Genomic DNA, 55,617 nt, shown 5'->3' with positions numbered 1-55,617 from the left:
AGGGGCAGGCCGCCGGCACCCCGCGCACCTTCGCCATCGATGCGTTCACGGGCGCGGCGATCTCGGCGCCGGTGTTCTGGATGTTCACCCAATTCCTGGCCATCAACCTGCCGGGGCTGACCGGCACCGGCTGGATCTAGCGCCAGGACACTCGCATGGACATCCTGCAATCGCTGCTGCATGGTTTCGCGCTGGCCATCACGCCGGCCAACCTGTTGTGGGCGCTGGTCGGCTGCGCGCTGGGCACAGCGGTGGGCGTGCTGCCCGGCATCGGGCCGGCCGTGGCCGTGGCCATGCTGCTGCCGATCACCGCCAAGGTCGAAGTCACCGCCTCCATGATCTTCTTCGCCGGCATCTACTACGGCGCGATGTACGGCGGCTCGACCACTTCCATCCTGCTGAACACGCCGGGCGAGACCGCCAGCATGGTGACCGCCATGGAAGGCAACAAGATGGCCAAGAGCGGCCGCGCCGGCGCGGCGCTGGCCACCGCGGCCATCGGCTCCTTCGTGGCCGGCACCATCGCCACGGTAATGGTCACGCTGTTCGCGCCCTATGTCGCGGAGTTCGCCGTGCAGCTCGGGCCGCCGGAGTATTTCCTGCTCATGGTGCTGGCCTTCACCACGGTGAGCGCGGTGCTGGGGGCGAGCACCTTGCGCGGCATGACCTCGCTGTTCATCGGCCTGGCGGTGGGCCTGATCGGCCTCGACCAGATCTCGGGCCAGGCGCGTTACACGCTGGGCGTCCCCGAGCTGCTGGACGGCATCGAGATCGTGCTGGTGGCCGTGGGCCTGTTCGCGGTGTCGGAGGTGCTGTACGCCGCGCTCTTCGAAGGCAAGGTCGACGAGTCGCAGAACAAGCTGACCAAGGTCTACATGACCCGGCGCGAGTGGAAGCGCTCGATCCCGGCATGGCTGCGCGCCACCTTCATCGGCGCTCCTTTCGGCTGCATCCCCGCCGGTGGCACCGAGATCCCGACCTTCCTGAGCTATGCCGTCGAGAAAAAGCTGGCCAAGGGCAGCAACCAGGCGGAGTTCGGCACCACCGGCGCGATCGAAGGCGTGGCCGGTCCCGAGGCGGCGAACAACGCCTCGGTGACCGCGGCACTGATCCCGCTGCTGACCCTGGGCATCCCGACCTCCAACACCACCGCCATCCTGCTGGGCGCCTTCCAGAACTACGGCCTGCAGCCCGGGCCGCAGCTGTTCACCACGTCGGCGGCGCTGGTGTGGGCGCTGATCGCCTCGCTCTACATCGGCAACCTGATGCTGCTGGTGCTGAACCTGCCGCTGGTGGGCCTGTGGGTCAAGCTGCTGAAGATCCCGAAGCCGCAGCTGTACGCGGGCATCCTGATCTTCGCGACGGTCGGCGCCTACGGCATGCGCCAGAGCGCGTTCGACCTGGTGCTGCTCTATGGCATCGGCCTCGTCGGCGTGCTGATGCGGCGCTTCGACTTCCCGACGGCGCCGGTGGTGGTGGGCATGATCCTGGGGCCGCTGGCCGAAGCGCAGCTGCGCAACGCGGTGTCGATCGGGGAGGGCAGCGGCATGGTCTTCCTGCAGCGGCCCATGTCGGTCGTGATGATCGTGATCATCCTCGCGGTGCTGATCCTGCCGCGCGTGGTGCGCCTGATGTCGGCCCGGCGGGCGGCGGCGGCCTGAACCGCCAGGGTCGCTTCAGCTCGGAGGAAAACGGGGCCTTTTCGGCCCCGTTGAATTTGAGTTTGTGGACTCGAGCCGCTGGTGCTCAGACCATGCCGGACAGGTACATGATTGCTCGCAGACTCGAGAACTCGTATTCGACGAAGTCCTCGAACTCCTTGCCGGTTGCAACGGCGGGGGTCCAGCCATTTTTGGAAAGCGCCTCGCTCCAGGCTTTGGTCTTTGTCGCCGCCATGACCGCTTGCGTCAGGTTGGAACGGTCGTCGGCGCTAATGCCCGGCGCCGCGTAGACACCGCGCCAGTTGCCCAGGATGACGTCGTAGCCCAACTCCTTCATCGTCGGGATGGCGATGCCGGACAGGCGTTTCTGCGAGGTGACGGCCAGCGGACGCATCTTGCCGGACGCGATATGGTCCGCGAATTCGCTGTAGCCGCTGCCGCCGACGGTGACGTTGCCGCCGAGGATGGCAGCAGTCGCCTCGCCGCCGCCGCGGAAGGCGATGTAGTTGACCTTCCGGGGATCGACGCCGACGTTGCGCGCGAGCATGCAGGCGGCGATGTGCTCGGTGGAGCCGCGCGAGCCGCCACCCCACTTGACGCTGGCCGGGTCGGCCCTGAGTTGCGCCACCACGTCCTTCATGGTCCTGAACGGCGAACTGGACGGCACGACGAACACGTTGTATTCGCTGGTCAGGCGCGCGATCGGCGTGGCCTGGTTCAGTTGCACCGGCGGCTTGCCCGTGATGATGCCGCCCAGCATCACGGCGCCCATCATCATCAGCGCGTTCGGGTCACCCTTGGCCTGGTTCACGAACTGCGCAAGGCCGATGACGCCGGCGGCGCCGCCCTTGTTCTCGTACTGCACGTTGTCAGCCGCCCTGGCGTCCAGCAGCGAGCGCCCGAGCGCGCGCCCGGTCGTGTCCCAGCCGCCGCCGGGGTTGGCGGGGATCATCATCTTGAGGACGCCGGCCGCGTCCGCGGACATCGGCAAGGCGCCGCAGGCCGCGAGGGCGAGGGCGGATTTGAGGAACTGGTCACGGCGCATGAGGTCTCTCCTGAGAGTGGTGACGACAGAGTGGCGGCATGAGCTGTCGAACCGCTGTCAGCCGTCCGGTCTCCTGTCGGGGCAAACCCGGATTCGCGGGAAGGAGGCCGGGTTAGCATTGCCACAATGCCCGCGAATTCCCTGCAGTCCCAGGCGCTGCCGCTCGATGCGCAAAGCATCCTCGAGCTGGCGGCGCGCTCGATGTTCCACCTGTTCTCCAGCACGAGCGAAGGCATGTTCCTGCTGGATCGCACCGGCCGCATCGTCTGGGTGAACGAGGGCTACAAGCGCTTCCTGCCGGCACTCGGCTTCTCCTCGGTCGACCAGTTCGTCGGCCACATGGTCGAAGACGTGGTGCCGAACACGCAGATGCGCCGCGTGCTGGAAACCGGGCAGGCGATCCTGATCGACCTCCTGACCAACAAGGCCGGCACCTTCGTCGTCAGCCGGCTGCCGCTGCGCGACGACCAGGGCGAATTGATCGGCGCCATCGGCATCGTGCTGTTCGACCATCCCGAGACGACGCTCCAACCCCTGATCAGCAAGTTCGCGCACCTGCAGCGCGACCTGGACGACGCCCGGCGCGAACTGGCGACGCAGCGCCGCCACAAGTACACGCTGGCAAGTTTCGTCGGCAGCAGCCCGGCGGCGGTGGAAGTCAAGCGCCAGGCGCGCCGCGCCGCCATGTCGTCCAGCCCGGTGCTGCTGCTGGGCGAAACCGGCACCGGCAAGGAACTGCTGGCGCACGCGATCCACGCGGCCTCGGGCCGAGCCTCCGGCCCGCTGGTCAGCGTGAACATCGCGGCGATTCCCGACACCCTGCTGGAGGCCGAATTCTTCGGCGTCGCGCCCGGGGCCTTCACCGGCGCCGACCGCAAGGGCCGCGACGGCAAGTTCAAGCTTGCCGACGGCGGCACCCTGTTCCTCGACGAAATCGGCGACATGCCGCCGAGCCTGCAGCCCAAGCTGCTGCGCGCGCTGCAGGAAGGCGAGATCGAGCCGCTCGGGTCCAACAAGCTGGTCCCGTTCGATGCGCGCGTGATCGCGGCCACCTCGCGCGACCTGGCGCAGCTGGTGCGCGAGGGCAAGTTCCGCGAGGACCTGTACTACCGGCTCAACGTGCTGCCGATCCGCGTGCCGTCGCTGCGCGAACGCCGCGCCGACATTCCGGCGCTGGTCGAGGTGCTGGCCGAAGACATCGGCCTGCGCAACGCGACGCCGCCGCCGGACCTGAGCCCCGAGGCGATCGCCCTGCTGGCCGCGCAGGCGTGGCGCGGCAACATCCGCGAGTTGCGCAACGTGCTGGAGCAGGCCGCCATGCGCGGCGAGTCGCAGCACATCGACGCCCGCGACGTCGGCGAGGTGCTGCGCGAGTCCGGCATCAAGCAGGTGGCGCCGGCCGCTGCCGTGGCGGCGGCCCCGGGCGCGGCTTCGCCGACTGCGCTGCGGCCGCTGGCCGAGCAGGTCGCGGAAGTGGAGCGCCAGGCGATCGCGGCGGCCCTGGCCGCGACTTCGGGCAACAAGGTCGCGGCGGCGAAGCTGCTCGGCATCTCGCGCGCCAAGCTCTACGAGCGGCTGGAAGCGGCTGTCTGAATTTCATGCATCTGTTCGAAAAGCGAACAGTTTCGACTGTATGAAAAACAGACAAGCACGCCTGGGCGATCAGGATTTTCCAATGAAATCAAAGCTCTTCCGCGTTGGCACGGGCCGTGCTTCGGCTCAACCGTTTTCCGCAGTTCATTATCAGGAGACAACATGAAACGCCGTTCCTGGCTTGCGCTCGCCGCTCTCGCCGCCTCCACGATCACGGCCCCGGTGGCCTTCGCCCAGGCGAAGGACATCAAGATCGCGCATATCTACAGCCGCACCGGCCCGCTCGAGGCCTACGGCAAGCAGACCCAGGCCGGACTGCTGCTGGGCCTGGAGTACGCGACCAACGGCACCATGGCCGTCAATGGCCGCAAGATCGTGATCATCGAGAAGGACGACCAGGGCAAGCCGGACCTGGGCAAGTCGTTGCTGGCCGCTTCCTATGCGGACGACAAGGTCGACCTGGCGATGGGCCCGACGTCTTCCGGCGTGGCGCTGGCGATGCTGCCGGTGGCCGAGGAATACAAGAAGGTACTGCTGGTCGAGCCGGCGGTGGCCGACTCGATCACCGGCGAGAAGTGGAACCGCTACATCTTCCGCACCGGCCGCAGCAGCTCGCAGGACGCGATCTCCAATGCCGTCACGGTGGACCAACCGGGCACGCTGGTGGCGACGCTGGCGCAGGACTACGCCTTCGGACGAGACGGCGTGAGGGCCTTCAAGGATGCGCTCAAGAAGGCCAAGGTCTCCCACGAGGAATACCTGCCGCCGACCACCACGGACTTCACGGCCGGCTTCCAGCGGATCGTCGACAACCTCAAGGACAAGCCCGGCCGCAAGGTGATCTTCGTGATCTGGGCCGGCGCCAACCCGCCGTTCGCCAAGCTGGCCGACCTGGACCTGAAGAAGCGCTACGGCATCGAAGTCGCCACCGGCGGCAACATCCTGCCGGCGATGGTGCCCTACAACAACTTCCCGGGCATGGAAGGCGCGAGCTACTACTACTTCGGCTTCTCGAAGAACCCGGCGAACCTGTGGCTGGTGACCAACCACTACTCGCGCTTCAAGACGCCGCCTGACTTCTTCACGGCCGGCGGCTTCTCCGCCGCCATGGCGATCGTCTCGGCGCTGAAGAAGACCAATGGCGATACCGGCACCGAGAAGCTGATCTCGGCGATGGAGGGCATGAGCTTCGAGACGCCCAAGGGCATGATGACCTTCCGCAAGGAAGACCACCAGGCCATGCAGTCCATGTACCACTTCCGCGTGGCACCGGGCGCGCGCCCCGGGGCCATGGCCGACCTGCATCTCGTGAAGGAAATCAAGCCGAACGAGATGGAAGTTCCGATCCGCAACGGCCGGAAGTAAGTCCCTTTTTCCAAAGGCGCGGCCGCGCCTCTTTTTGTTCGTTGTTCGAGGAACCCCCGGCAACACGGGGGATGGGTAGTTGCATCCCAATCAACACCACAGGAGATCTCGATGACATTCAAGAAGCTGCTCCGCGCCTTCGTCGGCGCCGTGGCCTTCGCCTGCGCGGCCGCCCACGCCGTGCCCCTGCCGGCGCTCAACGTGGACAAGACCAGGATCAGCGTGTCGGGCCTTTCCTCGGGCGGCTTCATGGCCAACCAGCTCGGCTATGCCTACTCCTCGACCTTCATGGGCGTGGGCGTGTTCGCTGCCGGCCCGTACATGTGCGCGGGCCACAACAACTACACGGCGTGCATGTACAACGCCACGATCGGCAGCGCGATGCTGAACACGATGCAGACGGACATCAACAACTGGAGCGGCAACCAGATCGACGCCAAGTCGAACGTCGCCAACCAGAAGATCTACATGTTCGTCGGCACCAGCGACTTCACCGTGGGTCCGAACCCGATGAACGCGGCGCAGACGCAGTACACCAACAACGGCGTGCCCGCCGCGAACCTGAGCTACGTGCAGCGCGCCAGCACGGCGCACGTGTTCCCGACGGACTTCGACGCGACCGGCAACAACGCCTGCAATTCCAGCGCCTCGCCCTACATCAGCAACTGCGGCTATGACGGCGCCGGGCAGATGTTCACCAAGCTGTACGGGGCGCTGAACGCGCGCAACAACGCACCGGCGGCCGGCAACTACATCGAATTCGACCAGACGGCCTTCAGCGCCGGCAATCCCGGCATGGACACCACGGGCTGGGCCTACGTGCCGGCCAACTGCGCGAGCGGCGCGCAGTGCAAGCTGCACGTGGCGCTGCATGGTTGCCAACAGAACTACGACACCATCGGCGACAAGTTCGTCAAGAACACCGGCTACACGCGCTGGGCGGACACCAACAGCATCATCGTGCTGTTCCCGCAGACCAAGGTGGACAGCACCTCGCGCCAGACCGCCGCGAGCGGCTCGCTGGGCAACCCCAATGGCTGCTGGGACTGGATCGGCTGGTACGGCACCAACTTCGCCCAGAAGGCCGGCACCCAGATGGCCGCGATCAAGGCGATGGTCGACAAGGTGGCCTCGGGCACCGGTTCCGGCGGTGGCGGCGGCGGCGAATCGCTGCCCGCGCCCACGGGCCTGGCGGTGTCCGGCGTGACCAGCAGCTCGGCGACCCTCATCTGGAATGCCGTCACCGGTGCGGCCAGCTACAACGTCTTCCGCAACGGCGGCAAGGTGAACGCCAGCCCCGTCACCTCGACCGGCTACACCGACAGCGGCCTGGCCGCGGCCACGACCTATTCCTGGACCGTCGCGGCGGTCGACGCCGGCGGCGTCCAGGGCGCGAGTTCGTCGCCGGTCAGCGGCACCACCACGGGCAGCGCGCCGGTCTGCTACACGGCCAACAACTACAACCACGTCACCGCCGGCCGCGCCCACGTCGGCGGCGGCTACGCGCTGGCCAACGGGTCCAACCAGAACATGGGCCTGTACAACACCTTCGTCACCACCACCCTGAAGCAAACCAGCCCGAACTACTACGTGATCGGCACCTGTCCCTGAAGAATGATTGACCACCTCCCAGGCGCCTTCGGCGCCTCCACTCCGAGATGAGCCTGCTCGCGACCAAGGACCTCACCATCCGCTTCGGCGGCCACGTGGCGGTCAACAGCGTCACCTGCGCCTTCCAGCCAGGAACGCTGACCGCCATCGTCGGGCCGAACGGCGCGGGCAAGACGACCTACTTCAACCTGATCTCCGGGCAGCTCAAGGCGAGCGCCGGACAGGTCACGCTCGATGGGCGCGACCTGTCCGGGCTGTCGGCCGCGCAACGCACGCGGGCCGGACTGGGCCGTGCATTCCAGCTCACCAACCTGTTTCCCAAGCTCACGGTACTGGAGAACGTGCGCCTGGCGGTGCAGGCCGCGCGCGACGGCGATCACCGGCGCGGCTTCAACCTGTGGAGCATCTGGAGCGACCACAAGCAGCTCCTCGAGCGCGCCGACGAGATCCTCGAGACGGTCGCCCTGGGCGACAAGGAAGACGAACTGGTGGCGAACCTGCCGCACGGCGACCAGCGCAAGCTGGAGGTCGCGCTGCTGATGGCGCTGGATGCACAGGTGTTCATGTTCGACGAGCCCACGGCCGGCATGAACGCCGCCGAGGCGCCGGTGATCCTGAACCTGATCCGCAAGCTCAAGGCAGACGCGAGCAAGACCATCCTGCTGGTGGAACACAAGATGGACGTCGTGCGGGAGCTCGCCGACCGCATCATCGTGCTGCACAACGGCACGCTGGTGGCCGACGGCAAGCCGGCGGAGGTGATCGCCTCGCCGATCGTCCAGGAAGCCTACCTGGGCGTGAGCGCCGACCGGACCGGCGAGCGCGAGGTGCCGCTGCCGCGGCCCGAGCTGCGCGTGGTGAACGGGAGCGGCAAATGAACGAGAACATCCTCACGCTCGCCGGCGTGCACACCCACATCGGCGCCTACCACATCCTGCACGGCGTCGACCTGCAGGTGCCGCGCGGCCAGCTCACCCTGCTGCTCGGGCGCAACGGCGCCGGCAAGACCACGACGCTGCGCACCATCATGGGCCTGTGGCGCGCCTCGGCCGGGCGCATCGAGTTCAACGGCCGGGACATCACCGCGATGGCCACGCCGCAGATCTCGCAACTGAACGTCGCCTACGTGCCCGAGAACATGGGCATCTTCGCGGACCTGACCGTGAAGGAGAACATGCTGCTGGCCGCGCGCTGGGCGCGCAACATCGGCCAGATCGACGAGGCGCGGCTGCAGTGGATCTTCTCGCTGTTCCCCGCGGTCGAGAAGTTCTGGAACCATCCGGCGGGCAAGCTTTCCGGCGGGCAGAAGCAGATGCTCGCCGTGTCGCGCGCGATCATCGAGCCGCGCGAACTGCTGATCGTCGACGAGCCCAGCAAGGGGCTGGCGCCCGCGATCATCAACAACATGATCGAGGCCTTCGCGCAGCTGAAGGCCAGTGGCGTGACGATCCTGCTGGTCGAGCAGAACATCAACTTCGCCAAGCGCCTCGGCGACACCGTCGCGGTGATGGACAACGGCCGGATCGTCCATTCCGGCTCGATGAGGGAGATGGCCGAAAACGAGGAATTGCAGCACTCGCTGCTGGGGCTGGCGATATGAGCAGCGCAATCGCAATGAATTTCAAAGATCTGGACTGGAAACCTCTGGCGCTGGTACCGCTGCTGGCGCTGCTGGTGCTGCCCTTCATCGGCTCGGGCGCGACCTGGCTCACGCTCACCGTGGCGGGCCTGGCGATGGGCATGATCATCTTCATCATCGCCTCGGGCCTGACGCTGGTGTTCGGCCTGATGGACGTGCTGAACTTCGGCCACGGCGTGTTCATAGCGCTCGGCGCCTTCGTCGCGACCAGCGTGCTGGGCAGCATGGGCGACTACACCGGCTCGGAAAGCCTGCTGAAGAACCTGCTGGCGGTGCTGCCGGCGATGGTGGTCGCCATGCTGGTGGCCGGCGCCCTGGGCCTGGCGTTCGAGCGCTTCATCGTGCGGCCGGTCTACGGCAACCACCTGAAGCAGATCCTCATCACCATGGGCGGGATGATCATCGGCGAGGAGCTGATCAAGGTCATCTGGGGCCCGCTGCAGATCCCGTTGCCGCTGCCGCAAGCGATGCGCGGCTCGATCTTCGTCGGCGACGCCAACATCGAGAAGTACCGGATCATGGCGGTGATCGTCGGCCTCGTCGTGTTCGCCGTGCTCTGGCTGGTGCTCACGCGCACCAAGATCGGCCTGCTGATCCGCGCCGGCGTGCAGGACCGCGAGATGGTCGAATCGCTCGGCTACCGCATCAAGGTGCTGTTCATCGGCGTGTTCGTCGTCGGCTCCGCGCTCGCGGGCCTGGGCGGCGTGATGTGGGGCCTGTACCAGCAGAACGTGATCCCGCAGATGGGCGCCCAGGTCAACGTCCTGATCTTCATCGTGCTGATCATCGGCGGGCTCGGGTCGACCACCGGCGCGCTGATCGGCGCGCTGCTGGTGGGGCTGATGGCCAACTACACCGGCTTCCTGGTGCCAAAGGCGGCGCTGTTCTCAAACATCGCGCTGATGATGGCCATCCTGTTGTGGCGGCCGCAGGGCGTCTACGCGCTCGGCAAGTAAGGAAGACCTGATGCTGCAACGGATCCTCTCCAACGACCAACCCCGCAGCCGCGTGCTCGCGGTGCTGCTGCTGGCCGTCTTCGTCGCCCTGGCGCTGACGCCCTTCATCGTCCCTGGCGTGAAGGCGCTGAACGTCGCCGCGAAGATCCTGGTCTTCATCGTGCTGGTGGCGAGCTTCGACCTGCTGCTCGGCTACACCGGCATCGTCAGCTTCGCGCACACCATGTTCTTCGGCATCGGCGCCTACGGCGTCGCCATCGCCTCGACCCGCATGGGGCCGGGCTGGTCCTCCATCCTCACGGGCCTGGTCGTCGCGCTGGCGCTGTCCTTCGTGCTGGCGCTGCTGGTGGGCCTGTTCTCGCTGCGCGTGCGCGCGATCTTCTTTTCGATGATCACGCTGGCGGTGGCGGCGGCCTTCCAGACGCTGGCTTCGCAGCTGTCCGACCTCACCGGCGGCGAGGACGGCCTGACCTTCAAGATGCCCGAGATACTCTCGCCGAGCTGGCAGCTGTTCGAGGAGCCGGTCCTGGGCGTCGCCATCGACGGCCGTTTCGTCGCCTACTACCTGCTGTTCGTCGCTGCGCTGGTGCTGTTCCTGGCGATGCTGCGCATCGTCAATTCGCCCTTCGGCCGCGTGCTGCAGGCGATTCGCGAGAACGAGTTCCGAGCCGAAGCGATCGGCTACCGGGTCGTCTATTTCCGCACCATGTCGAGCATCCTCTCGGCGCTGTTCGCGACCCTGGCCGGGGCCATGCTCGCCATCTGGCTGCGCTACAACGGACCGGACACCTCGCTGTCCTTCGAGATCATGCTGGACGTGCTGCTGATCGTGGTGATCGGCGGCATGGGCACGATCTATGGCGCGGCCATCGGCTCGGGCATCTTCGTGGTCGCGCAAAGCTACCTGCAGGACCTGCTCAAGCACGGCAGCGATGCCGCCTCGGGCCTGCCCTGGCTGGCCGCGCTGCTGTCGCCCGACCGCTGGCTGCTGTGGCTGGGCCTGCTGTTCGTCCTGTCCGTCTACTACTTCCCCACCGGCATCGTCGGCCGCCTCCGGGCGGCGCGATCGGCCGCATGAATTCCAACCACCCCTGCAACCACCAAGGAGACTCCATGAAGAAACATCCTCCGGCAAGCAAGATGCGAACGCGTGTCGCGGCCTGGGCAGCGGCCCTCGCGCTGCCGGTGCTCCTGGCCGCCTGCGGCGGCGGTGGCAACGATCCGCTGGTGCGCAAGACCAACCTCGGCGAAGTCCGGGGCGCGGAAGACGCGAGCTCCGGCACCTTCGCCTGGAAGGGCATTCCCTTCGCCAAGCCGCCGGTCGGTGCGCTGCGCTGGCAGCCGCCGCAGGACGCCGAGTCCTGGACCAGCACCCGCAACACCACCGCGTTCGGCAACGCCTGCGCGCAGTACGGCCGCATCTACGGCCCGGGCTCCAACAACCGTTATGACGAAACCATCGGCACCACGCTGAACCAGGCCGTCGGCAGCGAGGATTGCCTGTACCTGAACGTCTGGCGCCCGGCCAGCTTCGAGGAAAACCTGCCGGTCATCGTGTTCTTCCACGGCGGCAGCAACGTGTCGGGCTATACGGCCGACCCGATGTACGACGGCGCAAAGCTCGCCAAGGCAGCCAACGCGATCGTGGTCACCCCGAATTTCCGCCTGGGCATTCTGGGTTTCCTGAACATGCCGCAGCTCAAGACCGGCGACGCCGCCACCGATTCCGGCAACTTCACGATGCTCGACAGCGTCAAGGCGCTGCAATTCGTGCGTGCCAACGCCGCGGCCTTCGGCGGCAATGCGGACAACGTCACCATCGTCGGCCAGTCCGCCGGCGCCATCAACGTGTGGGCGCTGCAGACGTCCCCGGCCATGACGGCGGCGAATCCGAAGCTGTTCCACAAGGTCATGCCGCTCTCCGGCGGCATCTCGATGGCCAGCAACCTGCCCGCCGGCAGCATCCCGACGCTGAGCCCCGCAGCCACCTACCTGGCGCAGGGCAATGCCTTGCTGCAGAACCAGCTGATCGCCGACGGCCTGGCCACTGACACGGCTTCCGCCAATGCCTACATCGCCAGCCATACCAACGCGCAGCTGGCGGACTACATGCGCAGCAAGACGCCGGCGGCGCTGTTCAGCACGCTGCTCACGCGGCTGGCCTTGCTGGGCCTCGCCGGCTCGGGCCCGATCCCCGACGGGGCCGTGGTCGCCGCCGACCCGATCGGGGCGATCAACGCCGGCAACTACGTGAAGGTGCCCGTGCTCGCCGGCAACACGCGCGACGAAGGCAAGCTGTTCCCGTCGTTCCTGCCGCTGGTGGGGGGCACGGGCAATGCGCGCATCGTGACCGACGCGCAGCTGTTCACGAACCACTTCGGCTACAACCCGAACGCCGCGCCGCAGACCACCGTGGAGCAGTGGATCGCCGCCTCCTACCTGCCGGTGAATGCGCCGGTGGCCGGCTTCACCGCGCGCGCCGAGACGCTCAACCGGGTCTTCTTCCTGAACAGCCGCGACAACGTGCTGAACGCGCTGAAGACGCAGCAGGAGAACGTCTACTACTACCGCTTCGACTGGGACAAGCAGCCCGCGCCCTGGAACGACATCTACGGTGCCGTCCACGTGGTCGACCTGCCGTTCCTGTTCGGCAACTTCGGGCCTTCGCTGTTCGGCAAGGTCTGGTTCAGTGATGCCAACCAGGGCGGGCGCGCCGAACTCTCGGCTGCCATGATGCAGACGGTGTCCAGCTTCGCGCGGACCGGCAACCCGAACAACGCCGCGCTGGGCGTGACCTGGGCCACCTGGCCGCACAAGGTGATGTTCAACGCCAGTCCGACGGCGAAGTCCATCACTGCCGACTGACCGGCGAGCTCCGGGCCGGGCGCGCCCCGGCCCGGGCTTGCCACGCATTCACGGTGATCCAGAGCACCGGCAACACGCCGCAAGTCGACGGCGCCGGCGTGCACGCATCAGTAAGGAATCACGCCATGTCATCGAATTCACACTACGCGACCTGCGCCGGCCGCGAGATCCACTTCACCGAGTGGGGCGCGCAGAACGCGCGCACCATCATCGCGTGGCACGGCTTGGCACGCACCGGCCGCGACATGGACGAGCTGGCGGCGCATCTGTCAGCGCGCTATCGCGTGATCTGCCCCGACACGCTGGGGCGCGGCTTCAGCCAATGGAGCCCCGATCCGCACAACGAGTACACCTTGCGCTTCTACGCGAAGCTGGCGGCCGAACTGTTCGACCGCCTGGGCATCGCGCGGGCGCACTGGGTGGGCACCTCGATGGGCGGCGCGATCGGGACGGTGTGCGCCTCGGGCCTGTTCGAGCCCCGCCTGGCGGGCCGCATCGCCAGCCTGGTGCTCAATGACAACGCGCCGCAATTGGCGGAGCCCGCGCTGGCGCGCATCCGCGCTTATGCGGGCAATCCGCCCGCGTTCGCGACCATGGCCGAACTCGAGGCCTTCTTCCGGCAGGTGTACAAGCCTTTCGGCTGGCTGAGCGACGCCCAGTGGCGGCGCCTGGCGGAGACTTCAGCGCGGCGTCTTCCCGACGGGCGGCTGACGCCGCACTACGACCCGGCGATGGTGCGCCAGTTCACCGACCATCCCAATGACTACGAAATCTGGGCGCACTACGACGTCCTGAAGATACCGGTGCTGTGCCTGCGCGGCGTGGAATCGGACCTGGTGCTGCCCGAAACCACGGCCGAGATGATGCGCCGGGGCCCGGGCGCGCGCGGCCAGGCGCGCATCGTGGAAGTGCCCGGCTGCGGCCATGCGCCAGCCCTCAACGTGCCCGAGCAACTGGACCTGGTCACCGCCTTCATCGAGCAGAACGAAGCCGCCCTGGCCGCTTGAGGTTTCTCTATGCGGCGTTGGCCGCTGCTTCCTGCGCGGCGCGCGTCGGCCAGCCTGCGAGATGGCGCTGGGCGAGTTCGCCCAGGGCGGCAATCCACGCGGGATCGTCGTTCAGGCAGGGGATGTAGTGGAAGGTCTTGCCGCCGGCCGTGAGGAAGGCGCGCCGGCCTTCGATCGCGATTTCCTCCAGCGTTTCCAGGCAGTCGCCGGGAAAGCCCGGGCACAGGACATCGACCCGCTCGGTGCCGGCACGGGCGAGCGCCCGCAAGGTCGGCTCGGTGTACGGCTCCAGCCACTTCGCCTTGCCGAAGCGCGACTGGAAGGTGACGCTGAACTGCTTGTCCGGCAGGCCTAGCCGCGCGGCCAGCAGGCGTGCGGTCTCCTGGCACTCGGCGGCGTAGGGGTCGCCCAGCTGCTGCGTGCGCTGCGGCACGCCGTGAAAGCTCATGAGCAGGTGGCCGCCGCGGCCGTGTTCGCGCCAGTGCGCCTCGATGCGGCCGGCCAGCGCGCGGATGTACGGCGCATCGTCATGGAAGCGGTTGACGAAGCGCAGCTCGGGCAGGGCGCGGGTGCCCTCGCACCAGGCGCCCACGGCATCGGACACGCTGGCGGTGGTGGTGCCCGAATACTGCGGATAGGCCGGCAGCACCAGGATGCGGCTCGCGCCCGCCGCCTTCAGCGCATCGAGCTGCGAAGCGATCGAAGGCTGGCCGTAGCGCATCGCGTAGCGCACCATCACCCGGTGCCCGCGCTCGCCCAGCCAGCCTTGCAGCAGCTTGGCCTGCTTGTCGGTCCAGAGCTTCAGCGGCGAGCCTTCCGGCGTCCAGATGCTGGCGTACTTGGCCGCCGACCGCGGGGAGCGCAGGGGCAGGATCACGCCGTGCAGCAGCGGCAGCCAGGCGGCACGCGGGATCTCCACCACGCGCGGGTCGGTGAGGAACTCCTTCAGGTAGCGGCGCACGGCGGCAGGCGTGGCTTCGTCCGGCGTGCCGAGGTTGCAATACAGAATCGCGATGGCGGCGGGGGCGTGCCCATCGCGGGCTTTGGGCTCGGGCCGGTACCGGGGGGTCGAAGGCATGCGGTATTCTCACTGAATGCTCGACATTCCACGGATCAAGGCCATCAGCCTGGACCTTGACGACACCTTGTGGCCGATCTGGCCGACCATCGAGCGGGCTGAGAAGGTGCTGCATGACTGGCTGGTGGAAAACGCCCCGATGACGGCGGCGATGTTCTCCAGTCCGTCGGCGCTGCGCGAGATTCGCGCCTACATGTCCGACAACCGGCCCGACCTCAAGCACGACCTCAGCGCCCTGCGGCGCGAATCGATCCGGCTGGCGCTGTACCGGGCGGGCGAGAACCCGCTGATGGCCGAAAAGGCCTTCGAGGTGTTCTTCGCCGAACGCCAGCGCGTCGAGCTGTTCGAGGACGTGCGGCCGGCGCTCGCATTCCTGGCCGGGCGCTTTCCGCTGGTCTCCGTGTCCAACGGCAATGCCGACCTGGAACGTGTCGGCCTGGCGCCGTTCTTCCGCGCCGCGATTACCGCGCGCGAGTTCGGCGTCGGCAAGCCCGATCCGCGCATCTTCCACGCCGCAGCGGGGGCGCTGGACCTGTTGCCGCAGGACATGCTGCATGTGGGCGACGATGCCACCCTGGATGCCCTGGGCGCGCTCAACGCCGGGATGCAGGCGGCCTGGGTGAACCGTTCGGACGCGATGTGGCCGCATGAAGTGGAGCCGCAGCTGTCGGTGGGCGACCTGACGCAGCTGTGTGACCTGCTTCGCTAGCGGCGGCCTGGCAGGCGGTCAGAGCTTGCCGAGCGCCTGCACCTTCCAGGCCAGCCAGAACTTGCGCAGGGGCGTGAGGCTCACGCGCTGGTGCAGCACCTGGAAGCCGTCACGCTCGATCTCGTCGAGCAGGGTGCGGTAGATGCTGGCCATCATCAGCCCCGGCTTCTGGCTGCGCCGGTCGGCCGGCGGCAGCAGCGCCAGCGCCTCGTCGTACAGTGCGCGGGCGCGATCGGCCTGGAATTTCATCAAGGCGCTGAAGCGCTCCGAGTAGCTGCGATTGAGGATTTCGCTGGCCTTCACCCCGAACTGCTGCAGTTCGCTGACCGGGAGGTAGATGCGGCCGCGCGCCGCGTCTTCGCCGACGTCGCGGATGATGTTGGTGAGCTGGAAGGCCAGGCCCAGCTTGTGCGCGTAGGCGGTGGTGGCGCCCTCGCTCTGCCCGAAGATGCGCGCCGCCACTTCGCCGACGATGCCGGCGACCAGGTGGCAGTAGCGCTGCAGGCCGGCGTAGTCGAGGTAACGTGTCTGCTGCAGGTCCATCTCGCAGCCCTCGATGACGGCCAGGAGCTGGCGCTCCTCGATGCCGAACTCCCGGGCGCAGGGCATGAGCGCCATCATCACCGGGTGCTCGGGCCGGCCCTGGAAGGACTTGACGACCTCGGCCTGCCACCAGGCCAGCTTGGTGCGCGCCACGCCCGGGTCACTCACCTCGTCGACCACGTCGTCCACCTCGCGGCAGAACGCGTAGAAGGCGGTGATGGCGTCGCGCCGCGGCTTGGGCAGGAAGAGGAAGGCGTAATAGAAGCTGCTGCCGGAAGCGGCAGCCTTGTCCTGGACATATTCCTGCGGGGTCATCGGCGCCGATTGTCCCATCAGCTAGTGTCCTGTCCCGCAAATTCCTGGGCTCTCGCTGCCTCATATCGGGCCGCAGGCAAGGCGCGGACGCGGGTCAAGCCTGGGCGGCTTGACCCGTGGACGCAACGCGGCATGCGGCCCGATACGAGGCAGCCCGAAGGGTTCGGCGCCTGCGGGGCGCCCGGCGGTCGTCCAGAGAGGGTCAAGACGCCAGTCTTGACCCTCTCTGGCCAACCACCGCTCATCCCCGCATGCATCCGAACGAGAGCCCAGGAATTTGCGGGACAGGACACTAGGCCGACCTCATCCCCGCAAGCCCTCGAACTGCCGTTGCAGCGCCGACCGGCCCGCCAGCGACAGCATCATCTGCCAGAGCACGCGCCGCACCTGCGCGCGCGGCACCTTGACCTTGCGTTCGAGCGACAGCGCGCCCGCATCGCGCAGCAGCGCCAGGGTGCGCGTGCCCAGCAGGGCCGGCAGCGCCGACGCTGCGCGGATGCGCCGGCTGCGCACGGCGAGCGAGTAGGCGAGGCCATCCTCCAGCCCGGACTGCGCCCGCGCGCGCCAGGGGGCGCACACGGGCTGCAGCCGCCGCGGCTCGGCCAGCAGCGTTGCGGGCGCCAGGCCAGCCGCTGCGAGCTCGTCGGCCGGCAGGTAGCAGCGGCCGCCCGCCAGGTCGGCGCCGAGGTCGCGCAGGATGTTCACCAATTGCAGCGCCATGCCGTAGCGGCGTCCCAGGGCGAGCATGTCCGCCATCGGGCGCTCGGCGTAGCGGGGCAGGTGGCGAAAGCCCAGCCGGGTCCAGAACTCACCGACACAGCCGGCTACGAGGTAGGTGTACTCCTCGAGTTGCGCTGCCGAGGCCAGCGCCACCGGCTGCGCGCCCGTGGCCTGGCCGAAACGCTCGACATCCAGGCGCTGGCCGCGGGTGATGTGCGCCAGCACGGCGCGCACATCGTCCTGGTCCGCCGCGCCGAGCGCGTCCATCCAGGTCCGCCAGCCGGGCAGCGCCAGCAGCAGGGCGCGCTCGCCCTCGTCGTCGACATGGGCCGGCCCGCCGGGATCGAACGGCCGCCCATGGGCGATGGCCTGCGCGTACTCGTCCAGCTGACGGGCCCGCTCGGCGGGTTCGATCCCCGGCGCGTCGGCTAGCGTGTCGCTGGCGCGGGCCAGCAGGTAGCCGACGGCGACCGGGCGCCGCAGGCCGGCAGGCAACAGCCAGACCGAGAGGAAGAAGGAGCGCGACACCCGGCGCAGCAACTCGAGCAGGGCGTCGTCGGCGGAGGAGGCGGGCTGGCCCATGACGGGGTCTTGTGATTCCTTGCAAACTGGATGGAAGCTCCGTGCGGGTCGATGGCACGGAGGCGGCGGGCGCGCCGGGGATGCATCTTACGGTTTGGCATTTCCCGGATCGGGGATGCCCGGGCGCGCAGGCGCTTGGCTTGAGTTCGACACCGGGGCTGTGCTACACAGGACGCCATGACCAAAGCGCATTGGGAACACGTCTACGAAACGAATGCGGCGGATGCCGTCAGCTGGTATGCCCCGCACCTGAACGAGTCGCTGGAATACATCCGCCGTACCGGCTTGCCGGCGGGCGCGGCCATCGTCGACGTCGGCGGCGGCGAGGCCACGCTGGTGGACGACCTGCTGGACGCCGGCTATCGCCGGGTCAGCGTGCTGGACATCTCGGAAACGGCCCTCGAGGTCTGCCGGGCGCGCCTGGGGCATCGCGCTGGCGAGGTGTCCTGGATCGCGGCCGACGTGCTCCAGCATCCGTTCGAGCCGCGCTCGGTCGACATCTGGCACGACCGGGCCGTCTTCCACTTCTTGACCGACCCGCGCGAGCGCATGGCCTACGTCTCACAGGTGCGCAAGGCGCTCAAGCCGGGCGGATTCGCCATCGTGGGAGCCTTCGGCCCGCACGGGCCCTCCCAGTGCAGCGGCTTGCCCGTGGCGCGCTACTCGTCGGACGGTCTGCACGACGAGTTCGGCGGGGAATTCAGGCTGCTCGACCATCGGACCATGCTGCATTCGACGCCCTGGGGTGCGACCCAGCAGTTCGTCTACTGCTATTGCCGGCTCGAGTCCTGAAGCCGCGCGGGTAGCGCGGAGCCCGGCGGTGCCGGGCAGGCGCAGGGGCGCTTGACAAGCCCTGGGCACTGACCTAGATTACTAACCAGTCAGTCAGTAGCTGAGCCCCTAGAGCACTTTCAGGTTCATCATGCCCGCAAGTTTCCCCGGCCGCCCCGCGGCCCGAATCACCCTTTCTCTGGCCTTGGCCTCGGCCGTCTTGCTCGCCGCCTGCGGCAAAGGCGAGCCCGCGCCTGAACCGGTGCGATCGGTGAAGGTCATGGCGGTCGGCGTGGGCAGTTTCAACTCCGACAACGAGTTCGCCGGCGAGGTCAAGGCCCAGGTCGAATCGCGCCTGGGCTTCCGCGTGGCCGGCAAGATCGTGAGTCGCCAGGCCGAGATGGGGCAGCGCGTGAAGGCCGGCCAGGTGCTGGCACAACTCGATGCGCGCGACTACCAGCTCGCGGCCGATGCCGCCCGCGCGCAAGTGGCCGCCGCCCAGACCAACCGCGACCTGGCCGCGGCCGATTTCAAGCGCTACACGGCGCTGCGGGACCAGAATTTCATCAGCGGCGCCGAACTGGAACGCCGCGAGTCGACGCTGAAGGCCGCGCAGGCACAACTGGACCAGGCCCAGGCGCAGCTTGCCGCACAGGGCAACCAGGCGGCGTATGCCAGCCTCGTGGCCGATGCCGCCGGCGTGATCACGGCCATCGAGGCCGAGCCGGGCCAGGTGGTGAGCGCCGGCACGCCGGTCGTGCGCATCGCCCGCGACGGCCCGCGCGACGTGGTGTTCTCCGTCCCGGAGGACAAGGTCGCGGCGATCCGCCCGGGCTCCGAGGTGCGGGTACGCACCTGGTCCGACCAGGGCGAGTTGCCGGGCAAGGTGCGCGAGGTCGCCGCGAGCGCCGATCCGGTGACGCGGACCTTCATGGTCAAGGTGGGGCTCGAGGCGAAGGCGGACCTGCCGCTCGGCGCCACCGTGTCGGTGTCGCCGAAGGCGCTCAGCCTGGCCGGCACGCCGGTGATCAAGCTGCCCACCAGCGCGCTGCGCAAGGACGGGCAGGGCACCGCCGTCTGGGTGCTCGACAAGGCCACCATGACCGTGAAGTCGGTGCCGGTTCAGGTCGCTGCCGCCGACGGCAACGAGGCGGTGATCGCTTCCGGCCTGCAGCCGGGCATGCTGGTCGTCGCCGCCGGCGTCCATGTGCTGTCGCCCGGGCAGAAGGTCGCGATCTACCAGGAGCGCTCCGCCGCGCAGGCGCGTGCCGGGGGCAAGGAGACCGCGGCGGCGACCGGCATGGGCGCCGCCGCGCATGCCGCCACCCCGGCGGCGGCCAAGTGAGGCCGGCGATGAGCGACGCCGCGCAACCGAAGGAGAGCTTCAACCTTTCCAAATGGGCCCTCGACCATCCGGCGCTGACGCGTTACCTGATGGTCGTGCTCATGCTGCTGGGCATTGCCGCCTACTTCCAGCTCGGGCAGGACGAGGACCCGCCGTTCACCTTCCGGGCCATGGTGATTCGCACCAACTGGCCCGGCGCCACCGCGCAGCAAGTGGCCGAGCAGGTCACCGACAAGATCGAGCGGACGCTGCAGGAGGTGCCCTACGCCGACAAGATCCGCAGCTACTCCAAGCCCGGCGAGTCGCAGATCATCTTCCAGATCAAGGACTCGTCCCGGCCGTCCGAGGTGGCGAACGTCTGGTACACGGTGCGCAAGAAGATCGGCGACATGCGCTTCACGCTGCCGCCGGGCATCCAGGGCCCGTTCTTCAACGACGATTTCGGCGACGTCTACGGCGTGATCTTCGCGCTGGAGTCCGATGGCTTCAGCTATGCCGAGCTCAAGCAGTTCGCCGACGACGTGCGCCAGGAGCTCCTGCGCGTGCAGGACGTGGCCAAGGTCGAGCTGTTCGGCGTGCAGGAGGAAAAGCTCTACGTCGAGATCTCGCAGAAGCGCCTGGCCCAGCTCGGGCTGGACCTGAACCAGGTGCTGCAGCAGCTCGGGCAGCAGAACGCCATCGAGTCGGCCGGCGCGGTGCAGACGCCGCTGGACGTGGTGCAGGTGAGGGTGGCCGGCCAGTTCGAGGCGGTGGAGCAGCTTCGGGCCATGCCGATCCGCGGCGCCTCGGGCAACCAGCTGCGGCTGGGCGACATCGCGCAAGTCAAGCGCGGCTACGTCGATCCGCCGGTGGTGAAGGTGCGCCACGACGGCAAGGACGTGATCGGGCTGGGCGTGTCCATGGCCAAGGGCGGCGACATCATCCGGCTCGGTGAATCGCTCAAGAAAACCACCCACCGGATCGAGGACGGCCTGCCCGCGGGCATCCGGCTGGTGAAGGTGCAGGACCAGCCGCGCGCTGTCGCGAACTCGGTCAACGAATTCGTGCGCACCCTGTTCGAGGCCGTGGCCGTGGTGCTGGCGGTGAGCTTCATCGCGCTGGGCCTGCACAAGCGGCCGGAGGCGGCAAGCCTGCCGGTGTGGAAGCGCTGGTACATCGACATGCGTCCGGGCCTGGTGGTGGCGATCACCATTCCGCTGGTGCTGGCGGTGACCTTCCTGGCGATGCAGTACTGGGGCATCGGGCTGCACAAGATCTCGCTCGGCTCGCTGATCATCGCGCTGGGGCTGCTGGTGGACGACGCCATCATCGCGGTGGAAATGATGGTGCGGAAGCTGGAAGAGGGCTACGACAAGGTGCGCGCCGCCACCTTCGCCTACGAGGTCACCGCCATGCCGATGCTCACCGGCACGCTGATCACCGCCGCCGGCTTCCTGCCGATCGGCGTGGCGCGCTCGACGGTGGGCGAGTACACCTTCGCCATCTTCGCCGTCACGGTGGTCGCGCTGGTGCTGAGCTGGCTGGTCTCGGTGTACTTCGTTCCCTACCTGGGGACCCTGCTGCTCAAGCCCAAGCCGGTGTCGTCCGAGCACCACGAGCATTTCGACACGCCGTTCTACCGCCACTTCCGCCGAGCGGTGGACTGGTGCGTGGAGCACCGCTGGATGACGATTGGCGCCACGGTCATGATCTTCGCGCTGGGCATCTTCGGCATGGGCAAGGTGCAGCAGCAGTTCTTCCCGGATTCCAGCCGGCCGGAAATCATGGTGGACATCTGGTTCCCGGAAGGCACGTCCTTCGCCGCCAACGAGGAAACGACGCGCCGCGTCGAACGGCGCCTGCGCGCCGAGCCGGGCGTGACCATGGTGAGCACCTGGGTCGGCTCGGGCGTGCCGCGCTTCTACCTGCCGCTGGACCAGGTCTTCCCGCAGTCCAACGTGTCGCAGTTCATCGTGATGCCGCAGGACCTGAAGGTGCGCGAGCAGCTTCGCGTCAAGTTCCCGGCGCTGCTGGCCGAGGAGTTTCCGGAGGTGCGCGGCCGCGTGAAGCTGCTGCCCAACGGGCCGCCGGTGCCTTACCCGGTGCAGTTCCGCGTGGTCGGGCCGGACCCGGCGCAGCTGCGCGAGCGCGCCGACGAGGTCAAGGCGGCGATGCGGGCCAGCCCGAACACGCGTGGCGTCAACGACAACTGGAACGAGTCGGTCAAGGTGCTGCGGCTCGAAGTGGACCAGACCAAGGCGCGCGCGCTGGGCGTGACCAGCCAGTCGATCGCCCAGGCCTCCAAGACCATCCTGACCGGCACGGCCGTGGGCCAGTACCGCGAGGGCGACAAGCTGATCGAGATCGTGCTGCGCCAGCCGCTGGACGAACGCGACGCGATCACCGATCTCGGCAACGCCTACCTGCCGACCGCCTCGGGCAAGTCGATCCCGATCACGCAGATCGCCAAGCCCGTGTTCGCCTGGGAGCCGGGCGTGATGTGGCGCGAGAACCGCGACTACGCCATCACGGTGCAGGGCGACATCGTCGAGGGCCTGCAGGGCGCGACGGTCACCAACGAGCTGCTGCCCAAGCTGCGGGCACTGGAGGCGAAGTGGCCGCTGGGCTACCGGATCCAGGTGGCCGGCGCCGTGGAGGAAAGTTCCAAGGGCCAGGGCTCGATCGCGGTGGGCGTGCCCGCCATGCTGTTCATCATCTTCACGCTGCTGATGCTCCAGCTGCACAGCTTCAGCCGGTCCATGCTGGTCTTCGTCACCGGCCCGCTGGGCATTGCCGGGGTGGCCGGGGCGCTGCTGCTGCTGGACCGGCCCTTCGGCTTCGTCGCGCTGCTGGGCGTGATTGCCCTCATGGGCATGATCCAGCGCAATTCCGTGATCCTGATCGACCAGATCGAACAGGACCGCGCGCGCGGCGTGCCGGCCTGGGATGCGATCGTCGAATCGGCGGTGCGGCGCCTGCGCCCCATCGTGCTGACCGCCGCCGCGGCGGTGCTGGCAATGATCCCGCTGTCGCGCTCGGTGTTCTGGGGGCCGATGGCGGTGGCCATCATGGGCGGCCTGGTGGTGGCCACGGTGCTGACGCTGCTGGCGCTGCCCGCGATGTACGCCGCCTGGTACCGCGTGAAGCGCGAAGGTCCGGCGGTGGCATGACCCCGAAACGACCTGACGCTCATCTGCCCTAAAATACCGGGTTGACCGGATTCCAGCGGGCCGCCGGGTTTCCCCGGGGGCCCGCTTTCCCTTTCAGGCAAAGCGCGGGTGGCGAAATTGGTAGACGCACCAGGTTTAGGTCCTGACGCCAGCAATGGTGTGGGGGTTCGAGTCCCCCCCCGCGCACCAGGACACATTGATTGACAAGAGAGAACACCATGGCCGTGACCGTTGAAACCCTCGAGAAGCTGGAACGCAAGATCACGCTGACGCTGCCTGCCGACGCGATCAAGTCGGAAGTCGACACCCGCCTGAAGCGCCTGGCGCGCACCGTGCGCATGGATGGCTTCCGTCCGGGCAAGGTCCCGATGACGGTCGTGGCCCAGCGCTACGGCTACTCGGTGCACTACGAGGTGATGAACGACAAGGTCGGCGAGGCCTTCGCGCAGGCGGCCAACGAGGCCAAGCTGCGCGTGGCGGGCCAGCCGCGCATCACCGAGAAGGAAGAGGCGCCCGAAGGCCAGCTGGCCTTCGACGCCGTCTTCGAGGTGTATCCGGAAGTCAAGATCGGCGACCTCGCCGAGGCAGAAGTCGAGAAGATCAGCGCCGAGGTGAGCGATGCCGCCATCGACAAGACGCTGGACATCCTGCGCAAGCAGCGCCGTACCTTCGCCCAGCGCGCGCAGGACGCCGCAGCGCAGGATGGCGACCGCGTGACCGTCGATTTCGAGGGCAAGATCGACGGCGAGCCCTTCCAGGGCGGCAAGGCCGACGACTTCCAGTTCCTGGTCGGCGAAGGCCAGATGCTCAAGGAATTCGAGGACGCCGTGCGCGGCATGAAGACCGGCGAGAGCAAGACCTTCCCGCTGGCCTTCCCGGCCGACTACCACGGCAAGGACGTGGCCGGCAAGCAGGCCGACTTCATGGTCACGGTCAAGAAGGTCGAGGCCGCCAACCTGCCCGAGGTGAACGAGGCTTTTGCCAAGTCGCTGGGCATCGCCGACGCGACGGTGGCGGGCCTGCGCGCCGACATCAAGAAGAACCTCGAGCGCGAAGTGAAGTTCCGCCTGCTGGCCCGCAACAAGCAGGCCGTGATGGACGCGCTGGTGGCCAAGGCCGAACTCGACCTGCCCAAGTCCAGCGTGCAGGCCGAGGTGGACCGCATGATCGAAGGCGCGCGCGCCGACCTGAAGCAGCGCGGCATCAAGGATGCCGACAAGGCGCCGATCCCCGAGGAAATGTTCCGCCCGCAGGCCGAGCGCCGCGTCCGCCTGGGCCTGGTGGTGGCCGAGCTGGTGCGCGCCAATGACCTGCAGGCCAAGCCCGAGCAGATCAAGGCCCACGTGGAAGAGCTGGCCGCCAGCTACGAGAAGCCGGCCGAAGTGGTCCGCTGGTACTACAGCGACAATCGCCGCCTGGCCGAAGTCGAGGCGATCGTCATCGAGAACAATGTCACGGACTTCGTGCTGGCCAAGGCCAAGACCGTGGACAAGGCGGTCTCCTTCGACGAACTGATGCAGCAGGCCTGAGCCCGCCGTACAGTTCAGCTGGGGCTTGCGGCTGGCGCTGCAGGCCCCATTTGCTTACTGGAATAAAGTATCCCCTCAGGAATCCGGAGTCACCCCCCATGAGCGCACTAGAAACCCAGGGACTCGGCATGGTGCCGATCGTCATCGAGCAATCCGGCCGCGGCGAGCGGTCCTACGACATCTATTCGCGGCTGCTGCGCGAGCGTGTGGTGTTCCTGGTGGGCCCGGTCAATGACCAGACCGCCAACCTGGTGGTGGCGCAGCTGCTCTTCCTGGAGAGCGAGAACCCCGACAAGGACATCCACTTCTACATCAACAGCCCGGGCGGCAGCGTCAGCGCCGGCATGGCGATCTACGACACGATGAACTTCATCAAGCCGGCGGTCTCCACGCTGTGCACCGGCATGGCCGCCAGCATGGGCGCCTTCCTGCTGGCCGCGGGCGAGAAGGGCAAGCGCTTTGCCCTGCCGAACTCCAAGATCATGATCCACCAGGTGCTGGGCGGCGCCCAGGGCCAGGCCACGGACATCGAGATCCACGCGCGCGACATCCTCAAGACCAAGGCCACGATGAACCGCATCCTGGCCGAGCGCACCGGCCAGCCGCTGGAAAAGGTCGAGCGCGACACCGAGCGCGACTACTTCCTGGACGCCCAGGAAGCCCAGTCCTACGGCATCGTTGACCAGGTCATTGCCAAGCGCCCCTGAGGCTGCTGCGCCGGACGGGCAGGCCGCGTTTCCCCTTATGCGACCGGGCCGCGGTTGCAGCCCTGCAACGGCCCGCCGACTGTCGCCCCCTGTAACAACGGGGGCGCTTTTGCCTTTTCGCTATCATTGACCCAGAGACACCTGAGAAATTCATGGCCGACAAAAAAGGCTCGTCCAGCGAGAAAACGCTTTACTGCTCGTTCTGCGGCAAGAGCCAGCACGAGGTCAAGAAACTGATTGCCGGCCCGTCGGTGTTCATCTGCGACGAATGCATCGACCTGTGCAACGAGATCATCCGTGACGAATTGCCCACGGGCGAGGATGGGCGCGAGGCGCGCGGCGACCTGCCCACCCCCACCGAGATCAAGTCCAACCTCGACAACTACGTGATCGGCCAGGAGGTCGCCAAGCGCAGCCTGTCGGTGGCGGTCTACAACCACTACAAGCGCCTGCGCCACAAGGACAAGGCCAAGAAGGACGAGGTCGAACTCGCCAAGAGCAACATCCTGCTCATCGGGCCGACGGGCTCGGGCAAGACCCTGCTGGCGCAGACGCTGGCGCGCATGCTGGACGTGCCCTTCGTGATGGCCGACGCGACCACGCTGACCGAAGCCGGTTATGTGGGCGAAGACGTCGAGAACATCATCCAGAAGCTGCTGCAAAGCTGCAACTACGAGGTCGAGCGCGCGCAGCGCGGCATCGTCTACATCGACGAGATCGACAAGATCTCGCGCAAGTCGGACAACCCCTCGATCACCCGCGACGTCTCGGGCGAGGGCGTGCAGCAGGCCCTGTTGAAGCTGATCGAAGGCACCATGGCCAGCGTGCCGCCGCAGGGCGGGCGCAAGCACCCGAACCAGGACTTCCTGCAGATCGACACGACCAATATCCTGTTCATCTGCGGCGGCGCCTTCGCCGGGCTGGAAAAGGTCATCGAGCAGCGCACCGAGGCCTCGGGCATCGGCTTCGGCGCTTCCGTCAAGAGCAAGAAGGAACGCAGCCTCACCGACGTGTTCCGCGAAGTCGAGCCGGAAGACCTGATCAAGTTCGGCCTGATCCCCGAACTGGTGGGCCGCATGCCCGTGGTGGCGACCCTGGCCGAACTGTCCGAGGACGCGCTGGTGCAGATCCTCACCGAACCCAAGAACGCCCTGGTCAAGCAGTACGCCAAGCTGCTGTCGATGGAGGGTGTCGACCTCGAGATCCGTCCCAACGCCCTGCGGGCCATCGCGCGCAAGGCGCTGGCGCGCAAGACCGGGGCCCGCGGCCTGCGCTCCATCCTGGAGCAGTCCCTGATCGACACCATGTTCGAGCTGCCGAACACAGCCAACGTGGACAAGGTGGTGGTCGACGAGTCCACCATCGAAGAGAACAAGGCGCCGCTGCTGGTCTACCGCGAAGCGGCCAAGAAAGCCTGATGATTCACCCGGGCAACGCAACCCTGTTGCCCGCCGGGTTGAATTTCCCACGGGTTGAAATTCCCGCAATGCAGTCCATATTCGACTGACAGAACCTGAGGATTCGCATGTCCGGACATCCCCCCCTGCCCGCCGAACCGATCGAGCTGCCGCTGCTGCCGCTACGGGACGTCGTGGTCTTCCCCCACATGGTCATCCCGCTGTTCGTGGGGCGGCCCAAGAGCATCAAGGCGCTCGAGGCGGCGATGGAGGCCGAGCGGCGCATCATGCTCGTGGCGCAGAAGGCTGCCGCCAAGGACGAGCCCTCGGTGTCCGACATGTTCGAGGTCGGCTGCGTCTCCACCATCCTGCAGATGCTCAAATTGCCCGACGGCACCGTGAAGGTGCTGGTGGAAGGGCAGCAGCGCGCCCGCGTCAACCACATCGACGAGGGTGACCAGCATTTCGTCGCCACCGTGACGCCGGTCGAACCCGGCTCCGCGGACGACCTGCGCTCCAGCGAGATCGAGGCGCTGCGGCGGGCGGTCATGCAGCAGTTCGACCAGTACGTCAAGCTGAACAAGAAGATCCCGCCGGAGATCCTCACCTCCATCTCCAGCATCGACGACCCGGGCCGGCTGGCCGACACCATCGCCGCCCACCTCCCGCTCAAGCTCGACAACAAGCAGGTCGTGCTGGACCTGGCGGATGTCAAGCAGCGCCTCGAGAACCTGTTCGAGCAGATCGAGCGCGAGGTCGACATCCTCAACGTCGACAAGAAGATCCGCGGCCGCGTGAAGCGGCAGATGGAAAAGAACCAGCGCGACTTCTATCTCAACGAGCAGGTCAAGGCCATCCAGAAGGAGCTCGGCGAAGGCGAAGAAGGCGCCGACATCGAGGAGATCGAGAAGAAGATCAAGGCTGCGCGCATGCCCAAGGATGCCCGCAAGAAGGCCGATGGCGAGCTCAAGAAGCTCAAGCTCATGTCGCCCATGTCGGCCGAGGCCACCGTGGTGCGCAACTACATCGATGTGCTCACCGGCCTGCCGTGGAGCAAGAAGACCAAGATCAAGCACGACCTGGGCCACGCCGAGGATGTGCTCAACTCGGACCACCACGGCCTGGAGAAGGTCAAGGACCGCATCCTCGAATACCTCGCGGTGCAGCAGCGCGTCGACAAGGTCAAGGCGCCCATCCTGTGCCTGGTCGGCCCGCCCGGCGTGGGCAAGACCTCGCTCGGCCAGTCGATCGCCAAGGCCACCGGCCGCAAGTACGTGCGGATGGCCCTGGGCGGCATGCGCGATGAAGCCGAGATCCGCGGCCACCGCCGCACCTACATCGGCGCGCTGCCGGGCAAGGTGCTGCAGTCGCTGTCGAAGGTCGGCACTCGCAACCCGCTGTTCCTGCTCGATGAGATCGACAAGCTGGGCACGGACTTTCGCGGCGACCCGTCGAGCGCGCTGCTCGAGGTGCTGGACCCCGAGCAGAACCACACCTTCGCCGACCACTATGTCGAGGTCGATTTCGACCTGTCGGACGTCATGTTCGTCGCCACCTCGAACTCGATGAACATCCCGCCGGCCCTGCTGGACCGGATGGAAGTGATCCGGCTGTCGGGCTATACCGAGGACGAGAAGGCCAACATCGCCATCAAGTACCTGCTGCCCAAGCAGATGAAGAACAACGGCGTCAAGGAAGATGAGCTCGAGGTCGCCGAGGACGCGATCCGCGACATCATCCGCTACTACACGCGTGAAGCCGGCGTGCGTTCGCTCGAGCGCGACCTGTCCAAGATCTGCCGCAAGGTGGTCAAGGGCCTGCAGCTGAAGAAGATGCAGGCCAAGGTGGTCGTGACCGCGGCCAACCTCAACGACTTCCTGGGCGTGCGCAAGTTCAACTACGGCCGCGCTGAGAACCAGAACCAGGTCGGCCAGGTGGTGGGCCTGGCCTGGACCGAAGTCGGCGGCGACCTGCTCACCATCGAGTCGGCGCTCATGCCCGGCAAGGGCAACATCCTGCGCACCGGCTCGCTCGGCGACGTGATGAAGGAATCGGTCGAGGCCGCGCGCACCGTGGTGCGCAGCCGCTCGCGGGCGCTGGGCATCCGCGATGAGGTGTTCGAGAAGAAGGACATCCACATCCACGTGCCCGACGGCGCCACGCCCAAGGACGGCCCGAGCGCGGGCGCGGCCATGACCACGGCATTGGTGTCAGCGCTCACCGGCATCCCCGTGCGCGCGGATGTGGCCATGACCGGCGAGATCACGCTGCGCGGCGAGGTCACGACCATCGGCGGCCTCAAGGAGAAGCTGCTGGCGGCGCTGCGCGGCGGCATCAAGACCGTGCTGATCCCCGAAGAGAACGTGAAGGACCTTCAGGAGATCCCGGACAACGTGAAGAGCGGGCTGGAGATCGTGCCGGTGAAGTGGATCGACAAGGTGCTCGAGATCGCGCTGGAACGCGCGCCCACGCCGCTGCCCGAGGAAGATGCCGCGCCGGCACCGGCGCCGATCGCCGATGGCGCGCCGCAGCCCGGTGCGACGCCGGTTCGCGTGAAGCACTGAGCGAGCGCACCTCAACAGGGCCGGAAAATACGCTATAATTCAAAGCTTGAAAGCGCGGGCATAGCTCAGTTGGTAGAGCGCAACCTTGCCAAGGTTGAGGTCGAGAGTTCGAGACTCTTTGCCCGCTCCAGTTAAGTAAAAAATGGGAAGCTGCGGCTTCCCATTTTTTCATCGGCGCGTTAGCAAAGCGGTTATGCAGCGGATTGCAAATCCGTTTAGATCGGTTCGACTCCGGTACGCGCCTCCAGATCTCCCCGGAATCACTGCCTAGCCGCCCCGCATCGTCGGGGCGTTCTTGCCTTTGGCCGTCAGCAGCCCGCCGGGCTTCATACCCAGATCTGCAGCACGTACTCGAAGGGTGCCTGGCTGTTGAACAGATCGACGCGCTGCAGCTTGATGCGCAGCAAGCCCGCCGTGTCGCGCACCAGCGTGTGCCGGTAGCTGCCGCCGAAATGGCGGATGTCGTCGCGCCGAAGCTCCATCATATGGAAGCGCGAACGGACCTGGATCCCGGCCGGGCTCGCCGACTCGATCGCCACGTGGCTGACCACGTGATTGGTCTCCCACATCGGCGCCTGCGACCACGCATTGGGATGCGAGACCCGGCCCTTGCGGATCTCCATCATCAGCTTGTCTTCCGCGAAGATCGAAGGCGAGCCCTCCCATTCGTGCTGCTCGGGAGTCACCGGCATCCAGTACACACCGTCGTCGGCGAACAGGTCGATGAAGGCCTGCCAATGCTTGCCATCGAGCAGTTCGGCCTGCAGGAAAAGCAATTGTTCCACTTCGTGCTGGAGCGCGCCATCGACCATCAAGCCGGGCCTGGGCCGCGCGCGTGCGTCGGTTGCTGAACGCGACGGCGGGGCGGCCGGTGCTTGACCTTCACCCACCGCCGGTGCGCCATCGGGGGCGGCGATCGCACCCGGCGCCAGCAAATGTTCGAAGTCCGGGCCCGCCGTCGGGATCGCGTTGTTCGGTTTGCTCATCGCCTCCTCCTCATGCGCTCACGTATTCGGTCCACGCGCGAAATTGGTTGCGCATGACCGCCTCGGACGTGCCGTGGTTCGAATAGGTGACGCCGTTCTCCACCCGGTCGTCGCCGGCATAGCGATGAAAGCTCACCCAGTCGCCACCGTTCGAGGCCAGGCCCCACTGGCCCTTGGTCCAGTTTTCCAGGTCGTCGGCATTGATCATGGTCGCCGGTGAGTTCACGAGGTTGTAGTACCAGAGGCTGCGCCGGTAGATCGCCTCGGGCGCGCCCTTGAGGCGGAAATGCCAGATTTCGGAGAGCGTCTTGTCGGCCGAAATCGGCCGCAGGCAGCGCAGCTGCTGCAGCGGCGATTGCACCGACAGGTAGGGGTACACGAGCACGTGGTGGATGCTGCGCGAGAGATACTCCTCCGTCTTCTGCTCGCCATACGCTTGCTTGAGCAGCGCTTCGTACTCCAGCGTGTCCGGGTCCTGCGGGCGCAGCCCCATGTAGGCCTTGAGGATGCCGTGGCCGCGCGGGAAGTTGATCGTCTGCACGCTATCCCACAGCTCGAAGCTGGAGGCGAAGGCGGACAGGTAGTGGTAGTAAAGCGGCGCCGCGCCGCGTTCGGCCTTCAAACGCTTCTCGACACGACCCGCGGCAATCCCGGTCGATTGGTGCGTCACCGACGGGTGCAAGGCATCGAGCTGGTTCTCCATGAAGAACTTCCAGTTCGAGTGCTGCACCACGCGGTGGCAGATGGGCACGACCTCGACTTCGCCGACCGGCGAGCGATCGCACATGTCGTCGAACGCGACGCGCGCTTCGCCGAGGAACTCGCTCAGCGACGGCCCGTCATGGGCGAGGCTGGCGAACACGAAGCCGCGGTAGCTGTCGACCCGGGCCGCGCGCTTGACGTTGCAGTCCGGATTTTCTTTCGTCATGCGCGTTCCCTCGTAGCCTTTGGCGAGCGGTATCGCGCGCACGCTGCCGTCGAGGAAGAAGCTCCATGCGTGGTACGAGCACACGAAGCTGTTGCCGGCATGACCCTTGAGGTTGCCAACCAGCTGCACACCACGGTGCGGACAGCGGTTGTACAGCACCCCGACGCTGCCATCGGCCTGGCGCACCATGATCATCGGCTGGCGGCCGATGGTGACCGCGTGGTAGTCGCCCGGCGCAGGGACTTGCGATTCATGGCCGCAGTAGACCCAGACCTTCTCCCAGATCTTCTCCATCTCGACATCGAAGATGGCGGGATTCGTATAGACACTCTTGTGAACGCGATCAGGCTCGACGAGGGGAGTGAGGTTCATCGGAGTTCCTCGAGTTGGGCAGCGTCGTTCAGACAGGGCCGTTCAGATTCTGGCACTTCGCGGGCTGTAGGCCTGACTGGAAGAGCTGGGAAGCCCACCCCGGCGCCGCCTGGCTCCCGGTCCGTGCGGTGTTCCGCTCGGGGATGCACCGACATGCCGATCCCTGTCGCCATGGAGACACCGGGATCGGGTGAGCCCTCATCCGTGGAGTGAACGTTACAGCGGTGACGAGAGTTTCAAACTATGTTGGTGCCGCACAGGTTCTCGTCTAATCGGCGAGCAGGCAGGCCTGGTGGGTGCACTCCACTCGAAGCACGGGCTGGATGGCGAACAAGGAAAGCCAAACGGGAAAGGTTGCGTGATGCAGCTGGCCTTGGATGGAATCAGCAAGAAGGTTGGCGCCGAGGACTGGCTCTATGAAATGAGCTTGGCGCCCCGGTCCCGCGCGGTCACCGTGCTGCTCGGTGCCACGCAGGCCGGCAAGACCAGCCTGATGCGAATCATGGCGGGGCTGGACGCACCCAGCCGCGGCCGGGTGCAGGTGGACGGCCGCGACGTGACCGGCATGCCGGTGCGCGAGCGCAACGTGGCCATGGTCTACCAGCAATTCATCAACTACCCCTCGCTCAAGGTGGCGGACAACATCGCCTCACCGATGAAGCTGCGCGGCGAGAGCAACATCGAACAGCGTGTGCGCGAGCTGGCGCAGCGCCTGCACATCGAATCGGTCCTGGACCGGCTGCCCGCGGAGCTCTCGGGCGGGCAGCAGCAGCGGGTGGCGCTGGCCCGTGCACTGGCCAAGCAGGCGCCGCTGATGCTGCTGGACGAGCCGCTGGTCAACCTGGACTACAAGCTGCGAGAAGAACTCCGCGACGAACTGAGCCTGCTCTTTGCGGCCGGCGATTCCACCGTGATCTATGCCACCACCGAGCCGGGCGAGGCCTTGCTGCTGGGCGGCTATACCGCGGTGCTCGATGCCGGTGAACTGCTGCAATACGGGCCCACGGCGCAGGTGTTCCATGCACCCCGGTCGCTGCGCGTGGCGCGCGCCTTCAGCGACCCGCCGATGAACCTGATTTCCGCCGAGGCCGCCAGCCTGGGGGTGAAGCTGCTCTCCGGGCCCGCGCTGTCGATCCCGCTGCCGGCCGCCGCGTCCAAGTCCCTGACCATCGGGGTGCGCGCCGGTTCCTTGCGGGTGGAACGGCACGACGGCGATGTGGCCCTGCCGGGCACGGTGGAACTGGCCGAGATTTCCGGCTCCGACACCTTCGTGCACGTGGAGACGGCCGTGGGTGAAGTGGTGGCGCAACTGACCGGCGTGCACTACTTCGCCCTGGGCGCTTCGATCACGCTGTACCTTCATCCGGAACAGGTCTATGTATTCGATTCGGCCGGCGCGCTGCTGGTGGCGCCAGATGGAAGTGGGGCGAAGACTTCATGAACCCGCTGCGCCGCGAAGGCTGAAACCATGGCCCGAATCGACCTCGACCTGGCCCACACCTACAAGGCCAATCCGCAGGACGACAGCGACTGGGCGCTGCTGCCTTTGAAGATGTCGTTCAGCGATGGCGGCGCCTATGCGCTACTCGGCCCCTCGGGCTGCGGCAAGACCACCATGCTCAACATCATCTCGGGCCTGGTGGAGCCTTCGCAGGGCCACGTGAAGTTCGACGGCCAGGACGTCACGCGCGCCAGCCCGCAGGAGCGCAACATCGCCCAGGTGTTCCAGTTCCCGGTGATTTACGACACCATGACCGTGGCCGAGAACCTGGCCTTTCCCTTGCGCAATCGCAAGTTGCCGCCGCAGCAGATCGCCAAGCGCGTGGGCGAAATCGCCGAGATGCTGGAGCTGTCCGGCCAGTTGAACCAGCGCGCCGCCGGGCTCGCCGCCGACGCCAAGCAGAAGATATCGCTGGGCCGCGGCCTGGTGCGGTCCGACGTGTCGGCGGTGCTGTTCGACGAGCCGCTGACGGTGATCGATCCGCACCTGAAGTGGCAGCTGCGCCGCAAGCTCAAGCAGATCCATCACGAGCTCAAGCTGACGCTGATCTACGTCACGCACGACCAGGTCGAGGCGCTCACCTTCGCCGAGCAGGTGGTGGTGATGACGCGCGGCCGGGCGGTGCAGATGGGCAGTGCGGATGCGCTCTTCGAGCGGCCGCAGCACACCTTCGTCGGGCACTTCATCGGCTCGCCCGGCATGAACTTCCTGCCGGCGCAGGCCACCGCAGGTGAACTTCGCATCGCGGGCACCTCGCTGTCGGTGCCCGCAACGCGGACGCTGCCGGAGGGGGACATCAAGCTGGGCCTGCGCCCCGAGTATGTAAAGGTCACGCAGCCCGCGACCCCCGGCGCCCTCCCGGCCCAGGTCACGCAGTTGCAGGACATCGGCACCTACCTGATTCTCACCGCCGCCATCGCGGGCCAGCCGGTCAAGGCCCGGCTCGCACCCGACTCGCAGAAGCCGCAGGCGGGCGACACCGTCTGGCTGCAGATGCTCGGCGAGCACACCTGCTTCTACAAGAACGAGGAGCTCGTGCAATGAGCGGGCCCGCTTCATGAGCACGTTCACCAAACCGGTGAACCAGAAGGCCTGGCTGCTGGTACTTCCGGTGCTTCTGTGCGTGGCGTTCTCCGCCATCCTGCCCTTGATGACCGTGGTCAACTACTCGGTGCAGGACATCATCTCGCCTGAGCGGCGTGTGTTCGTCGGCACCGAATGGTTCGCCTCGGTGATGCGTGACGAAGACCTGCATGGTGCGCTGTTGCGCCAGCTGACGTTCTCGCTGGCCGTGCTCGTCGTGCAAATCCCGCTCGGCATCCTGCTGGCCCTGTCCATGCCTGCCCACGGCTGGAAAGCCTCGCTGGTGCTGGTGCTGGTGGCCTTGCCGCTGCTGATTCCGTGGAACGTGGTGGGCACCATCTGGCAGATCTACGGGCGGGCCGACATCGGCCTCCTGGGCGCGGTGCTGGAATGGCTGGGTATCGACTACAGCTACACGGGCAACGCCCGCGACGCCTGGCTCACCGTGCTGGCGATGGACGTGTGGCACTGGACCCCGCTGGTCGCCTTGCTCTGCTTTGCCGGCCTGCGCTCGATTCCCGACGCCTACTACCAGGCGGCCCGCATCGACGGCGCCAGCAGGCTGGCCGTGTTCCGCTACATCCAGCTGCCGAAGCTGCGCGGGGTGCTGATGATCGCGGTGCTGCTGCGCTTCATGGACAGCTTCATGATCTATACGGAGCCCTTCGTCCTCACCGGCGGCGGCCCGGGCAACGCCACGACATTCCTCTCGCAGTTCCTCACGCAGAAAGCGGTGGGCCAGTTCGACCTGGGGCCGGCCGCCGCCTTCTCGCTGATCTACTTCCTCATCATCCTGCTTCTGTGCTTCATCCTCTACAACTGGATGCAGCGTGTCGGCACACAGGAGCGGAAGGAGCCGGCGCCGTGAACGCGCGCACCGCTTTCGATGCCCATGCGCCGGCTTCCTCGGCCCCGCCGCGGGCTGCACGCCAGCCAGGTTCCGGCGCCGCGCCGCGGTTCCGGGTGAGATCGCTGTTCCTCGTCGTCTACATCGTGCTGGCGCTCCTGCCCATCTACTGGATGGTCAACATGAGCTTCAAGACCAACAACGAGATCCTTTCCAGTTTCTCGATGATCCCGCAGGAGTTCACCTGGCAGAACTACAGGAACATCTTCACCGATGCGTCCTGGTACTCCGGCTACATCAACAGCCTGATCTACGTGGCGATCAATACCGTGATCTCGCTCACGGTGGCCCTGCCCGCGGCCTATGCGTTCTCGCGCTACAGCTTCCTGGGCGACAAGCATGTGTTCTTCTGGCTGCTCACCAACCGCATGACGCCGCCGGCGGTGTTCCTGCTGCCCTTTTTCCAGCTCTACACCACCGTGGGGCTGATGGACACGCACATTGCGGTGGCGCTGGCGCACCTGTTGTTCAACGTGCCGCTGGCCGTGTGGATCCTTGAAGGCTTCATGAGCGGTATTCCGCGCGAGATCGACGAGACGGCCTACATCGACGGCTACTCGTTCCCGCGCTTCTTCGTGACGATCTTCCTGCCGCTGATCAAGGCCGGCGTGGGCGTGGCCGCGTTCTTCTGTTTCATGTTCAGCTGGGTGGAACTGCTGCTGGCGCGCACGCTGACCAGCGTCAACGCCAAGCCCATCGTGGCCACCATGACCCGCACCGTCTCGGCCGCCGGCATGGACTGGGCGACGCTGGCCGCGGCCGGCGTGCTCACCATCGTGCCCGGCGCCATCGTGATCTGGTTCGTTCGCAACTACATCGCCAAAGGCTTCGCGATGGGCCGCGTCTAGGAGAAATTGTGCGCCCCCACGCTCGTCACTGCGTGTACTCACTGCCCCCCATGGGGGCCTCAGCCTCCTTGAGGCGGCTCGGCGGAGGCTGACATGTTCGACTGGATGGTCTGGACCACGCCGGTGGCAGTCTTCTTCACCTGCGTCGTGCTGATGCTGGTGGGCATGACCGTGTGGGAATTCAAGTCTCCCACCACGATGACCAAGGGGTTCCTGCCGATCGCCACCACCCGGGGCGACCGGCTTTTCATCGGCCTGCTCACCGCGGGCTACATCAACCTGGCCTTCATTGGGTTGGCAGGCAAGTTCACCACATGGTTCGGACTGGAGCAGGAACCCAGCATCTGGATCAGTTTCGTGGTGTCCATGGCCGTCCTGGCGCTGATCATGCGCCGCGGCTAGTTCGTTTCCATTTCAACCACCAAGCGAGCATCAAGGAGAAGATATGAAGATCAAATACACCGCGCTTGCAATCGCCGCCGCGCTAGCGGTCGGCAGCCAGGCCTGGGCTGACGAGGCCGCGGCCAGGAAGTGGGTGGACAGCGAATTCCAGCCGTCCTCGCTGAACAAGGATCAGCAGCTGGCCGAGATGAAGTGGTTCATCGACACGGCCAGGAAGCTGCAGGCCAAGGGCGTGAAGGAGGTCTCGGTGGTCTCCGAGACGATCACGACGCACGAGTACGAATCGAAGACGCTGGCCAAGGCCTTCGAGGAGATCACCGGCATCAGGGTCAAGCACGACCTGATCCAGGAAGGCGACGTGGTCGAAAAGCTGCAGACCTCGATGCAGTCCGGCAAGTCGATCTACGACGGCTGGATCTCCGACAGCGACCTGATCGGCACGCACTACCGCTACGGCAAGATCATGAACCTGACCGATTACATGGCGGGCAAGGGCAAGGAGTGGACCAATCCGGGCCTCGACATCAAGGACTTCATCGGCACCAGCTTCACGACCGCGCCGGACAAGAAGCTGTACCAGCTGCCGGACCAGCAGTTCGCCAATCTGTACTGGTTCCGCGCCGACCTGTTCGCGCGCCAGGACCTCAAGGACAAGTTCAAGGCCAAGTACGGCTATGACCTGGGCGTGCCGCTGAACTGGAGCGCCTACGAGGACATCGCCGACTTCTTCACCAATGACGTCAAGACGATCGACGGCAAGCCGATCTACGGGCACATGGACTACGGCAAGAAGGACCCGTCGCTCGGCTGGCGCTTCACCGACGCGTGGCTGTCGATGGCGGGCACCGCCGACATCGGCATCCCGAACGGCAAGCCGGTCGACGAGTGGGGCATCCGCACCTCGCCCGACGGCTGCACGCCGCTGGGCGCATCGGTCTCGCGCGGGGGAGCCACCAACTCGCCGGCGGCGGTGTACGCGCTGACCAAGTATGTCGACTGGATGAAGAAGTACTCGCCCAAGGAGGCCACCGGCATGACCTTCGGCGAGGCCGGACCGGTGCCGGCGCAAGGCCAGATCGCGCAGCAGATCTTCTGGTACACGGCCTTCACTGCCGACATGACCAAGGCCGGCCTGCCTGTGGTCAATGCCGACGGGACGCCCAAGTGGCGCATGGCGCCCGGGCCCAACGGGCCGTACTGGAAGCAGGGCATGCAGAACGGCTACCAAGACGTCGGCTCCTGGACCTTCTTCGCCAACCATGACGCAGACCGGACGGCGGCCGCCTGGCTGTATGCGCAGTTCATCACCTCGAAGACGGTGTCGACCAAGAAGTCGATCGTCGGCCTGACCTTCATCCGCGAGAGCGACATCCAGCATGACTACTTCACCAAGAATGCGGCCAAGTACGGCGGGCTGATCGAGTTCTACCGCAGCCCGGCTCGGGTCGCGTGGACGCCCACCGGCACCAACGTGCCGGATTACCCGAAGCTCGCGCAGTTGTGGTGGAAGAACGTGGCACAGGCCGTGACCGGTGAGAAGACACCGCAGGCGGCGATGGACACGCTGGCCGACGAGATGGACCAGGTGATGGCCCGCCTGGAGCGCGCCGGCATGGCCAAGTGCCCGCCCAAGCTCAATCCCAAGGGCGACCCCGCCAAGTGGCTGAGCGACAAGGGTGCGCCCTGGGCGAAGCTGGCAAACGAGAAGCCGAAGGGCGAGACCATCGCCTACGAAAAGCTGCTGCAGGCGTGGAAGGACGGGAAGGTCCGCTGAGTCTGTAGCAGGTTCGAGCCGCGTGGCCCCAGGGCCACGCGGCTTTTTCCTTGGTGCGGGTGCGGGTGCGGATCGTACGCAGGCGTCAGCCGCCCCCTCCGCGAGCTACAGCGGGAACTGCAGGTTCAAGCCGAAGAACAGCTGGAACTTCGGCTGCCCGTCGCCTTCGTGCGCCACCGTCCACTGCGGCTCGGCGAACAGGTTCAGGGTGGTGTTGCCGCTCTTCCAGACCTTGCCGGCGCCCAGGCCGAGCGGAACGGCGTAGTCGCCATTGCGCAGGTTGAAGCTCATCGTGGCCGTGCTGCGCAGGTAAAGGCCCTGCGGCAGGTTGTAGATGAAGAAGGGCTGCACCTGCAGCGAGTTGGTGGTCGGACGGTCATCGTCGCCCGCGAACGAATGCTGCCAGGTCACGAGGCCGCCGGTCATGCCCCACGGCTGCGGCGCGATGACGACGCCTGCCAGGCCGGCCTGCCACTTGCCTGTCCCCATCTCGTCACGGCTGGCGGTGGGGAGGGTGAGCTGTGGTCCCAGGCCCAGCTCGACGTGCCCCTGCTTGAAGAGGAACAGGTCGAACAGGTTGAGGTCGCCGGCGCCGGTGTGGCGGCCTGCGGGCGGGAGGTCCGCCGTCGTGACCACCGGCATCGTGGCGCGCAGGATCTGCGGAAGGCCGAACAGCTTGTGCGGTACCGTCCCGCGCAGCAGCAGCGCATTGCTGTCCTTGTCGTCCAGGCCATAGCTGCGGCCCACGTACTGGTCCTGCAGGTTCAGGCCGATGCTGGGCGTGAGCGGATTGTTGGACTTATTCATGTCCTCCGCCGTGGGTTGCGCCTGCAGGACGTCGCCGGTCGCGGCAAAGAGCGCCGCAACGAACATGGGGTGAAGCGTGCGGGACATGTGTCGGTGGGGCTGGCCGCAATGTAGGACTTGGCAGTCGCCCTCGCCATTGGGCCTTGGGGCATCACCTGACGAGCTGCCCATGAGACCAAGGTCCCATGGAACTTCCCCCGGCACAGGCCTAGCTTGGCGCGAACTCTGGTGTGAGGAGCCCTGCATGACGTTTCCTTGGCATTCGGCTTGGACGAGTTTGCTGCTCACCTTCTCGTTCGCCCCGTTGGCGCTGGCCACTGAAGGCGGGGGCGGCCGGCCGATCACCGGCCAGCAGATCGCCGAGGGCGCCGGGGTGGTCCCGCCCGAGCCGGGGTTCGTTGTGACACTGGCCAGCATCTACTACGACGGTGAGCTCAAGGCCGGGAAGCAGGTGCCCCTCATCGGCGCGGTCAGTTCCGGCATGGACTCGCGCGTCTCGTATAACCTGGCGAACCTGACGTATGTCTGGAACACGGGTCCCGGCCGCTGGAACTTCGCCTCCGGCATCGGACTGCCCCTGCAGTACACCGACATCCGCGCCAGCCTCACCACGCCGCGCGCGGGCATCGGAACGAGCGACTCGTCGACGCAACTGTCAGATCTGTACCTCATGCCCATTTCCGCGGGCTATCACATCAGCAAGACCGAACACTTCTCCTTGTCGCTGCCGATCTACGCCCCGACGGGTGCATACGACGTCAACCGGCTGGCCAATGCCGGACAGAACACCTGGACCTTCATGCCCAGCGTGGGCTACACCAGGCTCGGCGAGGCCTCGGAGTTCTCGGCCCTGGCGGCCTTCGAGTTCTACACGCCCAACCACGCGACTGACTATCACAGCGGCGTCCTGTTCCGGCTCGATGCGCTGTGGACCACCAAGGTGGCGGCGGCGTGGCAGCTCGGCGTGGCCGGTGGCTGGATCGAGCAGGTGACCGACGACAAGGGGGCAACGGCCGACCGGCTCGACGGCTTTCGCGGCCGCTCGATCGGCCTCGGGCCGATCGCCAACTGGACCGGCAAGTTGTGGAACATGCCCGGCACCTTCAGCGTGCGATGGGTGCCGGAGTTCGAAGCGCGCAACCGCCCCAAGGGCAACGGGGTGCAGGCCTCGCTGAATCTTTCCTTGTTCTGAGCGCAAGGTCGCGTGGCGAGCTTGCCGCTACTTCGTGGCCGGCCAGACCTGCTTCCAGTCGGACTTCATGCTGACCACGGTCCAGCGTTTCGCCAGGGCCTCGTCCCAGGCCTTGTCGAGCTTGCCGACATGGCTTTGCCGGTCGTAGGCGAATTCGCGATCCGCGTCGTCGTGATGCAGCAACAGGGCCAGGCGCGGTCCGGCGCCCGCGGCGGTGTACTCCAGCATCTGCAGGTCGCCGTCCGAGTTGCCGAAGGCGAGGATGGGGCGCCGGCCGATCTGGCGGGCGATGCCCACAGGCTTGGTCGGGCCGTCGTTGACGTCCATGCCGGGTTGGCGCACCAGCGCGGGCTTGCCGTCCTTCAGTTCGTACCTGAGCGGAATGAACGAGCCCACCACCTGCTCGGGCGGGATGCCGTAGACCCGTTCGCTCCAGGTCCGCATGAAGTCGACGGTGCCGCCCGAGACAATGTAGGTCTTGAAGCCGTGCGCCCGCAGGTAGGCCAGCAGCTCCAGTTGCGGCTGGTAGACCATGTCGGTGTAGAGCCGGCCCGTCTTGGGATGGCGCGCCTGGGCCAGCCAGGCGCGGATGCGGCTGTCGTAGTCCTCGGCCGTCATGCCGGCGTTGGCGGCCAGCACCAATTCGAGCATCGCCTTTTCGTTGCCCGCCAAGGCCGCGTGGTCGCCGGAGGCCATCGCCTGGAAGGCGGGATGGCTGCGCCACTCGGGGTGCTGCGGCGCGGCCGCCTTCACCTGATCCAGCATGAAGACGAACTGGAAGTACAGCGGCTGTTCGCTCCACAGGGTGCCATCGTTGTCGAACACGGCGATGCGTTCGACCGGCGGCACGTAGCCGGGGCCTTCGCGCGTCACCTGGTTGACGAAATTCACGATGGCCTGCCGGGCCGGGCCGTCATTCCAGGAGGGGAGGGCATCGGCGCCGGATGAGGCCGGCGAGCTGGCACAGCCGCCCAGGCCGATAACGCCAGTCGCAAGCAGCCCGGCGCAGATGCCAAAGGCACGCCGCGTCCAAGCGCTTGAGACGGGGGTCGGTGGCATGGCGAGCGCCATTCTTTCCTGTGCTGGTCGAGCGTCTATGGTCCCTTGGGGCCATTGACAGGGTGACCGCGGAGCTGCCGCGCGAGTTCAGGTTCGAACGCCGCTCAGCTTCGATCGCTGCAGACGCGCACCGCGACATCCCTGAAGCGCGACGCGGCGGGAATCTCGCTGCCCTTGAGGTAGGCCAGCGCCAGTCCGACTTCGGAGGCAACCGGCAGATCTTCCAGCGGCCGGTACAGCAGCTTGTCGCTGGCATAGCGCTGCATCACGGACGGCACCAGAGCCACGCCGGTGCCGCTCTCGACCAGTGCCAGCAGGGTCTGCACCTGGACCGCCTCCTGCGAGACCTTGGGGACGAAGCCGGCCGCCTGGCAGGCCAGCATCGCCGCGCTGCGCAGGCCGGCGGCGGCGGTGGCGCTGTACATGACGAACGATTCGTCCGCGAGCTCCGACAGCCGCAAGGGGCCCTGCTGCGTCAGCTCATGGCCGCGCGGGAGGGCCACGACGAAGTGGTCGTGTTCCAGCTGCACCAGCGCCGCCCTGGTCGGCCGCAGCAGGGGCGTGCGCACCAGGCCGACGTCCAGCGCATGGTCCTCCAGCTGTTCGAGGATGGCCACGGAAGTCGATTCCCGCAGCACCAGGTTCACGCCCGGGTACTCGGTCCGGAATTGCGGCAGCAGCCGCTGCAGCATGCCGTAGGTGGTCGTGCCCACGAAACCGACGCGCAGGGTGCCGCCGGTGCCTTCCACCACGTCGCGCGCGACGGCCTGCAGCTGCCCGCCGTGGAACAGCAGCTTGCGCGCCTCGGCCAGCACCGCGCGGCCGCTGGGCGTCAGCGCCACGCCGGTGGAACTGCGTTCGAACAGCCTGGTCCCCAGTTCCGCCTCGAGCTTCTGGATGGACACGGTCAGCGGCGGCTGCGCCATGTGCAGGCGCTCCGCCGCGCGGCGGTAGTTCAGGGTCTCGGCAAGGACGACGAAGTGGCGGATCCGGCGAAGGTCCATGGGCGACGCTGCAAGGGCCAGGATCGGGGGAGGATATCCCACCCCCGGGTCCGGCCGCTCGCCGCGGCCCTCAGCCCTTGAAGACCGGGGCACGCTTTTCCAGGAAGGCGGCCACCGCTTCGCGGTGGTCCTCGGTCTGGTGCGACAGCGCCTGGAATGCGGCGGCCATCTCCAGCAGGGTGTCGAGGCGCGTGTGCATGGCCTCGCGCAGCAGGCGCTTTGTCAGGCGCACGGCGTGCGGGGGATTCGCGGCGATGCGCTGGGCGATCTCCCTGGCCGTATCCAGCAGGCGGTCCGCCGGCACCACGCGCGACACCAGCCCCCAGGCAGCGGCCTGCTCGGCGCCGATCACCTCGCCGGTGTACGACAGCTCGCTGGCGCGTGCGAGGCCGATCAGCCGCGGCAGCAGCCAGGCGCCGCCGTCGCCGGGAATGATGCCCAGCTTGACGAAGCTTTCGGCGAATTTCGCGGTCTCCGCGGCAATGCGGATGTCGCACATGCAGGCGAGATCGAGGCCGGCGCCGATCGCGGGGCCGTTGATGGCGGCGATCACCGGCACTTCCAGGTTGAACAGGGCCAGCGGCAGGCGCTGGATGCCGGTGCGGTACTCGTGGCGGATCTGCATGCCGGGCACCTCGCCCGAGGACTGGCGCTGCATGTCGCGGATGTCGCCGCCGGAGGAGAAGGCCGTGCCGGCGCCGGTGAGGATGACCGCTCGCACGCTGCGGTCGGTGTGGATGCGGTCGATCGCCGACAGGAAGTCGGGGACGGCGCTGTTGCCGGTGAGGGGGTTGCGGCGTTCCGGCTCGTTCATGGTCAGCGTGACCACCGGCCCGTCCTGGCTGTATTGGATGAAGTCGGCCATAGGGGTGTCCTTTCGGGGCCCGAGCGTAAGGCGCAGGGCTGCCGAAGTCCAATAGGAATTATCGGCATCTCGATACTCGATTGATATCGCCCAGCTTCTGGGCGGATGAGTTGACCGAAAGCTGTTTTCACTGCCATGGGGCGGCATGGGTCAAGCGCCGCCCGATACACGTCAGATATCGGAATTCCGAGAAGAAGTATTGGACGAAGGGTTCCTGCCACTCCTATCCTGCGCCCCATGACGACAGGAAAATTGACGGCACTGGGCCACATCAAGGTGCTGGACCTCACGCGCATCCTCGCGGGGCCGTGGGCCACCCAGAACCTCGCCGACCTCGGCGCCGAGGTGATCAAGATCGAGCGGCCGCGCGTCGGCGACGACACCCGCACCTGGGGCCCGCCCTTCCTGAAGGATGCCGAGGGTCGCGAGACCCGCGATTCGTCCTACTTCCTCAGCGCCAACCGCGGCAAGCGTTCGGTGACTGTGGACCTGGCGACGGCGGAAGGCCAGGAGATCATCCGCCGGCTGGCGCGCGAAGCCGATGTGGTGGTGGAGAACTACAAGGTCGGCACCTTGGCGCGCTACGGCCTGGCGTACGAGGACCTGGCCAAGATCAATCCCCGCATCGTCTACTGCTCCGTCACCGGCTTCGGCCAGGACGGGCCCTACGCACCGCTGCCCGGCTACGACTTCGTGTTCCAGGGCATGGGCGGCCTCATGAGCATCACCGGACAGCCCGAGGGCACGCCCGGGGACGAGCCGATGAAGAGCGGCATCGCGATCAGCGACATCCTGACCGGCATGTACGCGACCACCGCCATCCTGGCGGCGCTGGAGCACCGCAACGTCAGCGGGCGCGGCCAGTACATCGACATGTCGCTGCTGGACTGCATCGTCACGATCAACTCCTACCAGGCGATCAACTACCTCCTGTCCGGCCGCATCCCGCAGCGCATGGGCAATGCGCACTCGAACATGGTCCCGTACCAGGTGTTCCGCTGCCGGGAAGGCAGCATCATCATCGCCGTCGGCAACGACGGCCAGTACGCGGCCTTCTGCAAGGCGATCGGCTGCGAGCACCTCGCCACCGATCCGCTCTACGCCACCGGCCCCAACCGCAACCGCAACCGCCAGCAGCTGATCCCGCTGATCGCCGAGGCGATGCTGGCGAAGTCCATGGAGGAATGGGTGCCGCTGCTGGAGGCCGTCAACGTGCCCTGCGGCCCCATCTACAACATGAAGCAGGTCTTCGAAGACCCGCAGGTGCGCCACCGCGGCTTGCAGCTGTCGCTGGAGCACGGCGCCGGGGTGCAGGCACCGTCCCTCGCCAATCCGATCCGGCTGTCCGAGACCCCGATCAGCTACGGCCGTTCCGCGCCGCTGCTCGGCGAGCACAACCAGGAGGTCCTGCAGGGCCGCCTGGGCCTTTCCGAATCTGAGCTCGAGGCCCTGCAGGCCAAGGGCGTGATCTGAAACGTGATCTGAAACACCCACACTCAGGAGACATAGTGAAAGTGAAGCGCACCGTTTCCCGCCGCGTCGCGGCCCTCGTCCTGCCTACCCTGCTGCTCGCCGCCGGCGCCGCGCAGGCGCAGAAGGCGCCGATCAAGTTCGTCGTGCCCTATCCGGCCGGCGGCGCCGCCGACCAGATCACGCGCCTGGTGGCCAACGAGGCCGCCAAGACGCTGGGGACGTCAATCGTGGTGGAGAACAAGGCCGGCGCCGCCGGGATGATCGCCGGTGAAGCCGTCGCTCGCGCGCAGCCGGACGGCACCACCTTCTTCGTCGGCTCCAACGCCCCGCTGGTGATCAACCAGGCCCTGTACGCCACCATGCCCTACGACCCGGAGAAGGCCTTCGTGCCGGTGGCGGGCATGGGCAAGTCGCCGCTGCTGCTGGTGACCCGGCCCGGGCTGGGTCCGACCGACGTCAGCTCCTTCATCGCCTTCGCCAAGAAGAGCCCCGCGCCCCTGAGCATGGGTTCCGCCAGCGCCGGCAACATCACGCACCTGGCCGGCGAATACGCCGCCAACCTGATGGGCATCAAGGTGATGCACGTGCCCTTCACCGGCAGCGCGCCGGCCATCACCAACCTCATGGGCCGCCAGATCGACATCATGTTCGACGCGCTGCCCTCGTCCATGCAGCAGGCCAAGGCCGGCAAGATCGTGCCGCTGGCGATCCTGGACAACGTGCGCTTCCCGGCGCTGCCCAATGTGCCCACGCTGAAGGAAACGGGCTTCGCCGGCGCCGAGGCGAGCGCCTGGTTCGGCGTGATGGCCCCGGCGCGCACGCCCGAGGCGGCGGTCACCACCCTGAACCGCGCCATCAACGACGCGCTGAAGAATCCCGAGCTGGTGGAGAAGCTGCGCGGCATCGGCGCCCAGCCCATGCCCGGCTCGCCACAGGACTTCGGCGCCTTCATCAGCCAGGAGCGCGCCAAGTGGAATCCGCTGGTGAAGCAGCTGGGCGTGAAGGCGGACTGATGGCCGACGCGCACAAGAGCTTCGACTCGATCGCGGCGCTCAAGGCCTTCGTCGGCCAGCCCGCGGTCAACGGCGACCCGATCGTGGTCGACCAGGCCACCATCGACACCTTCGCGGATGTGACGCGCGACCGGCAGTGGATCCATACGGACCCGGCGCGCGCCGCCGCCGAGTCGCCGTTCAAGACCACCATCGCGCACGGCCTGCTGACGCTGTCGCTGGTCACCGGCTGGTACCACCGCTGCTTCGCCTTCCCCAACCGCAAGATGGCGCTGAACTACGGCTTCGACAAGGTGCGCTTCACCAGCCCGGTGCCCTGTGGCTCCCGGCTGGTGGGCAGCTTCCAGCTCGCGCGGGTCGAGGACATCCGCGAGAACGAGGTGCGCTGCCACTGGAAGGTCAGCATCCAGGCCGAGGGCGCAGAGCGCCCTGCGATGGTCGCCGACTGGCTGATGCAGGTGCGCTACTAGGAGGCCGTCGATGACCGTCCTGCAACTCCAGCGCCACGGCAGCACCGCCGTGCTGACCCTGAACCGGCCCGAGCAGCGCAACGCGCTGGACCTCGAGCTGCGCCAGGCCTTCGCCGACGCGATCCCGCAGCTGCGCGACGACCCTTCGGTGCGCGCCGTGGTGATCACCGGCGCCGGCGGCCATTTCTGCTCCGGCGGCGACGTGAAAGGCATGGCCCAGGCGCTTGAAGGTCCGCGCGACATCTTCGAGGGCCGCGAGCGCATCCGCAAGATCCATCGCTGGTTCGACGAGCTGGTCGACCTGGAAAAGCCGGTGGTCGCCGCCGTGGACGGCACGGCCTTCGGCGCCGGGATGTCGCTGGCGCTGGCCGCCGACTTCGTGATCGCCTCGCCGCGCGCCAAGTTCTGCGCTGTGTTCGCGCGCATCGGCTACGTGCCCGACATGGGCCTGATGTACCTGCTGCCGCGGGCGATCGGCCTGGCGCGCGCCAAGGAGCTGGTGTTCAGCGCACGCGTAGTCGACGCGAGCGAGGCGCTGGCGCTGGGCCTGGTCCAGCAGCTCAGCCAGGGCGATGTCGTGCAGGAGGCGATTGCCTTCGCCGCGCGCTTCCAGCACGCGCCCACCGAGGCGCTGGGCCTGGCCAAGGGCGTGATGAACCACGCCTTCGAGTCCGAGCGGCGCAGCGTGTACGCCCAGGAGGCGGCGGCCCAGGCCATGTGCCGCGAAAGCGAGTTCCACCAGGAGGCGGTGCGCCGTTTCCTGGCCAAGGAGGCCCCCGTGTACCAGTGGCCGGAGATCCAGAAGTGAGCAACATTCCCGAGGTCCGCCCCGAGCAGGACTACTTCGCGCACCTGGCGCAGGGCCGCTTCATGCTGCAGCGCTCGCGCAGCAGCGGCCGCTTCGTGTTCTATCCGCGCGTGGCCGAGCCGGTCACCGGTGCGCGCGACCTGGAGTGGGTGCCGGCCAGCGGATTCGGCACCGTGCACGCCACGACGGTGGTGCGGCCCAAGCCGCCGCAACAGCCCTACAACGTGGTGCTGGTGGACCTGGACGAAGGCCCGCGCATGATGAGCCGCGTGGAGAACATGCCGCCCGAGGCGGTGCGCATCGGCATGCGCGTGCGTGCACGCATCGGCACGCAGGACGACAAGCCTCTCGTCGTGTTCGACGCCGCGGAGGGATCATGACGCAGGACCGCTTCCCCCGCGGCAAGTCGGCCATCGTCGCGGCGTCCACCTACGGCATCGGCGAAGCCGCAGGCCTGGGCTCCATGGATCTGGCCGTGTCCGCCAGCGTGCGTGCGCTGGCGCAGGTGGGGCTCACACCGGGCGATGTCGATGGCCTGTTCATCGGCCTGCCCGACGACTTCCTCTCGGGCATCACTTTTGCCGAGTACCTGGGCATCCAGCCGCGCATCACCGAGAACAACCGCACCGGCGGCTCCGCCTTCCTGACCCATGCCATGTGGGCGGCGCTGGCGATCGAGGCCGGGCAATGCGACGTGGCCTTGATCGCCTACGGCAGCAACCAGCGCACGGCCGCCGGCGGTTTGGTGAGCGCCATGCGCCCGCCGGCCTACGAGGCGCCGTACAAGCTGCTGCGACCGGCCGGCGCCTACGCGCTGGCCACCTCGCGCTACATGCACCAGTACGGCCTGAAGCGCGAGCAGCTGGGCGAGGTCGCGCTGGCGGCGCGCCGCTGGGCGCAGCTGAACCCGGAAGCCTTCATGCGTGATCCGCTCACGATGGAGGACTACCTCAAGGCCCGCATGGTGGCGGACCCCTTGAGCGTGCGCGACTGCTGCCTGGTCACCGACGGCGCGGCCGCCGTGGTGATGGTGAGCGCCGAGCGGGCCAGGGACCTGGCGCGCAAGCCGGTCTACCTGCTGGGCGCAGCCGCGGCCACGGATCACCGCGACATCACCTCCATGCCGGACCTCACGGTCACTGCCGCCGCGCAATCGGGCGCCCGCGCCTTCGCGCAGGCGGGCGTGAAGCCGGCGGACATCGACCTCGTCGAGCTCTACGACGCCTTCACCATCAACACCATCCTGTTCCTGGAAGACCTGGGTTTCTGCCGCAAGGGCGAGGGCGGCGCCTTCGTGCAGGGCGGGCGCATCGCCCCGGGCGGCGACCTGCCCGTCAACACCAACGGCGGCGGCCTGTCCTGCGTGCACCCCGGCATGTACGGCCTGTTCACCATGGTGGAAGCGACCCAGCAGCTGATGGGACTGGCTGGCGAGCGCCAGGTGCGCGATGCGCGGCTCGCGGTGGCGCACGGCAACGGCGGCGAGCTCTCCAGCCAGGCCACCCTGGTGCTCGGCACCGAAGAAACACTCTGAACCAAGGAAGCACACCATGAATCCACAAGGGATGGAACTGCAGGGCCGCAACGTCATCGTGACCGGCGCGGGCCAGGGTATCGGCCGCGCGATCGCGCAGCTGGTGCTGGACCTGGGCGGGACGGTCACCGCGGTTGACCTGAACAAGGACGCGATCGACGCCTTCGCCGCCGAAGCCGGCGCCGACCGCGTGCTGGCCCTGGCCGGCAGCGTCGCCGATGGTTCGTTCGCGCAGTCGGTGGTCGAGCAGGCGGTGGCGCGCTTCGGCGCCGTCCACGGCCTGGTCAACAACGCGGGCATCACGCGCCCGGCCATGATCGAGAAGATGACGCTGGAGCAGTGGCAGCAGGTGATCGACGTGCATCTCACCGGTGCCTTTCACTTCCTGCAGGCCGTCGGCCGCCACATGCTGCAGCGCTCGCGCGGCGGCGACAAGAGCGGCGGCTCCATCGTCAACATCTCTTCCGATGCGGGCCGCCGCGGCACCATCGGCCAGATCAACTACGGTGCGGCGAAGGCGGGCGTGCTGGGCCTCACGATGTGCGCGGCCCGCGAATGGGCGAAGTACAACGTGCGGGTCAACACCGTGGGTTTCGGCGTGGTGGAAACGCCCATGACCGAGACCATCCGCAGCGAGAAGTTCGCCGAGACCTACCTGGCCCAGATCCCGCTCGCCCGCTGGGCGGAGGCCGGCGAAGTGGCGCGGCCCGTGTGCTTCCTGCTGTCCGAGGCGGCCTCCTATGTGACGGGCCAGCACCTGTCCGCCAACGGCGGCTACACGATCGGCGTCTGAGGCGGTTCATGAGCCAGTTGCTCTCCGCCTTCCGCCACGCCGCGTTGCCGGCCGCGGCGCAGGCTTTTCGCGCCGAGGTGCGCGAGTTCCTGCGCAGTTCGTGGACGCCGCCCGCGCCGCAGGTGCGCGCGCGCTCCTGGATGGGCTTCGACGCCGACTTCAGCCGCAAGCTGGCCCAGCGCGGCTGGGTCGGCGTGACCCTGCCCCGGGCCTATGGCGGCGCCAGCCTCGATGCCTTCTCCCGCTTCGTGCTGGTCGAGGAACTGCTGGCGGCCGGTGCGCCGGTGGGCGCCCACTGGATCGCGGACCGCCAGAGCGGCCCCTTGATCCTGAAGTTCGGCACCGAGGAACAGCGCCGCTTCTACCTGCCGAAGATCTGCGCGGCCGAGGCCTTCTTCTGCATCGGCATGAGCGAGCCCAACGCCGGATCCGACCTCGCGAGCGTCGGCAGCCGCGCCGTGCGCGCCGAGGGCGGCTGGCGCCTGAACGGCCGCAAGATCTGGACGACCAACGCGCACCACTCGCACTACATGATCGCGCTGGTGCGGACTTCGGGTGAGCCGGCCGATCGGCAGAAGGGGTTGTCCCAGTTCATCGTCGACCTGAAGCTGCCCGGCATCACGATCCGCCCGATCCGCGACCTGGCGGGCGACGCGCACTTCAACGAGGTTTTTTTCGACAACGTGCTGCTGCCGGACGACGCGCTGGTGGGCGAGGAGGGCGCGGGCTGGGCGCAGGTGAACGCCGAACTGGCCTTCGAGCGCAGCGGCCCCGAGCGCATCTATTCCAGCATCGTGCTGCTGGAGCACTGGATCGCCTGCCTGCGCGGCACGCCCGAGGCAGCGCGGCACGCCGAGACCATCGGCCGCCTGGCCACGCACCTGGCCACCTTGCGCGGCATGTCGATCGCCGTGACAACCAAACTGGTGCAGGGCGAGAGCCCGGTGGTCGAGGCGGCGCTGGTGAAGGACATCGGCACCACCTTCGAGCAATCGATTCCCGTCATCGTGGAGGCTGCCGTGGGTGCCGATCCCGCGAACCCGCCGGACGCGGACCTCCTGCAAGCCGTCGCCTACCTGGCCCAGGTGGCACCCACCTTCTCCCTGCGCGGCGGAACGCGCGAGATCCTGCGCGGCATGATTGCGCGAGGTCTGGGCCTGCGATGAGGAGCCCCACCCATGTTCGCTGAAGCCATCGAAGATATCCTGCGCGACCGCTGCACGCCCGCCGTGGTCCGCGCCATCGAGCAAGGCGGCGATCCGCTGCCGCTGTGGCGGGCTCTCTCCGACGCCGGCTTCCTGGACCTGCTGCGGCCCGAGGAAGAGGGTGGCGCGGGGCTGCCGCTGCCCGAGCTGTACCCGGTCGTCGCCCAGTTCGGCCGCTATGCCGCGCCGCTGCCGCTCGCACAGGCGATCGGCGCCCGCGCCCTGGTCGGACCCGGCGTCGCCTTGCCCGACGGCCCCCTGACGCTGGCGCCCGCGCTGCGCCGGCGCAGCGACGGCAGCCTGCACGCGCCGCTGGTGCCTTTCGGCGCCATCGCGCAGCACGTGCTGGCCGCCGACGGCGACCGGCTGGTGCTGCTGTCCTGCGCCGAGGTGCGCCGGATCGCCACCGGCATCCCGAACAGCCAGGCCGCGACGCTGGTGTGGGCGGATGACCGCGGGCTCGAGCGCCTGGCGGGCGATGCAGCCGCGTTGTCGCCGCTCGCCGCGGCCCTGCAGGCGGCGCTGCTCGCCGGCGGCATGACCCGGGTGTTCGAGATGACGCTGCAGTACTGCAACGAGCGCAGCCAGTTCGGCCGCACGCTGGGCAAGTTCCAGGCGATCCAGCACCAGCTGGCCGTCATGGCCGAACTGGTGGCCGCCTCCGGCATCGCCGCCGAAGCCGCGTTCCAGGCGCCGGGCCGCGTGCCACGCCTGCTGCCGGCCGCGATGGCCAAGGCCCGCGCCAGCGAGGCCGCGCCGGACGTGGCCAACACCGCGCACGCGCTGCACGGCGCCATCGGCGTCACCGAGGAATACGACCTGCAGCTGTTCACCCGGCGGCTGCACGAGGGCCGCACGGCGCACGGGTCGGAGAGCTATTGGAACCACATCGTCGGCGAGCAGGTGCTTGCCAGCAGCGGCACGCTCGCCGAGTTCGTTCGCGCCGCCTGAAGATTTCGAATCAAGGACATGGAGAGATGATGAATCGACGCACTACCCTCTGGAAACTGCTCCTGGCCACCGCCGTGGCAGGCGCAACCCTGCTGCCGGCGGCCATGGCCCAGGCGCAGGCCTTTCCCAACCGGGCCATCAAGTTCATCGTGCCCTTCCCGCCGGGCAGCGGCACCGACACCTCGGCGCGCTACTTCGGCCGCAAGCTCACCGAGCTCACCGGCCAGCCGGTGGTGGTGGAGAACAAGCCGGGCGGCAATGGCTTCATCGCCGTCAAGGCGGTGCTGGCCGCGCCCGCCGACGGCTACACGGTGTTCGTCGGCAGCAACTCCACGCTGGCGGTGAACGTGGCGCTGTTCAAGCAGCTGCCCTACGACCCGCAGGCGGACTTCGCGCCGCTGTCCATGATGATGCGGGCGCCCACCGTCGTGGTGGTGCCGCCCCAGTCGCCCTACAAGACCCTGGGCGAGCTGATCGCCGCGGCCAAGGCGAAGCCGGGCAAGCTGAACCACGGCGGCGGCTCCGCCGGCTACCAGCTGATGAACGAAGCGCTCAAGGAGAAGGCCGGCGTCGACATCCTCAACGTGCCGTACAAGGGCGCATCCGACGCGCTGACGGCGGTGGCGGGCGGATCGGTGGACCTGGCCTTCGCCGACATCACCGCTTCCACCGAGCTGATCAAGGGCGGCAAGGTGCGCGTGTTGGCGGTCGCCTCCGACCGCCGCGCGGCGGCGCTGCCGAACGTGCCGCACATGGGTGAAGCCGGTCTGCCGGGCTTCGGCGCCTACGTCTGGGTCGGCGCGATGGTGTCGGCCAAGACGCCGCGCCCGGAAGCCGCGAAGCTGGCGGAGCTGCTGGCGCAGATCGAACGCCTGCCGGAGACGCGCGAGTTCTACGAAAAACTGGGCGCCGAAACCATGAACGGCGGCGCCGAGGAAATGCGCCAGTTCCAGGCCCAGGAGATCGCCCAATGGAAGCGCCTGGCCGCCAAGACGGGCGTGCAGCAGGAATAGACCCGCTTTCCCCCGCAGGCCAGCCCGGCCAGGGCCAACCCATCCGCGACACAGCCCGTCAACGCCCCGTTGCCGGGCTGTTCTGTTTTTGTCTCACAATTGCCCAGGTGCCTGCTGGCGTCAGGCACGGCGCCTCGGTGGTGAAATTGGTAGACACAGCGGACTTAAAATCCGCCGCTTCCCTAACCGGAGCGTGCCGGTTCGATTCCGGCCCGAGGCACCATTGGCAGGAGGAACAGCCGGAACCGAACCGCCCCGCGAAGAGCACAATACCAAGAACGCCTCCTCTGACAGAGCCGGACAGCCCCATGGCCAACTACAACGCCCCCTTCGAGATCCATGTGCATGGCGACGTGCCGCTGCGCGCCGACGTGACCTACGCTCAGTTGCAGGAAGCGCTGAAGCCCCTCTGGAAATACGCGGGCGCCAAATCGCTGGCCGACGCCGCGGAGAGCGCGTACGAGGAAGAGCCGGGCATCAAGTTTGACGCGCCCGAGCACCTGCTGCGCATGTGCTGGACGGTGCCGGGTGACGAGGACTTCCGCCAGTCGCTCGACGAGATGTGCATGAGCCTGAACGAGTTGTCGGAGCAGGGCGCAGCCATCGAGGTGACCTTCTATGACGCCGAGTTCGACGAAGAGGAAGAGCCGCCCGAAGCCGAGTCGCGCGACGATTTTGTGATGCTGTTCGTCGGCCCGACACCGGCGGCGATCATGCAGGTGCAACGCGACCTGCTGGTGGAGGACGTGATCAACCTCATGGAGCGCCACTTCGACGCCGCCGAACTGGGCGGCGTGGTCGGCGAGGTCGACAAACTGTTCTCGCAGCGCTTCGACGCGCTGGTCAACTCACTGGAATTGGGCAAGCCGCCGCGCGGCTCCGGAGGCGCCGGCGGCAGCGGCCACGGCGGCGGACGCCGGCCACGGCACTTGCACTAAGCGCTTCATTTCGGGTTCCCCTGCGCGGGGCTTCTCAGCCACAATGCCGCTGAGGAGGGGACCCCATGGCCCTGTTTTCCCAGGATGCGCTGAATCCCGGCGTGCGCAAGCGCGAGGTCTTCGGCTGGGCGATGTACGACTTCGCCAACTCCGGCTACACCACGGTCGTCATCACTGCCGTCTTCGCCGCCTACTTCGTCGGCGGCGTTGCACAGAAGGCGGAATGGGCGACTTTCGCCTGGACGCTGGCGCTGAGCATCTCCTATGCCATCGTCATGTTCACCATGCCCAGCATCGGCGCCTATGCCGATCTGCGGGCCGCCAAGAAGCGCGTGCTGGCGCTGGTCACCGCCGGTTGCGTGGTCGCCACCGCGGCGCTGGCCCTGGCCCAGCCGGGGTCGGTGGTGCTGGCGATGCTGCTGATCATCGTCTCCAACACCTTCTACAACTGGGGTGAATCGCTCACCGCGGCCTTCCTGCCCGAACTCGCAAGGTCCGACTCGCTCGGCAAGGTCAGCGGCTGGGGCTGGGGCTTCGGCTACTTCGGCGGCATGCTGGCGCTGGGCATCTGCCTGGGCTATGTGCTGTGGGCCCAGGCCCGGGGCATCCCGGCCGCCCAGTTCGTTCCGGTGACGATGCTGATCACCGCCGCCATCTACGGACTGGCTTCCCTGGCCACCTTCAAGCTGCTGCGGGAGCGGGCGGTGCCCAATCCGCAGGCCCTGCAGCAGGGCGGGCTGGCGGCCTCGCTGCAGCAGATCAAGCGCACCTTCGCGCAGGCGCGGCGCTACCGCGACTTCATGTGGCTGCTGGCCTGCGCGGTGTTCTACCAGGGCGGCGTCGCGGTGGCCATCGCGCTGGCGGCCATCTACGCCGAGAGCGTGATCGGGTTCCAACCGCAGGAGACCATGGTCCTGATCTTCGTGCTGAACCTGGCCGCTGCCGCCGGCGCATTCGCCTGGGGCTACCTGCAGGACCGCATCGGCCACAAGTTGGCCCTGGGCAGCACCATCGTGGGCTGGGTCGCGGTGTGCGTGATCGCCGCGCTATCCAGCACCAAGGGCCAGTTCTGGTGGGCCGCGTCCATCGCCGGCCTGTGCATGGGGTCCAGCCAGTCGGCCGGCCGCGCGATGGCCGGCATGTTCGCCCCGCCCAGGCAACTGGCCGAGTTCTACGGCCTGTGGACCTTCGCCGTGCGGCTGTCCAGCATCATCGGCCCGCTCACCTATGGGGCCATCACGTGGTCCACCGGCGGCAACCAGCGGCTCGCGATCCTGTCGACCGCGGCGTTGTTCGTGGTCGGCCTGTTCTTGCTGCTGAAAGTGGACGTACAGCGCGGGCGCGCCGCGGCGCTGCAAGCTGCCTAGTGTCCTGCCACTAGCTCAGAGCCAGCGCGTGGCGGCCTGTTCCAGGGCCTGCTGGGAACCGGTGGTGAGCAGCCGGCACGATCCGCGGCCGGGTGCCGGGCGCAGCAGCCCGGCGGCGTCGAGCAGGCGGCGGGTCTGGCGCGCGACCGGCGCGCCGGTTTCGACCATGCGCACGGCAGGGCCCGCGAACCGTTGCAGCACGTCCTGCGCGAACGGGTAGTGGGTGCAGCCGAGCACCAGCGTGTCGATCTCGCCGGGTGCCGCGCCGAAGGGGCCCGCGTCCAGTACGTACTTTTCACACAGCGCCTGGATCGCTGTTGTGTCGTGGCGTTCGATCGCGGCCGCCAGCCCGTCGCACGGCTGCAGGACGAACTGCGCGAGGTGCTGCAGCGAATCGCGCAGTGCCGCGACGCGGGAGCTGGTGACGGTGCCGCGCGTGCCGAACACGGCGACCCGGCCGGTGAGGGTGAGGACCGACGCCGGCTTCAAGGCCGGTTCCACGGCCACCACGGGCAATCCGGGGTGTTCTTCGCGGATCAGATGGATGGCTGCCGCCGTCGCCGTGTTGCACGCGACGACCAAACCCTTGATGCGATGCGCCTGCACCAGTTCGCCGAGGATGGCGCGGCAGCGCTCGATCACGAACGCGTCGCCGCGTTCGCCGTAGGGCGCGTGGCCGGTGTCGGCGAAGTAGACGTAGTCCTCGCGCGGCAACTCGGCGCGCAAGGCCCGCAGGATGCTCAGGCCGCCGACGCCGCTGTCGAACACACCGACAGGGGCGCGGGCATCGTGCCGCATCAGGCCGCGGCGACCGGGATGTTCTTGAACTCGCCGGTGGCGATCTTCTTCTGCCACTCGGCCGGGCCGGTGTTGTGCACGCTGGTGCCGCCGGCGTCCACCGCCACGGTGACCGGCATGTCGACCACTTCGAACTCGTAGATGGCTTCCATGCCGAGGTCGCCGAAGCCCAGCACCTTGGACTTCTTGATCGCCTTGGACACCAGGTAGGCCGCGCCGCCCACGGCCATCAGGTAGGCCGCCTTGTGCTTGCGGATCGCCTCGATGGCCTCGGGGCCGCGCTCGGACTTGCCGATCATCGCGATCAGGCCGGTCTGGGCCAGCATCATGTCGGTGAACTTGTCCATGCGGGTGGCGGTGGTCGGGCCGGCCGGG

51 protein-coding genes and 4 tRNA genes (2 of these 55 cut by a window edge) are annotated in these 55,617 nt (G+C 67.4%); 42 read left to right on the top strand and 13 right to left on the bottom strand.

The window, feature by feature from the left end:
• Nucleotides 1-140, top strand: the 3' end of a protein-coding gene (locus tag UC35_RS01625) for a tripartite tricarboxylate transporter TctB family protein (RefSeq protein ID WP_061495548.1). 373 nt of this gene lie to the left of the window's left edge; only the last 140 of its 513 coding nucleotides appear in the window; the start codon falls outside the window, past its left edge; the stop codon is at nt 138-140.
• Between the two features lie 15 nt (nt 141-155).
• Nucleotides 156-1,661 carry a tripartite tricarboxylate transporter permease gene (locus UC35_RS01620; RefSeq protein WP_061495545.1) on the top strand — a complete coding sequence of 502 codons (1,506 nt, stop codon included), beginning with the start codon at nt 156-158 and terminating at the stop codon, nt 1,659-1,661.
• A gap of 85 nt (nt 1,662-1,746) precedes the next feature.
• Here UC35_RS01620 and UC35_RS01615 read toward each other — a convergent pair whose 3' ends face one another.
• Nucleotides 1,747-2,706 carry a Bug family tripartite tricarboxylate transporter substrate binding protein gene (locus tag UC35_RS01615; protein WP_061495543.1) on the bottom strand — a complete coding sequence of 320 codons (960 nt, stop codon included), beginning with the start codon at nt 2,704-2,706 and terminating at the stop codon, nt 1,747-1,749.
• A 126-nt stretch (nt 2,707-2,832) separates the two neighbouring features.
• On the opposite strand from UC35_RS01615, the gene UC35_RS01610 reads away from it, so the two are divergent.
• From UC35_RS01610 to UC35_RS01570, 9 genes are all read left to right on the top strand, one after another.
• Nucleotides 2,833-4,299, top strand: coding sequence for a sigma-54 interaction domain-containing protein (locus UC35_RS01610; protein WP_173861242.1), 1,467 nt, complete (start codon nt 2,833-2,835; stop codon nt 4,297-4,299).
• Nucleotides 4,300-4,461: 162 nt separating this feature from the next.
• On the top strand, nt 4,462-5,664 hold the full coding sequence (locus UC35_RS01605; protein WP_061495537.1) for a substrate-binding domain-containing protein: 1,203 nt from the start codon (nt 4,462-4,464) through the stop codon (nt 5,662-5,664).
• Nucleotides 5,665-5,775: 111 nt separating this feature from the next.
• Nucleotides 5,776-7,275: a fibronectin type III domain-containing protein gene (locus UC35_RS01600; RefSeq protein WP_061495534.1), complete on the top strand. Its 1,500-nt coding sequence runs from the start codon at nt 5,776-5,778 to the stop codon at nt 7,273-7,275.
• Between the two features lie 47 nt (nt 7,276-7,322).
• Entirely contained in the window at nt 7,323-8,153 is an 831-nt protein-coding gene (locus UC35_RS01595) for an ABC transporter ATP-binding protein (protein WP_061495532.1), read from the top strand.
• Nucleotides 8,150-8,875, top strand: coding sequence for an ABC transporter ATP-binding protein (locus UC35_RS01590; RefSeq protein ID WP_061495528.1), 726 nt, complete (start codon nt 8,150-8,152; stop codon nt 8,873-8,875). Before UC35_RS01595 ends, UC35_RS01590 begins: the two co-directional genes overlap by 4 nt.
• A 14-nt stretch (nt 8,876-8,889) precedes the next feature.
• Nucleotides 8,890-9,870, top strand: a complete 981-nt coding sequence (locus tag UC35_RS01585) for a branched-chain amino acid ABC transporter permease (protein ID WP_061495525.1) — start codon at nt 8,890-8,892, stop codon at nt 9,868-9,870.
• A gap of 10 nt (nt 9,871-9,880) precedes the next feature.
• The gene (locus UC35_RS01580) at nt 9,881-10,948 is read left to right on the top strand and encodes a branched-chain amino acid ABC transporter permease (protein ID WP_061495522.1); all 1,068 of its coding nucleotides are present in this window, start codon (nt 9,881-9,883) and stop codon (nt 10,946-10,948) included.
• A 35-nt stretch (nt 10,949-10,983) separates the two neighbouring features.
• Entirely contained in the window at nt 10,984-12,735 is a 1,752-nt protein-coding gene (locus UC35_RS01575; protein WP_227820427.1) for a carboxylesterase/lipase family protein, read from the top strand.
• 125 nt (nt 12,736-12,860) lie between these two features.
• On the top strand, nt 12,861-13,742 hold the full coding sequence (locus tag UC35_RS01570; protein ID WP_061495514.1) for an alpha/beta fold hydrolase: 882 nt from the start codon (nt 12,861-12,863) through the stop codon (nt 13,740-13,742).
• 7 nt (nt 13,743-13,749) lie between these two features.
• Here UC35_RS01570 and hemH read toward each other — a convergent pair whose 3' ends face one another.
• Nucleotides 13,750-14,820 carry a ferrochelatase gene (gene hemH, locus UC35_RS01565; RefSeq protein ID WP_061495511.1) on the bottom strand — a complete coding sequence of 357 codons (1,071 nt, stop codon included), beginning with the start codon at nt 14,818-14,820 and terminating at the stop codon, nt 13,750-13,752.
• Between the two features lie 16 nt (nt 14,821-14,836).
• Here hemH and UC35_RS01560 point away from each other — a divergent pair, with 16 nt between their 5' ends.
• Nucleotides 14,837-15,529 (top strand): HAD family hydrolase, encoded by a 693-nt coding sequence (locus UC35_RS01560; RefSeq protein WP_061495508.1) that lies wholly within the window; start codon nt 14,837-14,839, stop codon nt 15,527-15,529.
• 18 nt (nt 15,530-15,547) lie between these two features.
• Here UC35_RS01560 and hpnD read toward each other — a convergent pair whose 3' ends face one another.
• Together hpnD and UC35_RS01550 are read right to left on the bottom strand one after the other, a co-directional pair.
• Nucleotides 15,548-16,387 (bottom strand): presqualene diphosphate synthase HpnD, encoded by an 840-nt coding sequence (gene hpnD / locus UC35_RS01555; RefSeq protein WP_061495504.1) that lies wholly within the window; start codon nt 16,385-16,387, stop codon nt 15,548-15,550.
• A 303-nt stretch (nt 16,388-16,690) separates the two neighbouring features.
• On the bottom strand, nt 16,691-17,689 hold the full coding sequence (locus tag UC35_RS01550) for a phytoene/squalene synthase family protein (protein ID WP_061495501.1): 999 nt from the start codon (nt 17,687-17,689) through the stop codon (nt 16,691-16,693).
• Nucleotides 17,690-17,866: 177 nt separating this feature from the next.
• On the opposite strand from UC35_RS01550, the gene UC35_RS01545 reads away from it, so the two are divergent.
• Nucleotides 17,867-18,481 (top strand): class I SAM-dependent methyltransferase, encoded by a 615-nt coding sequence (locus tag UC35_RS01545; RefSeq protein WP_061495498.1) that lies wholly within the window; start codon nt 17,867-17,869, stop codon nt 18,479-18,481.
• 108 nt (nt 18,482-18,589) lie between these two features.
• Here UC35_RS01545 and UC35_RS24130 read toward each other — a convergent pair whose 3' ends face one another.
• Nucleotides 18,590-18,742, bottom strand: coding sequence for a hypothetical protein (locus UC35_RS24130; RefSeq protein ID WP_227820586.1), 153 nt, complete (start codon nt 18,740-18,742; stop codon nt 18,590-18,592).
• Here UC35_RS24130 and UC35_RS01540 point away from each other — a divergent pair.
• The 9 genes from UC35_RS01540 to UC35_RS01500 all read left to right on the top strand — a co-directional run bounded on the left by UC35_RS01540 (nt 18,732) and on the right by UC35_RS01500 (nt 29,398).
• Nucleotides 18,732-19,805 (top strand): efflux RND transporter periplasmic adaptor subunit, encoded by a 1,074-nt coding sequence (locus tag UC35_RS01540; RefSeq protein ID WP_415752690.1) that lies wholly within the window; start codon nt 18,732-18,734, stop codon nt 19,803-19,805. The genes UC35_RS24130 and UC35_RS01540 overlap by 11 nt on opposite strands.
• Nucleotides 19,806-19,813: 8 nt before the next feature.
• A complete protein-coding gene (locus UC35_RS01535) occupies nt 19,814-22,954 on the top strand; it encodes an efflux RND transporter permease subunit (protein ID WP_061495495.1) in 3,141 nt (1,046 codons plus the stop codon).
• A 102-nt stretch (nt 22,955-23,056) separates the two neighbouring features.
• A tRNA-Leu gene (locus tag UC35_RS01530) sits at nt 23,057-23,143 on the top strand.
• Between the two features lie 29 nt (nt 23,144-23,172).
• Entirely contained in the window at nt 23,173-24,483 is a 1,311-nt protein-coding gene (gene tig / locus UC35_RS01525) for a trigger factor (RefSeq protein WP_061495492.1), read from the top strand.
• A gap of 98 nt (nt 24,484-24,581) precedes the next feature.
• Entirely contained in the window at nt 24,582-25,190 is a 609-nt protein-coding gene (gene clpP, locus UC35_RS01520) for an ATP-dependent Clp endopeptidase proteolytic subunit ClpP (RefSeq protein ID WP_061495489.1), read from the top strand.
• A gap of 152 nt (nt 25,191-25,342) precedes the next feature.
• Nucleotides 25,343-26,608, top strand: coding sequence for an ATP-dependent Clp protease ATP-binding subunit ClpX (gene clpX / locus UC35_RS01515; RefSeq protein WP_061495486.1), 1,266 nt, complete (start codon nt 25,343-25,345; stop codon nt 26,606-26,608).
• Between the two features lie 107 nt (nt 26,609-26,715).
• On the top strand, nt 26,716-29,151 hold the full coding sequence (lon, locus tag UC35_RS01510; RefSeq protein ID WP_061495483.1) for an endopeptidase La: 2,436 nt from the start codon (nt 26,716-26,718) through the stop codon (nt 29,149-29,151).
• A gap of 54 nt (nt 29,152-29,205) precedes the next feature.
• Nucleotides 29,206-29,281: transfer RNA gene (locus UC35_RS01505), tRNA-Gly, on the top strand.
• Nucleotides 29,282-29,324: 43 nt separating this feature from the next.
• Nucleotides 29,325-29,398, top strand: a tRNA-Cys gene (locus UC35_RS01500).
• Between the two features lie 79 nt (nt 29,399-29,477).
• Here the strand turns inward: UC35_RS01500 and UC35_RS01495 are convergent.
• Complete coding sequence (locus UC35_RS01495; protein ID WP_061495479.1) at nt 29,478-30,137, bottom strand: aromatic-ring-hydroxylating dioxygenase subunit beta; 660 nt, start codon at nt 30,135-30,137, stop codon at nt 29,478-29,480.
• A gap of 10 nt (nt 30,138-30,147) precedes the next feature.
• The gene (locus UC35_RS01490; RefSeq protein WP_061495475.1) at nt 30,148-31,437 is read right to left on the bottom strand and encodes an aromatic ring-hydroxylating dioxygenase subunit alpha; all 1,290 of its coding nucleotides are present in this window, start codon (nt 31,435-31,437) and stop codon (nt 30,148-30,150) included.
• Nucleotides 31,438-31,798: 361 nt separating this feature from the next.
• On the opposite strand from UC35_RS01490, the gene UC35_RS01485 reads away from it, so the two are divergent.
• The 6 genes from UC35_RS01485 (at nt 31,799) to UC35_RS01460 (ending at nt 37,952) form a co-directional block, all read left to right on the top strand.
• Nucleotides 31,799-32,878, top strand: coding sequence for an ABC transporter ATP-binding protein (locus tag UC35_RS01485; protein WP_061495471.1), 1,080 nt, complete (start codon nt 31,799-31,801; stop codon nt 32,876-32,878).
• Between the two features lie 27 nt (nt 32,879-32,905).
• Nucleotides 32,906-33,982 (top strand): ABC transporter ATP-binding protein, encoded by a 1,077-nt coding sequence (locus UC35_RS01480; protein ID WP_061495467.1) that lies wholly within the window; start codon nt 32,906-32,908, stop codon nt 33,980-33,982.
• A gap of 13 nt (nt 33,983-33,995) precedes the next feature.
• Nucleotides 33,996-34,889, top strand: a complete 894-nt coding sequence (locus tag UC35_RS01475; protein WP_061495464.1) for a carbohydrate ABC transporter permease — start codon at nt 33,996-33,998, stop codon at nt 34,887-34,889.
• Between the two features lie 95 nt (nt 34,890-34,984).
• Nucleotides 34,985-35,776: a carbohydrate ABC transporter permease gene (locus tag UC35_RS01470; protein WP_061495461.1), complete on the top strand. Its 792-nt coding sequence runs from the start codon at nt 34,985-34,987 to the stop codon at nt 35,774-35,776.
• Between the two features lie 93 nt (nt 35,777-35,869).
• Complete coding sequence (locus UC35_RS01465) at nt 35,870-36,178, top strand: DUF2160 domain-containing protein (protein ID WP_061495458.1); 309 nt, start codon at nt 35,870-35,872, stop codon at nt 36,176-36,178.
• Nucleotides 36,179-36,221: 43 nt separating this feature from the next.
• Nucleotides 36,222-37,952: an ABC transporter substrate-binding protein gene (locus UC35_RS01460; protein ID WP_061495455.1), complete on the top strand. Its 1,731-nt coding sequence runs from the start codon at nt 36,222-36,224 to the stop codon at nt 37,950-37,952.
• 105 nt (nt 37,953-38,057) lie between these two features.
• Here UC35_RS01460 and UC35_RS01455 read toward each other — a convergent pair whose 3' ends face one another.
• Nucleotides 38,058-38,846, bottom strand: a complete 789-nt coding sequence (locus UC35_RS01455; RefSeq protein WP_061495454.1) for a hypothetical protein — start codon at nt 38,844-38,846, stop codon at nt 38,058-38,060.
• Between the two features lie 157 nt (nt 38,847-39,003).
• Between UC35_RS01455 and UC35_RS01450 the strand changes: the two genes are divergently transcribed.
• A complete protein-coding gene (locus tag UC35_RS01450; RefSeq protein WP_061495450.1) occupies nt 39,004-39,951 on the top strand; it encodes a transporter in 948 nt (315 codons plus the stop codon).
• Nucleotides 39,952-39,978: 27 nt separating this feature from the next.
• On the opposite strand, the gene UC35_RS01445 is transcribed toward UC35_RS01450, so the two are convergent.
• The 3 genes from UC35_RS01445 to UC35_RS01435 all read right to left on the bottom strand — a co-directional run bounded on the left by UC35_RS01445 (nt 39,979) and on the right by UC35_RS01435 (nt 42,879).
• A complete protein-coding gene (locus tag UC35_RS01445; RefSeq protein WP_061495447.1) occupies nt 39,979-41,022 on the bottom strand; it encodes an HAD family hydrolase in 1,044 nt (347 codons plus the stop codon).
• Between the two features lie 92 nt (nt 41,023-41,114).
• A complete protein-coding gene (locus tag UC35_RS01440; protein ID WP_061495444.1) occupies nt 41,115-42,014 on the bottom strand; it encodes a LysR family transcriptional regulator in 900 nt (299 codons plus the stop codon).
• Nucleotides 42,015-42,084: 70 nt separating this feature from the next.
• Nucleotides 42,085-42,879 carry a crotonase/enoyl-CoA hydratase family protein gene (locus tag UC35_RS01435; RefSeq protein ID WP_061495441.1) on the bottom strand — a complete coding sequence of 265 codons (795 nt, stop codon included), beginning with the start codon at nt 42,877-42,879 and terminating at the stop codon, nt 42,085-42,087.
• A 237-nt stretch (nt 42,880-43,116) separates the two neighbouring features.
• Here UC35_RS01435 and UC35_RS01430 point away from each other — a divergent pair, with 237 nt between their 5' ends.
• The 13 genes from UC35_RS01430 (at nt 43,117) to UC35_RS01370 (ending at nt 54,444) form a co-directional block, all read left to right on the top strand.
• A complete protein-coding gene (locus UC35_RS01430) occupies nt 43,117-44,352 on the top strand; it encodes a CaiB/BaiF CoA transferase family protein (protein WP_061495437.1) in 1,236 nt (411 codons plus the stop codon).
• A 41-nt stretch (nt 44,353-44,393) separates the two neighbouring features.
• On the top strand, nt 44,394-45,365 hold the full coding sequence (locus UC35_RS01425; RefSeq protein ID WP_061503625.1) for a Bug family tripartite tricarboxylate transporter substrate binding protein: 972 nt from the start codon (nt 44,394-44,396) through the stop codon (nt 45,363-45,365).
• Nucleotides 45,365-45,835 carry a MaoC family dehydratase gene (locus UC35_RS01420; RefSeq protein ID WP_061495434.1) on the top strand — a complete coding sequence of 157 codons (471 nt, stop codon included), beginning with the start codon at nt 45,365-45,367 and terminating at the stop codon, nt 45,833-45,835. Before UC35_RS01425 ends, UC35_RS01420 begins: the two co-directional genes overlap by 1 nt.
• Before the next feature lie 10 nt (nt 45,836-45,845).
• The gene (locus UC35_RS01415; protein WP_061495431.1) at nt 45,846-46,643 is read left to right on the top strand and encodes an enoyl-CoA hydratase/isomerase family protein; all 798 of its coding nucleotides are present in this window, start codon (nt 45,846-45,848) and stop codon (nt 46,641-46,643) included.
• Between the two features lie 62 nt (nt 46,644-46,705).
• The gene (locus UC35_RS01410; protein ID WP_061503624.1) at nt 46,706-47,023 is read left to right on the top strand and encodes an OB-fold domain-containing protein; all 318 of its coding nucleotides are present in this window, start codon (nt 46,706-46,708) and stop codon (nt 47,021-47,023) included.
• Nucleotides 47,020-48,177, top strand: a complete 1,158-nt coding sequence (locus UC35_RS01405; RefSeq protein ID WP_061495428.1) for a thiolase — start codon at nt 47,020-47,022, stop codon at nt 48,175-48,177. The genes UC35_RS01410 and UC35_RS01405 overlap by 4 nt, the downstream gene beginning before the upstream one ends.
• A 16-nt stretch (nt 48,178-48,193) precedes the next feature.
• Nucleotides 48,194-48,970: an SDR family NAD(P)-dependent oxidoreductase gene (locus UC35_RS01400; RefSeq protein ID WP_061495425.1), complete on the top strand. Its 777-nt coding sequence runs from the start codon at nt 48,194-48,196 to the stop codon at nt 48,968-48,970.
• 8 nt (nt 48,971-48,978) lie between these two features.
• Nucleotides 48,979-50,136 (top strand): acyl-CoA dehydrogenase family protein, encoded by a 1,158-nt coding sequence (locus UC35_RS01395; protein ID WP_061495422.1) that lies wholly within the window; start codon nt 48,979-48,981, stop codon nt 50,134-50,136.
• A gap of 12 nt (nt 50,137-50,148) precedes the next feature.
• Nucleotides 50,149-51,126, top strand: a complete 978-nt coding sequence (locus UC35_RS01390) for an acyl-CoA dehydrogenase family protein (protein WP_061495419.1) — start codon at nt 50,149-50,151, stop codon at nt 51,124-51,126.
• 26 nt (nt 51,127-51,152) lie between these two features.
• The gene (locus UC35_RS01385; RefSeq protein ID WP_061495410.1) at nt 51,153-52,139 is read left to right on the top strand and encodes a Bug family tripartite tricarboxylate transporter substrate binding protein; all 987 of its coding nucleotides are present in this window, start codon (nt 51,153-51,155) and stop codon (nt 52,137-52,139) included.
• 131 nt (nt 52,140-52,270) lie between these two features.
• A tRNA-Leu gene (locus UC35_RS01380) sits at nt 52,271-52,362 on the top strand.
• 85 nt (nt 52,363-52,447) lie between these two features.
• Nucleotides 52,448-53,077: a DUF6806 family protein gene (locus tag UC35_RS01375; protein ID WP_061495405.1), complete on the top strand. Its 630-nt coding sequence runs from the start codon at nt 52,448-52,450 to the stop codon at nt 53,075-53,077.
• A 65-nt stretch (nt 53,078-53,142) separates the two neighbouring features.
• Nucleotides 53,143-54,444, top strand: coding sequence for an MFS transporter (locus tag UC35_RS01370; protein WP_061495402.1), 1,302 nt, complete (start codon nt 53,143-53,145; stop codon nt 54,442-54,444).
• 15 nt (nt 54,445-54,459) lie between these two features.
• Here UC35_RS01370 and murI read toward each other — a convergent pair whose 3' ends face one another.
• Together murI and UC35_RS01360 are read right to left on the bottom strand one after the other, a co-directional pair.
• Nucleotides 54,460-55,242, bottom strand: coding sequence for a glutamate racemase (murI, locus tag UC35_RS01365; RefSeq protein WP_061495399.1), 783 nt, complete (start codon nt 55,240-55,242; stop codon nt 54,460-54,462).
• Nucleotides 55,242-55,617, bottom strand: the 3' portion of a protein-coding gene (locus tag UC35_RS01360) for a fumarate hydratase (protein ID WP_061495396.1). The gene runs 1,178 nt beyond the window's last position; the window shows 376 of its 1,554 coding nt (coding positions 1,179-1,554); the start codon falls outside the window, past its right edge; the stop codon is at nt 55,242-55,244. Before UC35_RS01360 ends, murI begins: the two co-directional genes overlap by 1 nt.

Origin of the sequence: Ramlibacter tataouinensis (genome assembly GCF_001580455.1) — a bacterium.
In the GTDB taxonomy this organism is placed as follows: Bacteria; Pseudomonadota; Gammaproteobacteria; order Burkholderiales; family Burkholderiaceae_C; genus Ramlibacter; species Ramlibacter tataouinensis_B.
Note: the sequence above shows the minus strand (reverse complement) of the source record. Positions and strands in the feature narration are given on the sequence as shown.

What these genes read in the sequence shown, in the direction of transcription:
- UC35_RS01620 (WP_061495545.1), top strand. Translation starts at nt 156, where the DNA reads ATGGACATCCTGCAATCGCTGCTGCATGGTTTCGCGCTGGCCATCACG.
- UC35_RS01615 (WP_061495543.1), bottom strand. Translation starts at nt 2,706, where the DNA reads ATGCGCCGTGACCAGTTCCTCAAATCCGCCCTCGCCCTCGCGGCCTGC.
- UC35_RS01610 (WP_173861242.1), top strand. Translation starts at nt 2,833, where the DNA reads ATGCCCGCGAATTCCCTGCAGTCCCAGGCGCTGCCGCTCGATGCGCAA.
- UC35_RS01605 (WP_061495537.1), top strand. Translation starts at nt 4,462, where the DNA reads ATGAAACGCCGTTCCTGGCTTGCGCTCGCCGCTCTCGCCGCCTCCACG.
- UC35_RS01600 (WP_061495534.1), top strand. Translation starts at nt 5,776, where the DNA reads ATGACATTCAAGAAGCTGCTCCGCGCCTTCGTCGGCGCCGTGGCCTTC.
- UC35_RS01595 (WP_061495532.1), top strand. Translation starts at nt 7,323, where the DNA reads ATGAGCCTGCTCGCGACCAAGGACCTCACCATCCGCTTCGGCGGCCAC.
- UC35_RS01590 (WP_061495528.1), top strand. Translation starts at nt 8,150, where the DNA reads ATGAACGAGAACATCCTCACGCTCGCCGGCGTGCACACCCACATCGGC.
- UC35_RS01585 (WP_061495525.1), top strand. Translation starts at nt 8,890, where the DNA reads ATGAATTTCAAAGATCTGGACTGGAAACCTCTGGCGCTGGTACCGCTG.
- UC35_RS01580 (WP_061495522.1), top strand. Translation starts at nt 9,881, where the DNA reads ATGCTGCAACGGATCCTCTCCAACGACCAACCCCGCAGCCGCGTGCTC.
- UC35_RS01575 (WP_227820427.1), top strand. Translation starts at nt 10,984, where the DNA reads ATGAAGAAACATCCTCCGGCAAGCAAGATGCGAACGCGTGTCGCGGCC.
- UC35_RS01570 (WP_061495514.1), top strand. Translation starts at nt 12,861, where the DNA reads ATGTCATCGAATTCACACTACGCGACCTGCGCCGGCCGCGAGATCCAC.
- hemH (WP_061495511.1), bottom strand. Translation starts at nt 14,820, where the DNA reads ATGCCTTCGACCCCCCGGTACCGGCCCGAGCCCAAAGCCCGCGATGGG.
- UC35_RS01560 (WP_061495508.1), top strand. Translation starts at nt 14,837, where the DNA reads ATGCTCGACATTCCACGGATCAAGGCCATCAGCCTGGACCTTGACGAC.
- hpnD (WP_061495504.1), bottom strand. Translation starts at nt 16,387, where the DNA reads ATGACCCCGCAGGAATATGTCCAGGACAAGGCTGCCGCTTCCGGCAGC.
- UC35_RS01550 (WP_061495501.1), bottom strand. Translation starts at nt 17,689, where the DNA reads ATGGGCCAGCCCGCCTCCTCCGCCGACGACGCCCTGCTCGAGTTGCTG.
- UC35_RS01545 (WP_061495498.1), top strand. Translation starts at nt 17,867, where the DNA reads ATGACCAAAGCGCATTGGGAACACGTCTACGAAACGAATGCGGCGGAT.
- UC35_RS24130 (WP_227820586.1), bottom strand. Translation starts at nt 18,742, where the DNA reads ATGACCTTCACCGATCGCACCGGTTCAGGCGCGGGCTCGCCTTTGCCG.
- UC35_RS01535 (WP_061495495.1), top strand. Translation starts at nt 19,814, where the DNA reads ATGAGCGACGCCGCGCAACCGAAGGAGAGCTTCAACCTTTCCAAATGG.
- tig (WP_061495492.1), top strand. Translation starts at nt 23,173, where the DNA reads ATGGCCGTGACCGTTGAAACCCTCGAGAAGCTGGAACGCAAGATCACG.
- clpP (WP_061495489.1), top strand. Translation starts at nt 24,582, where the DNA reads ATGAGCGCACTAGAAACCCAGGGACTCGGCATGGTGCCGATCGTCATC.
- clpX (WP_061495486.1), top strand. Translation starts at nt 25,343, where the DNA reads ATGGCCGACAAAAAAGGCTCGTCCAGCGAGAAAACGCTTTACTGCTCG.
- lon (WP_061495483.1), top strand. Translation starts at nt 26,716, where the DNA reads ATGTCCGGACATCCCCCCCTGCCCGCCGAACCGATCGAGCTGCCGCTG.
- UC35_RS01495 (WP_061495479.1), bottom strand. Translation starts at nt 30,137, where the DNA reads ATGAGCAAACCGAACAACGCGATCCCGACGGCGGGCCCGGACTTCGAA.
- UC35_RS01490 (WP_061495475.1), bottom strand. Translation starts at nt 31,437, where the DNA reads ATGAACCTCACTCCCCTCGTCGAGCCTGATCGCGTTCACAAGAGTGTC.
- UC35_RS01485 (WP_061495471.1), top strand. Translation starts at nt 31,799, where the DNA reads ATGCAGCTGGCCTTGGATGGAATCAGCAAGAAGGTTGGCGCCGAGGAC.
- UC35_RS01480 (WP_061495467.1), top strand. Translation starts at nt 32,906, where the DNA reads ATGGCCCGAATCGACCTCGACCTGGCCCACACCTACAAGGCCAATCCG.
- UC35_RS01475 (WP_061495464.1), top strand. Translation starts at nt 33,996, where the DNA reads ATGAGCACGTTCACCAAACCGGTGAACCAGAAGGCCTGGCTGCTGGTA.
- UC35_RS01465 (WP_061495458.1), top strand. Translation starts at nt 35,870, where the DNA reads ATGTTCGACTGGATGGTCTGGACCACGCCGGTGGCAGTCTTCTTCACC.
- UC35_RS01460 (WP_061495455.1), top strand. Translation starts at nt 36,222, where the DNA reads ATGAAGATCAAATACACCGCGCTTGCAATCGCCGCCGCGCTAGCGGTC.
- UC35_RS01455 (WP_061495454.1), bottom strand. Translation starts at nt 38,846, where the DNA reads ATGTCCCGCACGCTTCACCCCATGTTCGTTGCGGCGCTCTTTGCCGCG.
- UC35_RS01450 (WP_061495450.1), top strand. Translation starts at nt 39,004, where the DNA reads ATGACGTTTCCTTGGCATTCGGCTTGGACGAGTTTGCTGCTCACCTTC.
- UC35_RS01445 (WP_061495447.1), bottom strand. Translation starts at nt 41,022, where the DNA reads ATGGCGCTCGCCATGCCACCGACCCCCGTCTCAAGCGCTTGGACGCGG.
- UC35_RS01440 (WP_061495444.1), bottom strand. Translation starts at nt 42,014, where the DNA reads ATGGACCTTCGCCGGATCCGCCACTTCGTCGTCCTTGCCGAGACCCTG.
- UC35_RS01435 (WP_061495441.1), bottom strand. Translation starts at nt 42,879, where the DNA reads ATGGCCGACTTCATCCAATACAGCCAGGACGGGCCGGTGGTCACGCTG.
- UC35_RS01430 (WP_061495437.1), top strand. Translation starts at nt 43,117, where the DNA reads ATGACGACAGGAAAATTGACGGCACTGGGCCACATCAAGGTGCTGGAC.
- UC35_RS01420 (WP_061495434.1), top strand. Translation starts at nt 45,365, where the DNA reads ATGGCCGACGCGCACAAGAGCTTCGACTCGATCGCGGCGCTCAAGGCC.
- UC35_RS01415 (WP_061495431.1), top strand. Translation starts at nt 45,846, where the DNA reads ATGACCGTCCTGCAACTCCAGCGCCACGGCAGCACCGCCGTGCTGACC.
- UC35_RS01410 (WP_061503624.1), top strand. Translation starts at nt 46,706, where the DNA reads ATGCTGCAGCGCTCGCGCAGCAGCGGCCGCTTCGTGTTCTATCCGCGC.
- UC35_RS01405 (WP_061495428.1), top strand. Translation starts at nt 47,020, where the DNA reads ATGACGCAGGACCGCTTCCCCCGCGGCAAGTCGGCCATCGTCGCGGCG.
- UC35_RS01400 (WP_061495425.1), top strand. Translation starts at nt 48,194, where the DNA reads ATGAATCCACAAGGGATGGAACTGCAGGGCCGCAACGTCATCGTGACC.
- UC35_RS01395 (WP_061495422.1), top strand. Translation starts at nt 48,979, where the DNA reads ATGAGCCAGTTGCTCTCCGCCTTCCGCCACGCCGCGTTGCCGGCCGCG.
- UC35_RS01390 (WP_061495419.1), top strand. Translation starts at nt 50,149, where the DNA reads ATGTTCGCTGAAGCCATCGAAGATATCCTGCGCGACCGCTGCACGCCC.
- UC35_RS01385 (WP_061495410.1), top strand. Translation starts at nt 51,153, where the DNA reads ATGATGAATCGACGCACTACCCTCTGGAAACTGCTCCTGGCCACCGCC.
- UC35_RS01375 (WP_061495405.1), top strand. Translation starts at nt 52,448, where the DNA reads ATGGCCAACTACAACGCCCCCTTCGAGATCCATGTGCATGGCGACGTG.
- UC35_RS01370 (WP_061495402.1), top strand. Translation starts at nt 53,143, where the DNA reads ATGGCCCTGTTTTCCCAGGATGCGCTGAATCCCGGCGTGCGCAAGCGC.
- murI (WP_061495399.1), bottom strand. Translation starts at nt 55,242, where the DNA reads ATGCGGCACGATGCCCGCGCCCCTGTCGGTGTGTTCGACAGCGGCGTC.